Source organism: Burkholderia sp. MSMB1826 (assembly GCF_001526325.1).
Lineage (GTDB): Bacteria > Pseudomonadota > Gammaproteobacteria > Burkholderiales > Burkholderiaceae > Burkholderia.
The window spans coordinates 343329-400852 of record NZ_LOYN01000010.1; the positions used below are offsets into that span (position 1 = coordinate 343329).

General features: G+C 67.6%; 47 protein-coding genes, 2 pseudogenes and 1 riboswitch (2 of these 50 cut by a window edge). Of the genes and pseudogenes, 20 read left to right on the plus strand and 29 right to left on the minus strand.

Translation table 11 applies throughout. The annotated features are described in order from the left end of the window. The 3 genes from WS95_RS03555 to WS95_RS03565 all read left to right on the plus strand — a co-directional run. Positions 1-122: the 3' portion of an AraC family transcriptional regulator gene (locus WS95_RS03555; protein WP_059783413.1), read on the plus strand. It extends 778 nt beyond the left edge of the window; only the last 122 of its 900 coding nucleotides appear in the window; its start codon lies off the left edge, out of view; the stop codon is at positions 120-122. 167 nt (positions 123-289) lie between these two features. Further along, positions 290-1555, plus strand: coding sequence for an alkaline phosphatase family protein (locus tag WS95_RS03560; RefSeq protein WP_059783415.1), 1266 nt, complete (start codon positions 290-292; stop codon positions 1553-1555). After that, positions 1552-1800 (plus strand): hypothetical protein, encoded by a 249-nt coding sequence (locus tag WS95_RS03565; RefSeq protein WP_059783416.1) that lies wholly within the window; start codon positions 1552-1554, stop codon positions 1798-1800. The genes WS95_RS03560 and WS95_RS03565 overlap by 4 nt, the downstream gene beginning before the upstream one ends. Positions 1801-1827: 27 nt before the next feature. Here the strand turns inward: WS95_RS03565 and WS95_RS03570 are convergent, their stop codons facing one another. Both WS95_RS03570 and WS95_RS03575 read right to left on the minus strand, forming a co-directional pair. Then, complete coding sequence (locus WS95_RS03570) at positions 1828-3207, minus strand: MFS transporter (protein WP_059783418.1); 1380 nt, start codon at positions 3205-3207, stop codon at positions 1828-1830. A 376-nt stretch (positions 3208-3583) separates the two neighbouring features. After that, entirely contained in the window at positions 3584-3991 is a 408-nt protein-coding gene (locus WS95_RS03575; RefSeq protein WP_059822331.1) for a hypothetical protein, read from the minus strand. A 136-nt stretch (positions 3992-4127) separates the two neighbouring features. Between WS95_RS03575 and WS95_RS35545 the strand changes: the two genes are divergently transcribed. The 6 genes from WS95_RS35545 (at position 4128) to WS95_RS03610 (ending at position 8351) form a co-directional block, all read left to right on the plus strand. After that, positions 4128-4376, plus strand: a complete 249-nt coding sequence (locus tag WS95_RS35545) for a hypothetical protein (RefSeq protein WP_034204763.1) — start codon at positions 4128-4130, stop codon at positions 4374-4376. Positions 4377-4596: 220 nt separating this feature from the next. After that, positions 4597-4896, plus strand: coding sequence for a hypothetical protein (locus tag WS95_RS03585; RefSeq protein WP_034204764.1), 300 nt, complete (start codon positions 4597-4599; stop codon positions 4894-4896). Between the two features lie 166 nt (positions 4897-5062). Continuing rightward, a complete protein-coding gene (locus WS95_RS03590; protein WP_059822333.1) occupies positions 5063-5707 on the plus strand; it encodes a DUF1326 domain-containing protein in 645 nt (214 codons plus the stop codon). Then, positions 5704-6495, plus strand: a complete 792-nt coding sequence (locus tag WS95_RS03595; protein ID WP_059822335.1) for a DUF2182 domain-containing protein — start codon at positions 5704-5706, stop codon at positions 6493-6495. Before WS95_RS03590 ends, WS95_RS03595 begins: the two co-directional genes overlap by 4 nt. A gap of 53 nt (positions 6496-6548) precedes the next feature. Beyond that, the gene (locus WS95_RS03600) at positions 6549-6896 is read left to right on the plus strand and encodes a copper-binding protein (RefSeq protein ID WP_059822336.1); all 348 of its coding nucleotides are present in this window, start codon (positions 6549-6551) and stop codon (positions 6894-6896) included. Between the two features lie 261 nt (positions 6897-7157). Further along, positions 7158-8351, plus strand: coding sequence for a collagen-like triple helix repeat-containing protein (locus WS95_RS03610; protein ID WP_179950164.1), 1194 nt, complete (start codon positions 7158-7160; stop codon positions 8349-8351). A 111-nt stretch (positions 8352-8462) separates the two neighbouring features. Here the strand turns inward: WS95_RS03610 and WS95_RS03615 are convergent, their stop codons facing one another. Continuing rightward, positions 8463-8924, minus strand: coding sequence for an Lrp/AsnC family transcriptional regulator (locus WS95_RS03615; protein ID WP_059822340.1), 462 nt, complete (start codon positions 8922-8924; stop codon positions 8463-8465). 116 nt (positions 8925-9040) lie between these two features. On the opposite strand from WS95_RS03615, the gene WS95_RS03620 reads away from it, so the two are divergent. After that, positions 9041-9673 (plus strand): LysE family translocator, encoded by a 633-nt coding sequence (locus tag WS95_RS03620; protein WP_059822341.1) that lies wholly within the window; start codon positions 9041-9043, stop codon positions 9671-9673. Between the two features lie 176 nt (positions 9674-9849). On the opposite strand, the gene WS95_RS03625 is transcribed toward WS95_RS03620, so the two are convergent. The 5 genes from WS95_RS03625 to WS95_RS03645 form a co-directional block, all read right to left on the minus strand. After that, entirely contained in the window at positions 9850-11778 is a 1929-nt protein-coding gene (locus WS95_RS03625; protein ID WP_059822343.1) for a TonB-dependent receptor domain-containing protein, read from the minus strand. A gap of 215 nt (positions 11779-11993) precedes the next feature. Then, a riboswitch (cobalamin riboswitch) is annotated at positions 11994-12186 on the minus strand. 202 nt (positions 12187-12388) lie between these two features. Further along, positions 12389-12637, minus strand: coding sequence for a hypothetical protein (locus WS95_RS35550; protein ID WP_034204772.1), 249 nt, complete (start codon positions 12635-12637; stop codon positions 12389-12391). 117 nt (positions 12638-12754) lie between these two features. After that, on the minus strand, positions 12755-13729 hold the full coding sequence (locus WS95_RS03635; RefSeq protein WP_059822345.1) for a threo-3-hydroxy-L-aspartate ammonia-lyase: 975 nt from the start codon (positions 13727-13729) through the stop codon (positions 12755-12757). 66 nt (positions 13730-13795) lie between these two features. Continuing rightward, positions 13796-14434, minus strand: coding sequence for a helix-turn-helix transcriptional regulator (locus WS95_RS03640; protein WP_059822347.1), 639 nt, complete (start codon positions 14432-14434; stop codon positions 13796-13798). Then, positions 14431-14952, minus strand: a complete 522-nt coding sequence (locus WS95_RS03645) for a YbaK/prolyl-tRNA synthetase associated domain-containing protein (RefSeq protein ID WP_059822350.1) — start codon at positions 14950-14952, stop codon at positions 14431-14433. Before WS95_RS03645 ends, WS95_RS03640 begins: the two co-directional genes overlap by 4 nt. Before the next feature lie 403 nt (positions 14953-15355). Between WS95_RS03645 and WS95_RS03650 the strand changes: the two genes are divergently transcribed. Both WS95_RS03650 and WS95_RS03655 read left to right on the plus strand, forming a co-directional pair. Continuing rightward, positions 15356-16939 carry an isocitrate lyase gene (locus tag WS95_RS03650; RefSeq protein WP_034204776.1) on the plus strand — a complete coding sequence of 528 codons (1584 nt, stop codon included), beginning with the start codon at positions 15356-15358 and terminating at the stop codon, positions 16937-16939. 837 nt (positions 16940-17776) lie between these two features. Continuing rightward, a complete protein-coding gene (locus WS95_RS03655; protein WP_059822352.1) occupies positions 17777-19642 on the plus strand; it encodes a phosphoenolpyruvate carboxykinase (GTP) in 1866 nt (621 codons plus the stop codon). A 139-nt stretch (positions 19643-19781) separates the two neighbouring features. On the opposite strand, the gene WS95_RS03660 is transcribed toward WS95_RS03655, so the two are convergent. After that, complete coding sequence (locus tag WS95_RS03660; protein ID WP_059822354.1) at positions 19782-21446, minus strand: acid phosphatase; 1665 nt, start codon at positions 21444-21446, stop codon at positions 19782-19784. 464 nt (positions 21447-21910) lie between these two features. Here WS95_RS03660 and ftsH point away from each other — a divergent pair, with 464 nt between their 5' ends. Next, positions 21911-23887: an ATP-dependent zinc metalloprotease FtsH gene (gene ftsH / locus WS95_RS03665; RefSeq protein WP_059822356.1), complete on the plus strand. Its 1977-nt coding sequence runs from the start codon at positions 21911-21913 to the stop codon at positions 23885-23887. A 141-nt stretch (positions 23888-24028) separates the two neighbouring features. On the opposite strand, the gene otsA is transcribed toward ftsH, so the two are convergent. The 3 genes from otsA to WS95_RS03680 all read right to left on the minus strand — a co-directional run bounded on the left by otsA (position 24029) and on the right by WS95_RS03680 (position 29958). Continuing rightward, positions 24029-25435, minus strand: a complete 1407-nt coding sequence (gene otsA / locus WS95_RS03670; protein ID WP_034204779.1) for an alpha,alpha-trehalose-phosphate synthase (UDP-forming) — start codon at positions 25433-25435, stop codon at positions 24029-24031. Positions 25436-25790: 355 nt separating this feature from the next. Next, positions 25791-27410 carry a methyl-accepting chemotaxis protein gene (locus tag WS95_RS03675; protein WP_082746842.1) on the minus strand — a complete coding sequence of 540 codons (1620 nt, stop codon included), beginning with the start codon at positions 27408-27410 and terminating at the stop codon, positions 25791-25793. A gap of 463 nt (positions 27411-27873) precedes the next feature. After that, positions 27874-29958, minus strand: coding sequence for a TonB-dependent receptor (locus WS95_RS03680; protein WP_059822359.1), 2085 nt, complete (start codon positions 29956-29958; stop codon positions 27874-27876). Positions 29959-30287: 329 nt separating this feature from the next. On the opposite strand from WS95_RS03680, the pseudogene WS95_RS35555 reads away from it, so the two are divergent. After that, positions 30288-30547: pseudogene (locus WS95_RS35555) on the plus strand (hypothetical protein); the annotation flags it as partial. 60 nt (positions 30548-30607) lie between these two features. On the opposite strand, the pseudogene WS95_RS03690 reads toward WS95_RS35555, so the two are convergent. The 3 genes and pseudogenes from WS95_RS03690 to WS95_RS03700 all read right to left on the minus strand — a co-directional run bounded on the left by WS95_RS03690 (position 30608) and on the right by WS95_RS03700 (position 33852). After that, positions 30608-32053: pseudogene (locus tag WS95_RS03690) on the minus strand (sialidase family protein). A gap of 453 nt (positions 32054-32506) precedes the next feature. Continuing rightward, entirely contained in the window at positions 32507-32938 is a 432-nt protein-coding gene (locus WS95_RS03695) for a MarR family winged helix-turn-helix transcriptional regulator (protein WP_059783454.1), read from the minus strand. Next, entirely contained in the window at positions 32935-33852 is a 918-nt protein-coding gene (locus WS95_RS03700) for an alpha/beta hydrolase family protein (RefSeq protein ID WP_034204784.1), read from the minus strand. Before WS95_RS03700 ends, WS95_RS03695 begins: the two co-directional genes overlap by 4 nt. Before the next feature lie 294 nt (positions 33853-34146). Between WS95_RS03700 and WS95_RS03705 the strand changes: the two genes are divergently transcribed. Both WS95_RS03705 and WS95_RS03710 read left to right on the plus strand, forming a co-directional pair. Next, a complete protein-coding gene (locus WS95_RS03705; RefSeq protein ID WP_059783458.1) occupies positions 34147-35115 on the plus strand; it encodes an ABC transporter substrate-binding protein in 969 nt (322 codons plus the stop codon). Positions 35116-35167: 52 nt separating this feature from the next. After that, entirely contained in the window at positions 35168-36262 is a 1095-nt protein-coding gene (locus WS95_RS03710) for an LLM class flavin-dependent oxidoreductase (RefSeq protein WP_059783459.1), read from the plus strand. Positions 36263-36332: 70 nt separating this feature from the next. On the opposite strand, the gene WS95_RS03715 is transcribed toward WS95_RS03710, so the two are convergent. From WS95_RS03715 to WS95_RS03750, 7 genes are all read right to left on the minus strand, one after another. Continuing rightward, the gene (locus tag WS95_RS03715) at positions 36333-37265 is read right to left on the minus strand and encodes an ABC transporter substrate-binding protein (RefSeq protein ID WP_059822362.1); all 933 of its coding nucleotides are present in this window, start codon (positions 37263-37265) and stop codon (positions 36333-36335) included. Between the two features lie 34 nt (positions 37266-37299). Further along, on the minus strand, positions 37300-39099 hold the full coding sequence (locus tag WS95_RS35990) for an amino acid ABC transporter permease/ATP-binding protein (RefSeq protein ID WP_082746843.1): 1800 nt from the start codon (positions 39097-39099) through the stop codon (positions 37300-37302). 62 nt (positions 39100-39161) lie between these two features. Further along, positions 39162-40514 (minus strand): LLM class flavin-dependent oxidoreductase, encoded by a 1353-nt coding sequence (locus tag WS95_RS03730; protein WP_059822364.1) that lies wholly within the window; start codon positions 40512-40514, stop codon positions 39162-39164. A gap of 10 nt (positions 40515-40524) precedes the next feature. Continuing rightward, positions 40525-41574, minus strand: a complete 1050-nt coding sequence (locus tag WS95_RS03735; protein WP_059822366.1) for an LLM class flavin-dependent oxidoreductase — start codon at positions 41572-41574, stop codon at positions 40525-40527. Positions 41575-41627: 53 nt separating this feature from the next. Then, entirely contained in the window at positions 41628-42581 is a 954-nt protein-coding gene (locus WS95_RS03740; RefSeq protein ID WP_059822370.1) for an ABC transporter substrate-binding protein, read from the minus strand. A gap of 66 nt (positions 42582-42647) precedes the next feature. Next, a complete protein-coding gene (locus WS95_RS03745; RefSeq protein WP_059505503.1) occupies positions 42648-43208 on the minus strand; it encodes a GNAT family N-acetyltransferase in 561 nt (186 codons plus the stop codon). Positions 43209-43699: 491 nt separating this feature from the next. Continuing rightward, positions 43700-44620: a recombination-associated protein RdgC gene (locus tag WS95_RS03750; RefSeq protein ID WP_059822371.1), complete on the minus strand. Its 921-nt coding sequence runs from the start codon at positions 44618-44620 to the stop codon at positions 43700-43702. 574 nt (positions 44621-45194) lie between these two features. Between WS95_RS03750 and WS95_RS03755 the strand changes: the two genes are divergently transcribed. Further along, positions 45195-46265, plus strand: a complete 1071-nt coding sequence (locus tag WS95_RS03755; protein ID WP_034206186.1) for a double zinc ribbon family protein — start codon at positions 45195-45197, stop codon at positions 46263-46265. Positions 46266-46326: 61 nt separating this feature from the next. Here WS95_RS03755 and WS95_RS03760 read toward each other — a convergent pair whose 3' ends face one another. The 4 genes from WS95_RS03760 to WS95_RS03770 all read right to left on the minus strand — a co-directional run bounded on the left by WS95_RS03760 (position 46327) and on the right by WS95_RS03770 (position 49853). Beyond that, on the minus strand, positions 46327-47361 hold the full coding sequence (locus WS95_RS03760) for a succinylglutamate desuccinylase/aspartoacylase family protein (protein WP_034204793.1): 1035 nt from the start codon (positions 47359-47361) through the stop codon (positions 46327-46329). Beyond that, positions 47358-47609: a hypothetical protein gene (locus tag WS95_RS34620; RefSeq protein WP_156444428.1), complete on the minus strand. Its 252-nt coding sequence runs from the start codon at positions 47607-47609 to the stop codon at positions 47358-47360. The genes WS95_RS03760 and WS95_RS34620 overlap by 4 nt, the downstream gene beginning before the upstream one ends. Positions 47610-47770: 161 nt before the next feature. Further along, positions 47771-48046 carry a hypothetical protein gene (locus WS95_RS03765; protein ID WP_034204795.1) on the minus strand — a complete coding sequence of 92 codons (276 nt, stop codon included), beginning with the start codon at positions 48044-48046 and terminating at the stop codon, positions 47771-47773. Between the two features lie 256 nt (positions 48047-48302). Next, on the minus strand, positions 48303-49853 hold the full coding sequence (locus tag WS95_RS03770; RefSeq protein ID WP_059822373.1) for a sensor domain-containing diguanylate cyclase: 1551 nt from the start codon (positions 49851-49853) through the stop codon (positions 48303-48305). Positions 49854-50313: 460 nt separating this feature from the next. Between WS95_RS03770 and WS95_RS03775 the strand changes: the two genes are divergently transcribed. The 3 genes from WS95_RS03775 to WS95_RS03785 are packed head-to-tail and all read left to right on the plus strand — an operon-like array spanning position 50314 to position 55141. Next, on the plus strand, positions 50314-53193 hold the full coding sequence (locus tag WS95_RS03775; RefSeq protein WP_059822375.1) for a xanthine dehydrogenase family protein molybdopterin-binding subunit: 2880 nt from the start codon (positions 50314-50316) through the stop codon (positions 53191-53193). Continuing rightward, complete coding sequence (locus tag WS95_RS03780; RefSeq protein WP_059822377.1) at positions 53190-53885, plus strand: (2Fe-2S)-binding protein; 696 nt, start codon at positions 53190-53192, stop codon at positions 53883-53885. Before WS95_RS03775 ends, WS95_RS03780 begins: the two co-directional genes overlap by 4 nt. After that, positions 53882-55141: a cytochrome c gene (locus tag WS95_RS03785; RefSeq protein ID WP_059822379.1), complete on the plus strand. Its 1260-nt coding sequence runs from the start codon at positions 53882-53884 to the stop codon at positions 55139-55141. Before WS95_RS03780 ends, WS95_RS03785 begins: the two co-directional genes overlap by 4 nt. Positions 55142-55232: 91 nt before the next feature. Here WS95_RS03785 and WS95_RS35285 read toward each other — a convergent pair whose 3' ends face one another. The 3 genes from WS95_RS35285 to WS95_RS03795 form a co-directional block, all read right to left on the minus strand. Continuing rightward, on the minus strand, positions 55233-55394 hold the full coding sequence (locus WS95_RS35285; protein WP_179949986.1) for a hypothetical protein: 162 nt from the start codon (positions 55392-55394) through the stop codon (positions 55233-55235). 133 nt (positions 55395-55527) lie between these two features. Then, positions 55528-56019 carry a peptidoglycan-associated lipoprotein Pal gene (pal, locus tag WS95_RS03790; protein ID WP_059822381.1) on the minus strand — a complete coding sequence of 164 codons (492 nt, stop codon included), beginning with the start codon at positions 56017-56019 and terminating at the stop codon, positions 55528-55530. A 415-nt stretch (positions 56020-56434) separates the two neighbouring features. Then, positions 56435-57524 carry the 3' portion of a porin gene (locus tag WS95_RS03795; RefSeq protein WP_059783477.1) on the minus strand. Its footprint extends 122 nt past the window's final position, so the window shows 1090 of its 1212 coding nt (coding positions 123-1212); its start codon lies off the right edge, out of view — the gene reads right to left on this strand; it ends in the stop codon at positions 56435-56437.

Consider the following 57524-nt stretch of genomic DNA (forward strand, 5'->3'; position numbering starts at 1 on the left):
CGGCCGCGTATCGCGTCGGCTACGAAAGCGCGTCGCAATTCAGCCGCGAATATGCACGGATGTTCGGCGCGCCGCCGCGGCGCGACGTCGTGACGTTGAAAACCGCCCCGGCCGACGACTGAACGCACGCGCGGCGACGCCGTTCGCATGCGGCTTTACGCGCGGGCCGGCGCGGTCGTACACTCGTCGGCAATGCGCGGCCCGCGCGTGGCTTTCAATCCCTTCAGTGCTTTCGGCGGGCCAACGGCCGTGCCGGCCGGACCTTCGTCGCGCGACGCCAGGAGGCGCCATGAGTGCAGACGCAGCCCCCGAATCTTCCTCCGCTCCCGCCGTCCCGTCGGTTCAGGATCGCCTCCGGCACGTGTTCGTGTTGATGCTCGAGAACCGTTCCTTCGATCATCTGTTCGCGCTGTCGGGCATTGCCGACATCGTCGCCGCGTCGCCGGGCAACAGCAATGCGTACGGCGGCACCGTCTATCCGTTCGGCGGCGGCGCGCCCGACCGGATGCCGACCGATCCGTGCCACGAATTCACCGACGTGCTCGAACAGCTCTGCGGCGCGGGCGTGCCGTTCGTGAAAGGGCAGCCGTATCCGCCGGTCGGCAATTCGGGGTTCGTGTCGAACTATGCGACGTCGCATGCCGAGGGCGCGCCGCCGCAGCTGGCCGATGCGGGCAAGGTCATGCTGGGCGTCGATGCCGCGACGCAGGCGCCGTCGTTGTATGCACTCGCGAATGCGTTCGTATTGTGCGACGCGTGGCATGCATCGATGCCGGGGCCGACCTGGCCGAACCGCTTCTTCCTGCATGGCGCATCGTCGGCCGGGCTCGACCATTCGCCGACCAAGGAAGAAATGGCCGGATGGAATACGTTCGACGGCTTCCACTATCCGAACGGTTCGATCTTCAGCGCGCTCGGCGACGACAACTGGCGCATCTACCAGGACCAGACGGGCGATCCGCTCGGCCACGTGCCGCAGGTCGCGTCGCTGAAGGGCATCAGCTTCTTCGACGTCGACGATCTCGCGCATTTCGAAGCCGATCTCGCGGCCGGCTACACCGCGCGCTACACGTTCATCGAACCCGGCTACGGGGACATCGTGCACGGCACCTACCGGAACGGCAGCTCGCAGCACCCGATGGACGGGCTGGCCGGCGGCGACCAGCTCGCCGCGCGCGTGTACAACGCGATTCGCAACGCGCCAGTGTGGAACAGCAGCCTGTTCGTGATCGTCTACGACGAGCACGGCGGCTTCTACGATTCGGTCAGGCCAGGCGCTGCGCCGCCGCCGAACGATGGCGCGCCCGCGACGCTGAACGCGAGCGGCTTCGGCTTCGACGTGTACGGCGTGCGCGTGCCGGCGATCGTGATTTCGCCGTGGGTCGCGGCCGGGCACGTCGATCACACGCCGTACGACCACGCGTCGGTGGCCGCGACGCTCGAGCGGCTGTTCGGCCTCGCGCCGCTGACCGATCGCGATCGTCTCGCCAACGACCTGCTCGGGCTCGTGACGGCGACATGCCGGACGGATTGTCCGCAAAGGATCGGAACATGAGTCCCGCCCCGACGCCGGACGCGCGCGACGCGCTGCCCGTGCGCGACGGCACGAGCCTGATCGCCTATCTGCATATCCTGAGGAAAGCGCATGCGGCACTGGTCGGTGAAGACAAGGCTCACCGGCGTTTCAGCGAGATCGTCACGCGCGGGCAGGCGCGGCAATACATCGAGGAACTGATGCCGGCGCTGCTGCAGAAGCGCGCCGAGCATCGGGCGCGCAAGCGTGGCGGGAAGCATCGTTGAGCGACGGGCGAGCACGCCGGTGGCGCGTCATGCCGCCCGCTGCACGCTGACGGCCGATACCGCCGCGCCCGTCAGTTGAACCACCGCGCCGGCGAACATCGCCACGCGCAGGCCGGCCGCGCCGCCGTGCACGGCGGCGAACGCCGTGCCGAGCACCGCGATCCCGAGCGTCGCGCCGGTCATCCGTGCGACGTTGACGAGCGCGCTCGCGGTGCCCGAGCGCGCGGCGTCGACCGCGCCCACCGCAACGGTCATCAGCGGACCCGTCGCGACGCCCATCCCGAGTCCCGTCAATGCGAGCCCGATCTCGGCGCCGAGCAGGCTCGGCGAACCGGCCGACGCGCCGATCGCAGCGAGTCCGCTCGCGATCACCGCGACGCCGCCGGCTGTCGTCGCCCGCGTGCCGATGTGCTCCGACAATCTCCCCGAGCACGGCGATACGGCGACGAACACCAGTGCCATCGGCAGCAATGCGAGGCCCGCGCCGGTCGAATCGAGGCGGCCGGTGCTCTGCCACGTCAGCGGCAGCAGGAACAGCACGCCGTACATCCCGAACGTCATGCCGGTGGTGGCGGCGATCGCGCCGCGAAACGCAGGGATCCGGAAAATGTCGAGCGGCACCAGCGCGGATTCGCCGTGGCGGCGCTCGATCGCCACGAACGCGACGAACGACGCCACCGCGATGCAGCCGGCGATCGCGCATGCGACCGGCGCCTCGCGGAACACGATCGCCGCATACGCGAGCGCGCCGAGTGCGAGTGCGCCCATGACCTGCGCCGCGCCGTCGAAATGCCGGCCGTGCGGATCGGACGACTCGGGCACGGCCGGGATCGCGAGCAGCATCGCGGCGATGCTCAGCGGCACGACGACGAAAAAGATGCTGCGCCAGCCGAAGTGCCGGATCAGCACGCCGCCGAGCGTCGGCCCGATCGCCATCGCCACGCCGTTGCACGCGGCCCAGATACCGAGCGCGCGGCCGCGTTCGACCGGGTCGCGCCACACGACCCGCACGATCGCCAGCGACGCCGGCAGCAACAACGCCGCGCCGACGCCGGCCAGCGCGCGGGCGGCGATCAGCACCGACACCGACGGCGCAAGCGCGCACAGCAGCGACGCGATGGTGAAGACGGCCGTGCCGGCCATGAAGACGCGGCGGCGACCGTAGAGGTCGGCGAGCAGCCCGCCGGTCAGCAGCAGTACCGCGTACGCGAGGTTGTAGCTGTCGACGACCCATTGCAAGGCACCGACACCGGCATGGAAATAGGCGCCGATCGCGCGCGTGGCGAGGTTGACGACGGCCGTGTCGACCTGGGCGACGAGTACGGCGATGCACAGCGTGAGCAGGGTCACGCCGCGACGTTTGACGGTGCGTTCGGCCAGTGCGACCGGTCCTTCGGTATGGGCCACGGGCGGTGCTCCTCGGGTGTCGGTCGATCGAGCTTGGACGTTCCCCACTGACAGCGTGGTGTCAGCAGCCGAGAAACATTTGGCGCGCAAGCGGCATGCCCGCGTGTCGCATGACGAAGTGGTTTGCGCGCGGTTTCCGTCGGCATCGGCAGGGTGATGGACGGCGCGACGATCGGGCGCAACGACGATCGTCGCGCCCCGGGGGATTCGCGAAGGCCGGATACGACGTGCTGCTTGCGAGCATGTCGGCACGGTCGTGAGGCAACTGAGCGACGCGAAGGCGAACGGCACGCGGATTCATTGGCAACCGGCGGGTTACCTGAAGACCATCCGGTCGATCGCCGGTTGGGCGAGGGCGCTTTGAGCTGCCCGCGATTCATGCGGTGCCGCGCTTGATCGCTCGAAATCCTTCCGCCGTCGACACGAAGCCAGAAAATCCGAACGCGGACAACGCGTGTCGCAGGTGCGCGGAAAGCGGCGTGCCGTAAACGACCAGAATTGCATGGCCGTCGAGATGCATCGCGTCGCCGTGATGGTCGTCCACCGCATCCAGTATTCCGGCGCACCAGCTGTCGCGGTCGTCGCCATGACGCAGGAACAGGGTCACGCCGCCTTCGGCGGCCCGGTCCGACTCCGCCCGGCGCGTATTCCAGATCTGCCTGATCACGGGGTCGTTCGTGTCGCTCGTCACGACCCACGTATGCCGCGCGTGCGCGGCGATGTCGTGAATTCGCTCGCCGCTGTCGGGATCGACGATCAGTGCAATCGTGTTCTGTGTGGTCATGGTGGTTCGCATTGCTGGCGCGCGTTCGATGGGCATTTCTGCATGCCGGTCAATCGGGTCGATACCAGGGCGATTGCGTCGCGCATCGCCATTGACTTAAGATCGGTCGGGAGATCATCCCAAGCCTTCAGCGCCAATGAAAAAGAGCATACGCCTGCGGGTCGCCGTCATCGCGTCGGCCGTTGCCGTGTACAGCATCTACATGCATATCCAGCAGTTGATCAGCGGATGCATGTGGGTCAGGGGCCATCAGCGCTGCAGTTTCGAAAACAGCACGAATTTCCAGGGCCTGATGGATCTGGACCTGATGATCACCTGTTGCTGGGTCGCCGCGGCGGTGGTCGGGTGGATTTCCGTTGCGCAGGGCACGAAGAAACCGGGCTAGCAACGTCATGGTCGTGCTGCCCGATTGAACGGGCACGAAATACAACTCGCCCGGGTCGAACCCGTCAATTGGTGACAACGCGTATTCGCCGAAGGGTGGAGAGGGCGCGCTCGATGCATGCGAGTCCGAAACGAACGCCTGATTCCGCTGCCGGCGCACGAGATCATGCCGATCTCCGTAGACAGGCGTTGCATCGCGCGCCGCGCGAGAGGAGGTTCCCGTGCAATTTCCAACAGGATCGGTGGTCGCGCTCAGCTCGGCCGCGTCGACGATGTTCTCGATCGGCATGCTCTTTCTCGGCTACTGGGGATTGCACGAAGCATCGCCCTGGCGGTTCGGCGACTACGTCGTGATCGTGCTCGCGCTAGCCGGTTTCGCATGCCTCGCCAGCGTGCCGTTTCTCGCGACGTCGCCGATGAAAACGCCCGACGACGAGTCGCGAATGTTCGTCGCGCGCCGCGTGTTTCTGTGCGGTGCAGGCGCGGTGTGGTGTGCGATCGTCGTGTCGCTGTTCGTGTGAGAACGGATGACGAGACGGTTTCCGGAGCCGCGCGGCGAACGCATTCGGAAATGTCTTACGTGAGGCCGGAACCCACGTTTTTCACGCTGCCATTACCGCTTTGCTTTCCCCGATGGCGTGCACTAGATTCGAAGCGTTCGTCCGTTTCAGAGCGCGAGGTGGAGCCATGACGCCATGGGAGATTCAGGGTACCGAAATGATCAGTTGCAATTGCTCATACGGTTGCCCTTGCCAGTTCAATGCGCTGCCGACCAACGGCAACTGCGAAGCGATGGGGGCGATTTCGATCGACAGCGGCCACTACGGCGACGTGGTGCTCGACGGCGTCAGGATCGCGGTGGTATTCCAGTGGCCGGGCGCCGTTCACGAAGGCAAGGGCAAGTGCCAGCCGATCGTCGACGAACGTGCGAGTCCGGCGCAGCGCGACGCCGTGCTGAAGATCATGACCGGTCAGGATACCGATCCATTCGCGACGATGTTCTCGGTGTATGCGTCGACGCTCGAGCACGCGTTCGATCCGATCTTCACGAAGATCGATTTCGACGTCGATGTCGACGCGCGGCGCGGCCGGATTCACGTGGACGGTGTGTTCGACGTCTCCGGCGAACCCATCCGCAATCCGGTGACCGGTGCCGAGCATCGCGTGCGGATCGACCTGCCGCACGGTTTCGAATACGAGCTGGCCGAGGTCGGTTCGGGCATGGGGCGCTCGCAGGGCAACATCGCGCTGAATCTCGACGGAACGTATGCGCAATTCGCGCGACTGCATCTGAACAACCACGGGCTGATCCGGCATCGCGCCGCGGCATGACTCCGTTCGACGCCTGGCTCGCGCGCGAGCGCGCCGTCATGCTGCTCGGCATGGCTGCGCTCGTCGGCCTGTGCTGGTTCTACCTGTGGACGGGCGCGGGAACCGGCATGTCGGCGTGGGAGATGACGACCGTCGCGCTGTTTCCGCATCGGCTGGCGGACGGCATGGGCAGCATGGATCCGTCTCTGCCGATCGTGATCGCGATGTGGTGGGTGATGATGATCGCGATGATGACGCCCGGTGCCGCGCCGCTCGTGCTGCTGTACCGGCGCGTGCTGCTGCAGCACGGCAACGGGGCGGCGGGATCGGCGTTCACGTCGGTGGCGCTGCTGGCCGGCTATCTGACGACATGGCTCGCGTTCTCGATCGGTGCGGCGTTGCTTCAGGCGCTGCTGCAGCCGGCCGGGCTGATCTCCGCGATGATGCTGTGGTCGAAAAGCGCGCGCCTTTCCGCCATCGTGCTGGCGTTGGCCGGGCTTTATCAATTCTCGCCGCTGAAACGCACGTGTCTGCGGCAATGCCGTGCGCCGACGGCGTTCTTGATTGCGCACTGGCGTCCCGGCGTCGCCGGCAGCTTTCTGCTGGGCGCGCGGCACGGCATGGTTTGCGTGGGCTGCTGCTGGTTGTTGATGGCGCTGCTGTTCGTCGGCGGCGTGATGAACGTCGTGTGGATCGTCGCGTTGTCGCTGTTCGTGTTCGTGGAAAAGGTCCTGCCCGGCGGCGATCGTATCGGCCGGGTGCTGGGCGTCGTGCTGATCGTCTGGGCCGGTGTGACGTTGATCGTGTAAGGCGCGGCGCCGGCTGGCAGTAGAAACAGGCCGGGCGCGAAGGGAGACGCTCGATGAGGATCCGCTTTCACGCTGTCGCGATGTCGTGTGCGATGGCGGTCGTTGCAATGCCGGTGCTCGCAGGCGGCGACATGTCGGGCATGAATTCAGGCGACGCGAGCATGTCGACGCAGGATGCGAAGCTGACCGATGCCGAAGTCAAGGACATCGATGCCGGGCGCAGACTCGTGACGCTGAAGCACGGCGCTCTCGACAACATCGGAATGCCGCCGATGACGATGGCGTTCAAGGCCGGCGACGCGGCGATGATCCCGTCGCTGCATGTGGGCGACAAGGTCCGGGTTCGGGTGGAAAACGTCGACGGCACACTGACGATCGTGAAGCTGGTGAAGCGGCCGTGACGACGATGCGGCGCGTGTACCGGGCGCCGTCGGGTTTTCTCTTCTCGTGCTACGTAACGCAGGGGCGGTGTTACGTCGGCATTATCGGACCGACTGCACGGGCCGAGCCGGGCGGCACGATCCGCATCCGATGCGCGCTGCCTAGCAGCGCGGCCTGGACGGCCGGTGCAAGGCGATTGTGAAATTGTGAAGGAGGCCGATGGAAATGGCACGGTAGATGCTTGATGAAATGTTTGCGCTGAATAGTGGACGGGGGCTTCCATGCGAAATCATTTCATCACGGCGAACGTTGCGCTCGCCGCTATGGCTGCGGCGTGTACGCTCGCGGCCTGCGGCGGAAGTGACATTACGGCGCCGACGCTTGCCGGCAACAACATTGGGACGAGCACGAGCGGGACGAGCGGTAGTAGTGGCTCGAGCGGCAGCAGTGGCACGAGCAGCAGTGGCACGAGCAGCAGTGGCACAAGCAGCAGTGGCACGAGCAGCAGCGGTACAAGCAGCAGTGGCACGAGCAGCAGCGGTACAAGCAGCAGCGGCACGAGCAGCAGCGGCACAAGCAGCGGCAACACCAGCGGCTGGGGCACGAGCGGCGCGCCGGGTACGAACGGCATCGTCAGCTCCATCGGCGGGATCGTGATGGACGCGGGCGCCACGCTCGGTAGCGCGAGCGTGCCCGGCGTCAGCAAGGGCGTCACCGTCGGGCCGGCCGATACGGTAACCGGCGTCGGCACGATCATCCGCGATACGTCGAACGCCGTGAGCGGCGGTCTCGGCCAGATCGGCATCGTAACGAACCCCGTCGGCACGACGGTCGGCGGCCTCGGCACGGTCGTCGCCGCGACCGGCAACCCGGTCAGCGGCATCAGCGAAACCGTCAAGGCGCTCGGCTCCGGCCCGCTGTCGCCGCTGACGCCGATCACGACGCCGGTCAGCGGGCTGCTCGACACGGTGGCGAGCGGCCTGCGCACAGGCGGCGCGGCGCTCGGCGCGTCGCTGTCGTCGGCCCCGGTCCAGCAGGCGACGCAGGCGATCAGCACCGCGATCACGCCGCTCGTGACGACGGCGGGCCACCTCACGCAGCAGGTCGGCACCGCAACCGGCGTCGGGCAGCCGGTCGCGGGCCTGCTCGGCCAGGTCGGCGGGGCGATCACGTCGACCGGATGGAAGGTGACCGCCGCGTCGCCGCAGCCGATCGTCGGTGGCGTCGGCGATCTCGTCCGTGCGGTCGGCAACACGGTAACCAATGTGGGCGGCCTCGTGAACCCGGCTGGCGCGAACGGCGCGGTGCCGATCTCCGGGTTGGTGACGAGCGTGGTCGGCGGCATCCCGGCTACCGTGCACGACGGCGCCGCGACCGGTACGAGCGGCAGCTCTCCGCTGGGCGGCCTCGCCAATCCGCTCGCGCCGGTGACGTCGCTGGTGGGCGGCCTGCTCGGCGGCGCGGTCGGCAAATAACCGGCGCGTACCGATCGTCATGCGGCAACCGGCCGCGTGAGCGGGGACGGCCGCCATCGATCGTCGCCGGTCCCGGCCGGAACCGTCCGACGATCGCGAAACCGCGACTCGCTACCTGCGCTCGTCGCCGAGCTTCGCCGCCGGACGCGCCATCCCGCGCGCGGGCAGCGGCGTCGACATCACGATCGACGTGCGCGTTTCGCCGTACAGGTTGATGCGTTCGATCAGTCGTTCGAGATGGGCCATGCTGACGGCGACGAACCGCATCACGTACGAATCCGCGCCCGTCACGTGATGGCATTCGACGACTTCGGGAATCGTCTCCAGCAGCTTGAGAAACTTCGCTTTCGCCGGTTGCGGCACCGTGATGCCGATCAGCGCGCTCACCGGATAGCCGGCCGCGGACGGATTGATCCGCGCGGTGTAGCCCTCGACCACACCGGCCGCTTCAAGACGCTTCACACGCTCCGTCGCTGCCGGCACCGACAGGTGAACCTGACGCGCGAGCTCCGTATAGCTGATGCGTCCGTTGTCCTGCAACAGCGCAAGTATCTTCCAGTCCAGATCGTCCATCGCTGTGGGAATTTTTAAGGTAGAGCCGCCATTTTTCCTTAAAAACTGCATTCAGCGGGAAACGGACTTTCCCTACGATGCCTGTTCGATCCACGCGATGTCGCAAGGGGCAGGCGATGCTGTTCATCCAATCCGTCGTGATGGGGCTGTCGATCGCCGTGCCGGTCGGCCCGATCGGCATGCTGTGCATTCAGCGCAGTCTGAGCCGCGGCTTCCGGGCGGGCTTCGCGACGGGCATCGGCGCCGCGTGCGCCGACGCGATTTACGGCCTGCTCGGCGCGCTGGGCGTCGCGGGCGTCGTCACAGCGTTCCCGATGTTGACCGTCGGCCTGAAAATCGGCGGCGGCGCGTTTCTCGTGTGGCTCGCGTGGACCATCGCGCGCCAGGCGCCGGCCGCGCCGGCGGGGCAGCGCGCGTTGCCGCGTACGACCGTCCTGCGCGATTTCCTGACGACGTTCGGTCTCACGCTGTCGAACCCGATGACGATCGTGTCGTTCGTCGGGATCTTCGCGGCGCTCGGCCCGCTGCCGGGTGCGCGGGAAGGCGCGATGTGGGCGACCGTCGCGTGGATGGTCGCCGGCGTGTTCGTCGGCTCGGCCATGTGGTGGCTGTGCCTGAGCAGCGCGACCGCCGCGCTGCGCGCGAAGCTGTCGTTCGCATTCATGCACGGGCTGTCGTGCGTGTCGGCGGCCGTCGTCGCGGTATTCGGCGCGATCCAGCTGGTCGCCGGCGTGCGCGGGTTGATCTAGGCGTACGGGGCCGCGCGGGCCGACCGGATCTCCGGATCCGATCCCGCGATCCGGGCCGATGCCGATGTCGTCCTCATGCGCTTTTGCCGCGACGTCAATTTTCCGCGCGTGCCGGTGCGGCGCGTTGCGCCGATGCGCCGATGCGCCGATGCGCCGATGCGCCGATGCGCCGGGCGTCAGAACGTGTAGCTGACCTTGCCGAACGCGGTGCGCCCGAGCGTGTTGTAGCCGTACGCGGTCATGTATTGCCGGTCGAACAGGTTCGACAGCGACGCCGACACCGTCAGGTGCGAATCGATCCGGTACGACGCGCGCAGGCTCACCGTCAGGTACGACGCCAGATACTGCCGGTTGGCCGGATCGTCGAACGTCGAGCCGCCGTACAGCAGTGACGCACCGGTGCTCAACGTGTGCAGCTTCAGTTCGTCCCACGTGTGATCGACGTTCAGGCTGACCGTCTGGCGCGGCCGGCGGCTGAGCCAGGTCCCGTTGGTCTCGTCCTGCGGATTCAGGATGCCGACGGCCACGCTCACCGGCGTCGAGCGGCCGATCGTCCCCTTGTACGACAGGTCGATGCCGCGAATGTGCGAGCGGCCGATGTTCATCGGCGAGAACGTCGCCGGGTTGTACGCGATCAGGTTGTTGACGCGCGTGTCGTAGATCGCCGCGGTGAAGGTGCCGTACGCGGTATTCGCGTCGAGCGCGGCTTCGACCGACGTGCTGCGCTCCGGGCTGAGGGCCGGGTTGCCGTAGCCGGGGTAGTACAGGTCGTTGAACGTCGGCAGACGGAACGCATTGCCGTACGATACGCGCGCCGTATAGACCGGCGTGATCGCCCACGACAGCGCGGCGTTGCCGGTGTTCACGGCTTGCCCGGCGATGATCTCGTGACGGCCGGCGACGAACATCGTCACGCTGCCGAGCGTCGCCGACTGGTGCAGCGAAAACGCGGAGTCGTTGCGCGTCGGCACGCCGCCGGGAATGTCGACCGGCAGGAACGCCTGTTCGCGCGTGAAGTCGTAGGCGAGCTTCGATTCGCCCGACAGCGGCAGGCCGAACAGGCGAAACCCGTGCTCCTGATGGGTCAGCGACGTCGACGTGCTGATCCGCTGCGAGTTGATCTGGTCCGTCGCGAGAGCCGGGTTGTCTGCATGGATGAACTGGCGATCGTTCGCATAACCGAACGACTGGTCGAACTGCGTATCGGGCGTGATGTCGAGATGGAACGCAACGCCGGTCGTCAACTGATGGTCCAGCTCGCGATTCGCGTAGCCGCTGTTGTCGTAGGACAGATCGGAGCGGTGATATAGCGCGAACGTGGAGATCGACCAGTTGTCGCGCGCATAGCCGAGCCGCGCATCGAGATCCTGCGCGTGATACGGATTGCGGCCGTCTTCGTGGCCGTAGAAGAACGGCCGCGTCGCGTCGATGCCGGCCGTGTTGTAGTCGTGCAGCCCGAGCGAATAGGTGAGCCCGCCGAGCGCGGCGAGCGGCCCCGTCGACGGCACCGTGCCCGACGTGCGGAACTGCGTGTCGAACGTCTTGTTCGAGCCGCCGCCGAACGACACGGTGGTCTGGTTCGGCTGGTTGGCGGCGCGGCGCGTGAACAACTGCACGACGCCGCCCATCGCGTTGTTGCCGAACGATGCGGCGGCCGGGCCGGAGATCACTTCGACGCGCTCGAACGCTTCGGTCGGCAGGTCGGCCCACGGCGCGATGCCGGTGGTCGGCGAGCCGATCCGGATGCCGTCGATGAACACGGCGACCTGGCTCGCCGACGCGCCGCGAATGCTGACCGACGCGGACGAGCCGGGCCCGCCGTTCTGCGCGACGGTCACGCCCGGCAGCGTCGCGAGCGCCTGCGTGATGCTCGGGTCGGTCGGCGACAGCCGGTCGAGATCCTCGCGCGTGAGCACCTGCGTCGACGCATAGCGCCGGTCGAACGATTCGGGCAGGTGCCGCGTGTCGGTCACGCTGATCGTCGGCAGGTCCGTGCCGTCGGCGGGCGCGGCGGGCCGTGCAGGCACCGTGTCGCCGGCCGCGTGGGCGAGCGGGGACAACAGCGCGGTGGCGACGGACGTGGCGAGCAGGTGACGAATGTTCATGAGGCGGCGGGGCAAAGCGTGAAGCGGGTACGGCGATCGCGAGCAGAGCGCGGACAGGGGGCGCATGCCGACGGCGTGTCGGTGCGACGCTTCCGGCCGGGAAGCGGATTCGGGAACGATGGGCATCTGACGGATCCTGAGGTCGGGTCGTCCATGCAACGGGCGACCGCCAACGGCGGTGCTTGCGCATCGGGACACCCCGCCCGGTGCGGCTGCTGGACCTCGGGTCGATGGCAGGTCTCCTGGCTCGCGGGTCGCCATCCGTGCAGGCCTTCCCGGTTTCCCAGTGGCACGCGGTGGCACGGATTCGCCGCTCACAGTTGCGGGGGCAGCCGCAGATTCGAGGCGTTGCCTCGCCTGCGTTCCCTTTTGATCCCGTCTCCGGGAACCATCAGCGCGCAAGGGTAATGGCGTGCATGCAGGCACGTCAATCGTTCGTCTGCGCGCGGATGCGAAAAAACGTCATCGATCGGCGTCGGCTTTCCGGATCCTTTCGTTCGACGTGCCCGGAGCGCGTTTCAGGTCTGAAGAAACGGCCGGGTTCGACCGCATGCCGTCGCGCCGGAGCCGGCTGCCGTCGCGCCGAATGTCGACGGTCGGGCGCGTGTCGTTACATATGCGTGCCGGCGTGCGCGCGTCCACCCGGGTCGCCGCCGCGGTCGGGCGGCGTATTGTTCTGATCGATCTTCGCGAGGACGAAGCCGGCGGGCGGCAATGCGGCGGACGAACGGTGCATCGCGTGCCCGACCGCGGGGTGAGGCGACGCGGCGGAAAAAACGGATGTCGTCACGCCCGGTTGAGCGAACGCCGACAGGGAAACGGCCGCCAGGGCGGCGGCGACGAACGCGTGCGTATTCATGACCACTCCTGCATGACTGACTTCGGGACGACCTAATCAGTCTAGGAGGCGAAACTTAACGCGACGTGAAGGCCGCGCTGCGCGCGCATGACAAGATCTTCATGCGCGCGCAGACGGTCAGGCCGGTGCCGACACCAGCGCGCAGAAGTTCTCGAGATCGACGTTGCCGCCGCTGATCACCACGCCGACGCGCTTGCCCTGCAGCGCGTCCTTCATCCGCCGCACGGCGGCGAACGACAGGCAGCCGGTCGGCTCGACGACGATTTTCATACGGGTGGCGAAGAAGCGCATGCAGTCGACGAGTTCCGCGTCCGTCGCGGTCAGGATGTCGTCGACGTCGCGGCGCAGGATCGGAAACGTCAGGTTGCCGAGATGCTGCGTCTGCGCGCCGTCGGCGATCGTACGCGGCGTGTCGATGTGCACGATCGTGCCGGACCGGAACGATTGCTGGGCGTCGTTGCCGGCTTCGGGCTCGACGCCGTACAGCTTCGCATGCGGCGACAGCGCACGCGTGGCGAGCGCGGTGCCCGACAGCAGTCCGCCGCCGCCGAGCGGCGTGAACACCGCGTCGAGCGGGCCGACTTCGTCGAACAGTTCCTTGGCCGCGGTGCCCTGGCCGGCGATCACGTCCGGGTGATCGTAGGGCGGCACCAGCGTGAGCCCGTGCTTCTCCGCGAGCGCGCGCCCGATCTGCTCGCGATCCTCGGTGTAGCGATCGTAGGTCACGACGTTGCCGCCGTAGCCGCGCGTGGCGGCCATTTTCGCGGCCGGTGCGTCCTGCGGCATCACGATCGTCGCGGGAATGCCGAGGATGCGCGCGGACAGCGCGATCGCCTGCGCATGGTTGCCCGACGAGAACGCGACGACGCCGTGGCGCCGCTGCTCCGCGTTGAAGCGCGACAGCGCGTTGAACGCGCCGCGGAACTTGAACGCGCCCATGCGCTGCAGGTTCTCGCACTTGAAGAACACTTGCGCGCCGAGTGCGTCGTCGACCGTGCGCGACGTCATCACCGGCGTGCGGTGTGCGTGGCCTTCGAGCCGGGCCGCGGCGGCGGCGACGTCGTCGTACGTGGGAAGAATCGGAGAGTTCATGGTCGCTCGAGGGTCGAAAAGATCAGTCAACGGGAAACTCGAAATGGGAAAGCCGGACGCGGCGCGTCACTTCGCGTCGTTGTAGACGGTGGCGCGCGACACGCCGAGATGCTGCGACACGATCTCCATCGCGCGGCGCACCTCGAGGAAGCCGTCGGCCTTCAGCGTCTGCATCAGCGCGCGGCGCTGGTCGGTCTTCAGCTCGCGCGGCGTGGTCGCGAGGCGCGTCGCGAATGCGTCGATGCGCTGCCGGATCGCGTCGGCGCTGGCCGGGTCGAGCGTTTCGACGACGGCTTCGCCGTCCGTGCGGCAGAACTGGTTGAGCATGCCCTGGAAGCCGCGGAACAGCGTGACGTCGGCATTCAGGCACAGCGCGGCCACGTAGCGCCCGGTCGAATCCTTGATGCCGATCGACGTGCTTTTCGCGGTGCGGCCGTCGGCGAAGCGGTTCGGGTAATTCGCGAGCACCTGCGGGAAATCGTCGTCGGCGATGCGGGCGAGGCCGAGTTCGGTCGCGGGATCGCCGACCGCGCGTCCGGACAGGTTGTTGTGGATCGCGAGGATCGCATGCTCGGGTGTGCGCAGGTCGTGCACGACGACTTCGGTGAACGGCGCGAACATCTCGCCGAGCCCTTCGGCGATGCGCTGCACCTGCTCGATCAGCGATGCCTGCTCCGACTGCAGCGGTTTGCGGTTCGTGCTCATGCGTGGTCCTCGGAGGCGGGCGCGTCCGTCGTTTCCGGCCGCGTGATGTCGGCCAGCAGCGGGCGCGCGATCCGGACGTAGTCGGCCGCGTCGAGCACCACCGAGCGGTCGAGGCGGCCCGCGTTGAACGCGATCTCGGCGTTGCGCTCGACCAGCGCCGGATCGACGACGAGCGTCACGTTCGGATCGAACGCGAATGGCGGCACGGCGCCCATCACGCAGCGCGTGACCGCGGCCGCGACGTCGGGCGACGCGAGCGTCGCCTTGCGCCGGCCCAACGCATCGGCGACCTTGCGGAAGTCGATCTTCAGGTGGCCGGGAATCACCGCGAGCGCGGCGGTGTCGCCGCCATCCTTGAACGTGCAGAGCATCGCCTTCGCGCCTTGTTCGGGGCGTGTGCCGCGCAGCGCGGCGATCGCATCGGATTTGCCTTCCGCCGGATGCTCGAGCACGCGGAAACGCGCGCCGGACGTATTCAGCAGCTCGCAAAGGGTGTCGAAAACGGGAGAGTCGTTCATGTCGCTCCGGGACGCAGGCCGACGCGCTGACGCACGCGTATCAAATAATCGTCCAAGTATAGACGTTTTGTCATGGCTGTGACAAAGCCTGACGGTCGTTGCTGTTCCGGTTTGGTCGGAGCGTGCCGGTCCTTCAGCAACCGAAAGGGCATTTCATATCGCGGGAAGTGCGCCGGATTCCTGCCGCCGCGTTTTACCGCCGCTTGAAACCGTGTTTTGCATCGCAAAAACGCTTGGCTATCTCATTGAAAAACAAGGGGAATTTATATCTTATGTCTTATATAAGACTTGGTCGAAATCGCGCCAAGCAGGATTACTATTGAGTCCATGCAGTTCGCTTCGTCACACGCGGCGGGCACGCTGAATCCTTTACTCAAATGCGCTTCGTTCCCAGGAGATAGACATGTCCCAATATCAAGACGACATCAAGGCAGTGGCAGGTTTGAAGGAAAACCACGGCAGCGCGTGGAATGCCATCAACCCCGAATATGCCGCCCGCATGCGTGCCCAGAACAAGTTCAAGACCGGCCTGGACATCGCGAAGTACACCGCGAAGATCATGCGCGCCGACATGGCCGCGTACGATGCCGATCCGTCCAAGTACACGCAGTCGCTGGGCTGCTGGCACGGCTTCATCGGCCAGCAGAAGATGATCTCCATCAAGAAGCACTTCAACAGCACCGAGCGCCGCTACCTGTACCTGTCGGGCTGGATGGTCGCCGCGCTGCGCTCGGAGTTCGGCCCGCTGCCGGACCAGTCGATGCACGAAAAGACCTCGGTCAGCGCGCTGATCCGCGAGCTGTACACGTTCCTGCGCCAGGCCGACGCCCGTGAGCTGGGCGGCCTGTTCCGCGAGCTGGATGCGGCGAAGGACCCGGCCGCCAAGGCCGCGATCCAGCAAAAGATCGACAACCACGTCACGCACGTCGTGCCGATCATCGCCGACATCGACGCCGGCTTCGGCAATGCGGAAGCGACCTACCTGCTGGCCAAGCAGTTCATCGAAGCGGGCGCGTGCTGCATCCAGATCGAAAACCAGGTGTCGGACGAGAAGCAGTGCGGCCACCAGGACGGCAAGGTCACGGTGCCGCACGAGGACTTCCTCGCGAAGATCCGCGCGATCCGCTACGCGTTCCTGGAACTGGGCGTGGACGACGGCATCATCGTCGCGCGTACCGATTCGCTGGGCGCCGGCCTGACCAAGCAGATCGCCGTGACCAACGCGCCGGGCGACCTGGGCGACCAGTACAACTCGTTCCTCGATTGCGAAGAACTGTCGGCCGACCAACTGGGCAACGGCGACGTCGTCATCAAGCGCGACGGCAAGCTGCTGCGTCCGAAGCGCCTGCCGAGCAACCTGTTCCAGTTCCGCGCCGGCACGGGCGAAGCGCGTTGCGTGCTCGACTGCATCACGTCGCTGCAGAACGGCGCCGACCTGCTGTGGATCGAAACCGAAAAGCCGCACATCGCGCAGATCGGCGGCATGGTCAGCGAGATCCGCAAGGTGATCCCGAACGCGAAGCTGGTGTACAACAACAGCCCGTCGTTCAACTGGACGCTGAATTTCCGTCAGCAGGCCTACGACGCGATGAAGGCCGAAGGCAAGGACGTGTCGGCTTACGACCGTGCGCAACTGATGAGCGTCGAATACGACGACACCGAACTGGCCAAGCTGGCCGACGAGAAGATCCGGACGTTCCAGGCCGATGCATCGCGTGAAGCAGGCATCTTCCACCACCTGATCACGCTGCCGACGTACCACACGGCTGCGCTGTCGACCGACAACCTCGCGAAGGAATACTTCGGCGACCAGGGTATGCTCGGCTACGTGGCGGGCGTGCAGCGCAAGGAAATCCGTCAGGGCATCGCCTGCGTGAAGCACCAGAACATGTCCGGTTCGGACATCGGTGACGATCACAAGGAATACTTCAGCGGCGAAGCGGCGCTGAAGGCGGCGGGCAAGGACAACACGATGAACCAGTTCTGATCGTCGTCCGACCCGAAGCACGACGCCAGCCCTTGGGGCTGGCGTTTTTTTGTCTGCCCACGCCAGTGCGTGACCCGCGCACGTCTTCGCGACGTACCGGTTCGTCGGCACCCCGTCGATCGCATCGAGATCGACGACGCGACCTCAACTTGTCCATCGTTTCGGCAAACGTCGTGCTGGAATTTTTCATCGTCGCCAACCGCGGCGAAGAATTCACGCGGACCGTCATCGCGGCAACCGGAAATACTCCTCGACGATTCGCGTCGTAGCCGGGGCGCGTATTAACACGGATTGCCACGCGTACCGTTATGAGCAGTGGCTGCATCGGGGCATTCGATCGGGATGTTTGTGTGCGCAACCTAATTCAGGGTTTGCCTGAGTAGCGAAAACGCGAATCGGCGCGATGCGTGTTCGCATTGCCGGCATGGACGATCCGCAGGTTGAAATTACCGCTCGCGCGAAACCCTTGCGGGGCGGCTATCGCGGCCGTTTCGTCCCCCAGTCGCCTGCGACGACGCCGTAAAAAATCACCCGCCTGCAACGCGCGTGCCGGTGCGCCGTCACAGTTGTTTCTTGTTGCAACGCAACGCCCGCCCAATAACGGCGATGGTATGCTGGCCGGCATGGAGTTGTACGGCAGGTTGCTTGCATGGCGAAACTCGCGTTCGCACCCTCTAACGAGACTTCACCTTCTCTCGCACGCATCGCGGCTTCGACGCGCGCTCCGCTCGCGCGTCGCGTTCCACGTGCCGCATCTTGCTGCGCTCCGCACGCATTCCCCATCTCGCGGGCTCGCCCGCATCCCCCATCCCCGCCCAATAATCTGGAGACATCCCCATGTCGCAAAACACTTTGGCCGAAGCGACGCACGGCCCGTCGATCGCTCCGCCGGCTTTCGTCAAACATCGCAAGCTGATCGACTGGGTAGCGCGCATTGCGGCGCTCACGGAGCCCGAGCGCATCGTATGGTGTGACGGTTCGCAGGAAGAATACGACGCGCTGTGCCAGGCGATGGTCGACCAGGGCACGCTCAAGCGCCTGAACCCGGCGAAGCGTCCGAACTCGTATCTCGCGCAATCCGATCCGTCGGACGTCGCGCGCGTCGAGGATCGCACGTTCATCTGCGCGGCGTCGCGCGACGACGTCGGCCCGACCAACAACTGGATCGATCCGGCCGAAATGCGCGAGACGCTCAACGGGCTGTTCCGCGGTTCGATGCGCGGTCGCACGCTGTACGTCGTGCCGTTTTCGATGGGGCCGCTCGGCTCGCCGATCGCGCACGTCGGCGTCGAGCTGTCCGACAGCCCGTATGTCGCGGTGAACATGCGGATCATGACGCGCATGGGGCGCGACGTGTACGACGTCCTCGGCGAGGACGGCGAATTCGTGCCCTGCGTGCACAGCGTGGGCCATCCGCTCGAGGCTGGCCAGCAGGACGTGCCGTGGCCGTGCAATCCGGTCAAGTACATCGTGCACTTCCCGGAAACGCGCGAGATCTGGAGCTTCGGCTCGGGCTACGGCGGCAATGCGCTGCTCGGCAAGAAGTGCTTCGCACTGCGCATCGCGTCGACGATGGGTCGCGATCAGGGCTGGCTCGCCGAACACATGCTGATCCTCGGCGTGACGTCGCCGGCCGGCAAGAAGTATCACGTCGCGGCCGCGTTCCCGTCCGCGTGCGGCAAGACCAACTTCGCGATGCTGATCCCGCCGCAGGGCTTCGACGGCTGGAAGGTCACGACGATCGGCGACGACATCGCGTGGTTGAAGCCCGGCCGCGACGGCCGCCTGTACGCGATCAATCCGGAAGCCGGGTTCTTCGGCGTGGCGCCGGGCACGGGCGTGAAGACCAACCCGAACGCGATCGCCACGTTGAAGGAAAACGTGATCTTCACGAACGTCGCGCTGACGGAAGACGGCGACGTGTGGTGGGAGGGGCTGACCGACACGCCGCCCGCGAAGCTGACCGACTGGCAGGGCAATCCGTGGACGCCCGAAACGGCCAAGGAAACCGGACGCAAGGCCGCGCATCCGAACTCGCGCTTCACCGCGCCGGCCGCGCAGTGCCCGTCGATCGACGACGACTGGGAAAACCCGGCCGGCGTGCCGATCGACGCGTTCATCTTCGGTGGCCGCCGCTCGACGACGGTGCCGCTCGTGACCGAGGCGCGCGACTGGGTCGAAGGCGTGTACATGGCCGCGACGATGGGTTCCGAGACGACCGCGGCCGCCGTCGGCAAGCAGGGCATCGTGCGCCGCGATCCGTTCGCGATGCTGCCGTTCTGCGGCTACAACGTCAGCGATTATTTCGCGCACTGGCTCGAACTCGGCAAGCGGCTCGAAGCCACCGGCGCGAAGCCGCCGAAGATCTATTGCGTGAACTGGTTCCGCAAGGATGCGAACGGCAAGTTCGTGTGGCCCGGCTTCGGCGAGAACATGCGCGTGCTGAAGTGGATGCTCGATCGTCTGGAAGGCACCGGCGGTGGCGGCGAGCATGCGTTCGGCGTGTCGCCCGCGTATGAAGACCTGCACTGGGACGGCCTCGATTTCACGCGCGATCAGTTCGAGGCGGTGACGTCGATGAACGCGGACGAATGGCGTGAGGAACTGAAGCTGCACGCAGCGCTGTTCGATACGTTGAAGCTGCGCTTGCCGGCTGAAATGACCGACACGATGAAGAAGATCGAGCAGCGTCTCGGCGGCTGACGCGCGGGATCGGCGTCGCGCACGTTGCGCGCGACGCATTGCCCGGCGCCGCATGGCGTCGCCAGGCCGAAACGAACGACGCCCCGAGCCATTCATCGCGTGGCCCGGGGCGTCGGCGTTTCCGATGATCGACTGGCGATCAGCCGAGATCGAGCGCGTTCGTCAAATCGCCCGGCGGCGTCGCGCCGCGTGCGGCGAACGCGTTGTTGCGCCGGACCACGCCGTCGAGCGGCGCGAGGCCGTGCACGCGGCTGATGAAGCGCAGGATCGAGTTCGTGTCGTACAGCGTGTGATCGACGAAGCCCTTTTTCGCGAACGGCGAGATCACGAGCGCCGGGATCCGCGAGCCGGGACCCCAGCGATCGCCGACCGGCGGCGCGACGTGATCCCACCAGCCGCCGTTCTCGTCGTGCGTCATCACGATCACGGTGTTTTCCCATTGCGGCCCGCGCCGGATATGGTCGATCACGGTCGCGATGTGACGGTCGCCCGATTCGATGTCCGCATAGCCCGCATGCATGTTCAGGTTGCCCTGCGGCTTGTAGAACGCGACGGCCGGCAGGCGGCCCGCGTCGATGTCGGCGATGAAGTGGTTGGTCGACGGCGCGTCGCCGAGCCCCGCGTCGCGCAGGTGCTTGCGGCGGGCTTCGGTGCCCGGCGCGTAGTTCGCGAAGTAGTTGAACGGCTGGTGGTGGTACTGAAAGTCGGGCACGGTGCCGGTGTCGCGATGTTCGAGCGCGTACTGCCATGCGCCGCTGTACCACGCCCAGTCGATATTCTTTTCCGACAGGCGGTCGCCGATCGTCGCGTAGCCCTGCGGCGGCATCACGCGATGGTCGGACGGATCCGCATACGCGGCATTGCCCGGATCGGGCGGCGGCACGTAGCTCGGCTGGTACGGCGGCGCCATCGTGTTCACGCCGTAGCCGTCCGGCGTCAGCGGGCCGTCGGCCGCGAACTTCGGCGGGCCGTCGAGCGCGGACGCGGGCGAATCGTCGGCGAGCTTCAGGCGCGTGCCGGTCGGGTCGTCGCCTTCGACCTGCGACAGCAGTTTCGCCGCATGCGGATGCTTGTGCGCGTCCGGATACAGCGGCGGCTGCGCGGAGATCAGGAACATGTGGTTCATCCACGAACCGCCGAAGGCCGCCATGAAGAAGTTGTCGCACAGCGTGTATTGCCGGGCGAGATTCCACAGGCGCAGCGTGTCGGCCGAATTGCGGTAGTGGCCCATCACGAGGCCGCCCGAATCGGCCCATGCGGCGAACTGGTCGTTGCGGCCGCCCGCGATCTGCATCTGGTTCTGGTAGAAGCGATGCCACAGGTCGCGCGTGATCACGCCGTTCGGCAGCGGCTTGCCCTGCGCGTCGGTAATCCGGAACGGCGCGTTCGGCAGCTTGTCGATGTCGCGCTCGGCGATCGCGTAGCGCTTGCCGTCCACTTCCTGCGCCTGCGGCACGAGGCCGCCCCAGATCTTCGGCAGCACCGGCAGCGGCGTCTTGCCGTCGCGATCGAGCTGTCGTGCCTGTTCCGGCCGCACGTCGCCGAGCGGATAGCGCACGCCCGGGAAGTCGCCGTACAGGTTCGCGAAGCTGCGGTTTTCTGCATAGATCACGACGATGTGGCGCACGCGCTGGCGCAACGCTTCGTCGATGCGCAGGTCGGCGGCCGAACGCGGTGCGTTGTCCGCGGTGGTTTCGCAGCCGGCGACGGCGACACCGGCACCGAGCGCGGCGAGGCCGCCGAGCACACGGCGGCGGTCGGGATCGACGGGCAGGTCGTCGGGGCGATCGGGGGTGTCGTTCACGTCGTGGGCTCCTCGGATGGGCGGTGGGCAGGTGTCGTTCGATGCGCGCCTGCGTCGCGCGGGCTGCCGCGACGCAGGGCGGAATGCCATGGCCGGCATCGCACGCGGTGGCGCGATGCGACTGTCACATAAATGTCACGAACGCGACTATAACGCGCCAAGGGGGCAGATGAAAGCTGTTCGTCGGACGATTCGACGCGCGCGCGGCGAGCGGTGCGCGACGCCCGTGCGCGAACTAGACTGGAATCAGGGGCGGCGCGTCGCGGCGTGCCGCCCGGGCGAGGATCGCCCCGCGACGCCGGCTGACGGTGTTGCCGAGGCGGCATCGATGCAGCGAACGATGCGAGACAGCGAGGCGACGATGGCGCGGATGCTTGCCGTTTTCGCATGGCGGCCGCGTACCGGTTCCGCGCGCGTGCCGGCGTGAGCGCACGCCGCGCAGCCGATACGGCCGGCCCGATGCCATGGACAGGAAATTCGACTACCCGGGATTGCTGATCGCGGCGGGCTTCTTCGTGCTGTTCGCCGCGCAGTTGCTGATGCTGCACCCGACGTCGACGCCGATCGCGTACAGCGATTTCCACCGGCTCGTCGCCGCGCGACTCGTCGACGATCTCGAGGTCGGCCCTGCGTCGATCTCGGGCGCGCTGAAGATGCCGCAGGCCGGCACGATGCTGCCGGCGTCCGACGCGACGGTCGTGCAGCAGGCCGGCGCGCCGTGGCGCTTCACGACCAGCCGCGTGACCGACGAACACCTGATCGACACGCTGACCGCGGCCGGCATCCGCTATCACGGCACGCCCGACACCGGCTGGATCGCGTCGCTCGCGTCGTGGTTGCTGCCGCTCATGCTGCTCGTGTTCGTGTGGAACATGATGCTGCACAAGCGCGGCGGACTGCAGGACTTTACCGGAATGGGCAAGAGCCGCGCACGCGTGTACGTGCAGCAGGAAACCGGCATCACGTTCGACGACATCGCGGGCATCGACGAAGCGAAGGCCGAGCTGCAACAGCTCGTCGCGTTTCTGCGCAATCCCGATCGCTACCAGCGGCTCGGCGGCAAGATCCCGAAAGGCGTGCTCGTCGTCGGCGCGCCGGGCACGGGCAAGACGCTGCTCGCACGCGCGGTGGCCGGCGAGGCGGCCGTGCCGTTCTTCTCGATCAGCGGCTCGGCGTTCGTCGAGATGTTCGTCGGCGTGGGCGCCGCGCGCGTGCGCGACCTGTTCGAGCAGGCGCAGCAGAAGGCGCCGTGCATCGTGTTCGTCGACGAGCTCGATGCGCTCGGCAAGGTGCGCGGCGTGGGCCCGATGTCGGGCAACGACGAGCGCGAACAGACGCTCAACCAGTTGCTGGTCGAGATGGACGGCTTCCAGGCCGGCTCCGGCGTGATCATCATGGCCGCGACGAACCGGCCCGAGATTCTCGATCCCGCGCTGCTGCGGCCGGGCCGTTTCGACCGGCACATCGCGATCGACCGGCCCGACGTGAACGGCCGCCGCCAGATCCTCGGCGTGCACGTGAAGCGCGTGAAGCTCGCGGCCGACGTCGATCTCGGCGAGCTTGCGTCGCGCACGCCGGGCTTCGTCGGCGCCGATCTCGCGAACGTCGTCAACGAGGCCGCGCTGCATGCGGCCGAACTCGGCAAGCCGGCGATCGGCATGGCCGACTTCGACGAGGCGATCGACCGCGCGCTGACGGGCCTCGAGCGCAAGAGCCGCGTGATGAACGAGCAGGAGAAACTGACGATCGCGTATCACGAAGCCGGCCATGCGCTCGTCGCGGAAAGCCGCGCGCATTGCGACCCGGTGAAGAAGGTGTCGATCATTCCGCGCGGCGTCGCCGCCCTCGGCTACACGCAGCAGGTGCCGACCGAGGATCGCTACGTCCTGCGCCGCAGCGAGCTGCTCGACCGGATCGATGCGCTGCTCGGCGGGCGCGTGGCGGAGGAGCTCGTGTTCGGCGATGTCTCGACCGGTGCGCAGAACGACCTCGAACGCGCGACCGCGATGGCGCGCCACATGGTCATGCAGTACGGGATGAGCGAGAAGATCGGGCTCGCGACGTTCGACGACGGCGACGCGCGCTCGGGCATGCCCGGCATGTGGCATGCGGACGGCGGCCGCTGCAGCGAGCACACCGCGCGCATGATCGACGAAGAAGTGCGCACGCTGCTGACCGATGCGCATGCGCGCGTCGCGACGACGCTCGGCGAACGACGCGACGCGCTCGAACGCATCGCGCGACGGCTGCTGCAATGCGAGGTGCTCGAACGCGACGCGCTGCAGGCGCTGATCGACGGACGCATCGAACCGTCGTCGGCGACGGAGGGGTTACCCGGCGACGAAACGAATGCGCGCGGCGGCGCGATCGACACGGAGCACGCCTCCACCGTCGAGCGCGATTTCGTCGCGTACGGACGGCCGCACGAATCCGATCGCTGAAGCCGTTGCGCGGGCCGGCGCGCGTCGACATTCCTGTTTTTTCGCCACGGAATCGCCACGAGCGGCGCGCCCGTATCGATCGAACGGCGTCGTGCTCGCATGCACGACGAAGCGGGCAGCGCGTGAGCGCGCGTCGGCGCGTCAGGATTCGGTCGCGGCCGCGACTTCGGCCGCTTCGGCGAGCGCGTCGAGAAAGCGCGTGCGCCACCAGTGCACGTCGGTCTTGCGCACGATCGCCATCAGCGCCGCGTGACGCTGGCGGCGCTCTTCGAGCGGCATCGTGAGCGCGCGCTGGATCGCCTGCGCGGTGCCTTGCGTGTCGTACGGATTGACGAGCAGCGCAGATTTCAGTTGTTCGGCCGCGCCCGCGAAACGCGACAGCACGAGCACGCCCGGGTCGGCCGCGTCCTGCGCGGCGAGGAACTCTTTCGCGACGAGGTTCATCCCGTCGCGCAGCGGCGTGACGAGCGCGACCCGGCTCGCGCGATAGAGGCCCGGCAGGCGCTTGCGCGCGACGGTGCGGTGAATGTAGCGCATCGGCATCCATTCGAGCTCGCCGTAGTCGCCGTTGATCGCGCCGCACAGGCTGTCCATCTCGCGCCGCAGGTCGTCGTAGGCGCCGAGATCCTCGCGGCTCGGCGCGGCGATCTGGATCAGCGTCGCACGGTCGCGGTTCTCCGGATACTGTTCGAGCAACTCGCGGAACGCATGCACGCGCTGCGGCAGCCCTTTCGTGTAATCGAGCCGGTCGACCCCGACCAGCAACTGGCGGCGCGAATATTCGTCGCGCATTCGTTCGAACATGGCGAGGCCGTCACGATCGCGCGCGAGCGACTCGAATTCGTCGACGTTGATGCCGATCGGAAACGCGCCGGCCGACAGCGTGCGGCCGAACGCGCGCAGTCGGCCGTCCGGCAGCCGCGCCGCACCGGCTTCCGCTTCGACGTAGTGCTCGAAGTGGAGCAGATCCGATTCGGTCTGGAAGCCGACGAGGTCGTACGCGAACAGCGCGCGCATCAGCCATTCGTGTTCGGGAATCGCGGCCATGATCGGCGGCGGCGGCATCGGGATGTGCAGGAAGAAGCCGATCGGATTCGTGCAGCCCATCGCGCGCAGCTCGGCCGCGAGCGGAATCAGTTGATAGTCGTGGACCCAGATGGTGTCGTCGGGCCGCAGCAGCGTGCGCAGCTTGCGCGCGAACAGCTGGTTCACGCGTCGGTAGCCGTCGGCGAAGCGCCGGTCGAACTGCGCGAGATCGAGCCGGTAGTGAAACACCGGCCACAGCACGTTGTTCGAGTAACCGAGATAGTAAGCGTCGTAATCCTGCGGATCGAGATCGACCGTCGCGAGCTGGATGCCGCCGACGTTCTGGACCTGCACGTCGTCGCCATGCGCGCTCTGCTCGTCGCCGCCGCGTAGCCTGCCGCTCCAGCCGAACCAGACGCCGCCGGTTTCCTGCAGGCTGTCCTTCACGGCTACGGCGAGGCCGCCGGCCGCGGCTTTACGGGGATCTGCGATGCGATTGGATACGACGACGAGTCGGCTCACCAGCTCTCCTGACGATTGTTGGGGAAGGTTCGTGCGGCCAGGGCGCGAGAGACAGACGCCGCCGTCGGCGCGCGGTGCGCGATACGACGGGGCCGCATGGCGATCGGACGGGAGTCAGGGCACGCGATTCGCCGTCCGGTCGAAAAGTGCTTTTTTAGGATACTCGTCATTCGTGCGTTTTAAAAGTCCGTGTCGACGAACGGCTCGGGCGAACAGGTCGCGCGGTAGCGATGGCGCCTGTCCTGCAACCGGCGCTGCCCGAGCGGGACCGAAACTTGCGCCGGGCCGCGACGCAGTGGGTGCAAGGCCATGCGACGAGTGGGGCGTCATGGTGCCGATGACGACGCGCATGCCGTTACGCGGCAGCCGGTTGCCAGCGGCGCGTGTCGGTTTCCTGTGCATGCGTGCCGGGTGATACCGCATGCGCGCCGGCCGGCATCCGGAACGCGGCGACCGTTTCGGACAACTCGCGGCCCTGCGCCTCGAGCGACTTCGATGCGGCCGCCGCCTGCTCGACGAGCGCCGCGTTCTGTTGCGTCGTCTGGTCCATCTGCGTGATCGTCAGGTTCACCTGGTCGATGCCGCGGCTCTGCTCGGCCGACGCGGCCGCGATCTCGCCCATGATGTCCGTCACGCGCGCCACGGCCTGCGTGACGTCGGACATCGTCTTGCCGGCTTCGCCCGCGAGCGCGGAGCCGTCGCGGATCGTCTGCACCGACGCGGAGATCAGTTCCTTGATTTCCTTCGCCGCCGTCGACGAACGCTGCGCGAGACTGCGCACTTCGCTCGCGACAACCGCGAAGCCGCGACCCTGTTCGCCCGCGCGGGCCGCTTCGACCGCCGCGTTGAGCGCGAGGATGTTGGTCTGGAACGCGATGCCTTCGATGATGCCGGTGATGTCGGCGATCTTCGACGAGCTGTGGCCGATCTCCGTCATCGTGTCGACCACGCGGCCGACCACCGAGCTGCCGCGTTGCGCGACGTCCGATGCATTCGCGGCGAGCGTGCTCGCCTGCTGCGCGTTTTCCGCGTTCAGGCGCACCGTGGACGTGAATTCCTCCATCGTCGCCGCGGTTTCCTGCAGCGACGCGGCCTGTTCCTCGGTGCGCTGGCTCAGGTCGAGGTTGCCCGATGCGATCTCGCTCACCGCGTGCGCGATGCTGTTCGACGAGTCGCGCACGCGGCCGACGATGCCGATCAGCCGCTCGTTCATCGTCCGCAGCGCGTCGAGCAAGTCGCGCGTTTCGTCGTTGCCGCGCACCTCGATGCGGCTGCCGAGATCGCCGTTCGCCACCGTGCGCGCGACGTCCACGGCCGAGCCGATCGGCGCCGTGATCTTGCGCGTGAGCCACAGGCCGCCGCCGGCCGCGATCGCGATGGCGATCAGGCAGATGCCGGCCAGCAGGTTGCGCTCCACCGTGTAGCGATCCGCGAATGCCTGCGCGATCCCGATTTCGCGTTCATGCGTATAGGTCGCGTAGGCGTCAGTCGCACGCACCAGCTGCGCGAGCAGCGGGCGGCAATTGTCGTCGATGTCGGCGATCGCGTCGTCCTTCCTGCCGGCCTGCGCGAGTCCGACGATGCGCAGTGCAACGGGCCCGTAGCGGGTTTCGATGCGCACGATCTCGGCCACCAGTTCGCGTGCACGATCGGACGTGTCGGTCGCCTTCGCCATGAGGTCGTCGAGCTTCGCGAGATGGTCCTGCACGTCCTTGTGCGCGTGGTTCACCTCGGCGAGTTCGGCCTCGATGTCGGCCGGCCGGGTGGCGAGCACGAGATTGCGCGCGGCGATCGCGCGCCGGTCGACCGCGGTGCGGATGTGTGCGGCCAGGCTGGCCCGCGCGTTGATGCCGTTCATGTAGCGTGAAAACTCGGTGTTCGTATCGGACAGTGCCTTGAGCGCCATGCCCGATACGGTCACGACGACCGCGGCCAGCAGGCCGAAGCCGCCGAGGAGTTTCGTTTTGATGCTCATTCTGACGATTTTCACGTTTCGGCCCCTGTGCGTGTGGTGGTAAATGGAATTTATCGTTCGACCAGATACAGGTTGGTGCCGGCTTTAACGGGAATTTGGAATGATTCTTTACCCTTCGAAAACCCTTACATTCGTTTTTCAAACACCGTCGGCCTTGTCAAGCGGGCGTTCTTGGTCTTGATCAAATGGTTCGCGGGATTGCGACTTATTCGATTCGTTATGTACGGGATTTGAATGCGGTTTTACTGGCGAAACAAAAAACATCTTTTTTATAATATTTGTCTGATGATTTCTTTCTGATTTGCCGATGAATGAGGGAATTTCGTTGCGATGCGCGGGTTCGATGCGAGCGGCGTAATCGGCGCAAGGGAATGACGAATAAGCGGAGCGGCGCGGGCGGTTCGGGCTCGCGCCGGTAAAAGACCCGCGAGGCCCGCGGCGGGCGCCGCGAGCCGTACGAGGGTCAGAACGTGGTGCGCAATCCGGCCATCACGCTGCGGCCGCCTTCCGGTGCGAAGCCGCGTACGACCGACGTCGCGTAGCGGATCTCCTGGTTCGTCAGGTTGTCGCCGCGCAGGTACGCGAGCCAGTTCGTCGCGCCGACGCGGAACTTGTAGGTCAGCATCACGCCGAGCGACGTGTAGCCGTCCGTCGAGAAGTCGTTGTCGGGTACACGATGCTGGGACCACGCGTGCGTGACCTGCGCACGCGCCCCGAACGGGCCGTAACCGTAGTCGACCGCCAGCGTCGCACGCAGCGGCGCGATACGCGGCAGCGGCTGGCCCGTGTCGACGTTGCGCGCGTGCGTGTAGTCGGCCGTCAGTTCGAGATCGACCGTATGGCCGCGCCGCGCGAATGCACGCCACTTGCCGTCCAGCTCGATGCCGTAGAACTCGGCGCGCACGCCGCGATAGATCGCCTCGTTGAGCGCGCCGTCGGTGCCGGGCGCGACGGGCTGGTCGTCGCCGTCCACCACGCGGCCGGTGTTGTACTCGGTCAGGTAGTTCGAGAAGCGGTTGTAGAACACGCCGACGCTGCCGCGGTTCGGCCCGCTCGCATAGCGCAGCGACAGGTCGGTCGACACGGCTTTTTCCTTCGACGCGTTCGGGTTGCCGATCAGGAACTGGCCGGTCGCATCGTGCGGGCCGTTCGAATACAGCTCGTAGAAGGTCGGCGCGCGTTCGGTGTAGGCGACGTTCGCGGCGACCGACCATACCGGCGTCAGCGAGAACAGCGCGCCGGCCGACAGGCTGCCGGCATTGAAGTCGCGCGGCTGCGCGAGCGCGAATTTCTCGACGCCGGCCGGATCGGGATCGACCTTCACGTGCTCGATGCGGCCGCCGAGGCTCAGCTTCAACGCCGGGACGACCTGCCATTCCTCCAGACCGAACAGCGCGACGCTGTTGGTGCGCGTGGACGGCACGAGCAATTCGTCGCCGAGCGCGGAAAAAGTGTTCTGGCCGAACTGCACGCCGATCGCGCCTTCGAACGGGCCGATCTTGCGATGGCGCGCCTCGATGCGCGCCTCGTAGCCGCGGTTGCGGAAGGTGGTTGCCGTCTCGCCGTTGTTGACTTCCTTGTGGCGGTAGTCGGTGTACGCGAAGTCGAATTTCAGCGTCGTGAACGGCCCGCTCAGGTTGCGCACCTCGGACGCGAGCGCAAGGCGTTCCTGGCGCATCCGCAGCCGTACGTCGCTTTCCGCGACGGAGCCGTAGTTCGATTCGTAGCCGCTGTACGACAGGCCCGCGAAACCGTCCGCCCACGTGTACGACGCACCGACCGCACCGCCGTGCACACGGCCGTCGCTGTTCGGCACGTTGCCTTCCGGTTGCGGCGTGTCGGGGCCGTCGATCGCGCGTTGCTGGCTGCTGCGCGCGTAGCCGGGAATCCGCAGCTTGCTCGTTTCGCGATCGAATGCATCGACGTGGAACGCGAAGCGGCCGTTGCCGCCTTCGACCTGCGCGGCGCCCGCGCGCACGGAATTCGCGCCGCCGTAGCGCGCGTCGAGCGCGCCGGTCACGCCCTCGATCGCTTCGCGCGGAATCCGGTTGTCGATCGTGTTGACCACGCCGCCCACCGCGTTGCCGCCGTACAGCAGCGCGGCCGGCCCGCGCACGATTTCGACGCGCTCGATCGACAGCGGATCCTGCGGCACCGCATGGTCGTACGACAGCGACGACGCGTCATACGCCGCGACGCCGTTCTGCAGCAGCCGGATCCGGTCGCCGTCCATCCCGCGGATGATCGGACGGCCGACCATCGGCCCGTAGGTGGTGGTCGACACGCCGGGCAGCCCGTTGAGCGTTTCGCCGAGCGAATCGGCCTGGCGGCGGGTGAGCGCATCGCCGGAAAGCTGGACGGTCGGGGCGATCAGTTCGGTGTCGCCGAGCGGGTTCGCGGTCACGAAGATCGGCGCGAGCGGCGCGGGTTCGGCGGATGGCGTGCCGGACGCGGCGGGCGCGTCGGTCTGCGCATGGGCGACGACGGCAAACAGGATCAGCGACAAGGACGAGAGCGGGCGAAGCGGTAAGCGAGGGAGGTCGCGCATGGTCGGTGAATCGGTTGGGATCGGATAACGAGCAATGCAGGTCATCGCTGGATACGATATATTGTTGCGTCACCGACGCGCAATGACCCGTTGGAACATGGCTCGGCGAGGCACGGCCGCCTGGTCGGAACGGCGTCGGGCGGACGAGCACGCGAAATGATATGTTATATCATGTCAAAATCCAAGCCAAACGGCAGGATCCCGTCGGGTTTCTGTCGGATCGGCGAGGGGCGCGACAGCAGCAGGGCGGCGTGCGACGGCCGGCTCGAGCGTTCGCGTCGAACGCCGGCGAGCGCTGCGACGCCGCGAAGCCGCGTCGATCGATGCGCGGTGCGGTGGCGCTCGACGGCCTGCCGCCGTCGATGTCCCGTTGCCGATCTTCTCGCCCGAGCCGAACGGCAACGCCGTGCACGGGTCGACCGTCGGCACGCGACGCGATCTGCGGGCGTCGCCCGATTGCGCGGCGGACGGCTCGGTGCGCGCCCGTATCCGGCGCGATCGACTCGCCAACATCGACGACGTATTGGCGAAGCCGAGGGAAGGGCGGTCGACGAACGCATCGTGCCGACCGCCTGCATCGGCGTCCTGAACATGCGCACGGCGCCGCGCGACGTATGCGTCGTGCGGCGCCGTGACGGTCATCGTCGCGTCACGGCGCGAAGAACACGTCGGTGCGGTTCGTCAGGTTGCCCGCGTTGGTCTGGACGAAGAACGGATGGAACGACGACGACGGGAGGACGTCGAGCCCCTGGTAGTCGCCGATGAAGAACCCTTCGGCGTTGGGCGCGAGCTTCATGTCGAACGGGCCGCCGACGCGCCGCTCGTCGGCGAACGTGGCGCCGCCGTCGTGCGAGATCTTGCGCCAGAAGCCGGTCGGCAGCGTCGTCGTGTTGCCGGCCTGCAGGTCGCGGAAGTCGTAGTACGTGACCATCACCGCGCCCGTGTTGTCGACGCGCACCGACGGATTGAACGCGGGGCGCCCGGTCGGCGTGTTCACCTGTAGCGGCGCGCTCCATGTCGCGCCGCCATTCTTCGACGAAGATATCGCGATCTCGTCTTACGTGCCGCCGTTGAAGCGGCTGTCCTGCCACACGACGTAGAGTTGCCCCGAGGCCGGGTCGATCGCCGGCTCCGGAATGATGTCGCCGGTGCGCACGGGTTCGCCGGTGTTCGGATCCGTGACGCCGACCGTCTGCAGTCCCGCGATCACCTGCGGTTTGGTCCACGTCGCGCCGTCGTCGGTCGACTTGATGAACGCGACCTTGCCGGCCGCCTTGCTGAACGGCGGCTGGATCAGGTCGAAGAAATCGTAGAGCGTGCCGCTCTTCGGATCGACGACGATCTGGTTGCCGATCGTCTGCTGACGCGAAGGAACGTCGACGATGACCTTCGCGGCGCTCCACGTCTTGCCGCCGTCGGTCGTCTTCGAGAACAGCGTCGGCCCGCGGAACGCCTGCGTGTGCAGGTTCGCGTACGGGTTGCCGTTCGGCAGTTCGAGGCGGTCCCATACCGCGTACGCGGTGCCGGCCTTCACCGGGTTGGCGGTCACCGATTCCTTGTCGTTGAAGAATTGCGTCGTCGGTTCGTCGTTTGCGATCAGCACGGCCGGGCTGCTCCACGTCTGTCCGCCGTCGGTCGAGACCGACGCGGCGACCGCGTTGCCGTTGTTCGACTGATTGAACGAGATCGACACCGAATACGCGGTGCCGTCCGGCCCGAACGATACCCATGGATCGGATGCGCGCTCGTACTTGAGTCCGCCCGGCGCGCAGGCGCTGAACGGCTGCGGCGTGCGCGCCCAGGTTGCGCCGGCATCGAACGAGTAGCCGGCGACGAGCCCGTGGGCGCCGCCGTTCGACCAGCGGTCCTGCTGCCACACGCCGATCATGTTGTTCGGGTTCGCGGGGTTGACCGCGAGCCACGGTTCGACTTCTGCATTCACGTAATTGACGCCCGGGCCGCCGATGGTGCACGCGGCGAACGGGCTCGGGCCGGACACGACGGTCGGCTCGGCGTGTGCCGCGGCAGCGGCGGCCAGCGCCATCGCGGCGGACAGGCGGGTGACAAGCGGATGGGACACGATCATGCGTCGCATGGACGACTCCTCGGTGAGGTGCGGATGCGATGGCGGGGCACGACGAGACGACGCGAGCCGGGGCGCGGCCGATCATGCCGCGCACGTCGCTACGCGTCGTTCAGCATGCCGCTTCGGTCATCGCCATCCGCGTGCGCTGGATGCCGCCAGCGCTTCGGTTAAGACTCCTTTTCATTTTCATTGCTTGTCGGTGTGCCTGCGATGTCGACCCGACGGGAAAACCGGTCAGGGCATGCGACGAATGCGTCGAAGTGGATTGCAATGTAGGCGATTCGAATGACGCGCGACAGGCGGTTTTTTGTAACAGAGCGTAGCCGGAAAGCGTTGCCGGAAGCCGGCGCGGGCACGCAAGATTTGCCGCTGCGCCGGCATGAAAATCGAATCGAAAACGCGAATCGCAATCGCTTGCGATTGAGGCCTGTGAGAGCCGGTTGCGAGCGCGCGATGCGCTGCTCAGCGCTCGGCCGGAAACCGCTCCTGCAACGCGTGCAGCCAGCGCGCGACGACATCGAGTTCGTCGTCGGAAAACCCGTCGCACAGCTTGCCGTTGAGTTCGCGCAGCAGCACGCGCGCGCGCTTGAGCGCCGCGTGGCCTTCGTCGGTCAGGTACAGCCGCGTCGCGCGGCCGTCGTCCGAATCGGCATGACGCGTAACGAGGCCGGCTTTCGCCATCCGGTCGGCGAGCCCCGTCATCGCGGACGGCGCGAGCTGCAAGGCGGCGCCGACTTCGCCGATCAGCGCGCCGTCCTGCTTCGCGAGGCAGAACAGCACGCCGGCCTGCGCGGCGCTCGCGCGCGTCTCGGTTTCGGCCTTGCGATCGATCCAGCGCTGCACGCGCCGCTGGCCGATGTTCAACATGAAAAACAGTCGTCGGTCTTCGCTCAAGCTGGGTTCCCGGCTGCGATGGTAAGGGTGGGGCGGCCCGCGGCGCGACGCGTGTCGAGCGCCTGCGCGAGCCAATCGGCGACGTCGGGCCACAGCACGGCGCCGGGCCGGCTGCGAAAGAAGCCCATGTGCCCGACCGGGCCGATGCCTGCCGCGCGCGGATCGATCTGGCGGCGTTCGACCTTCGCGCGGGTCAGATAGCTTACCAGCAGGCCGATCGCGGCCGGGTTCGCCCACGGATCGTCGTCGAAGCCGAGCGCGAGGATCGGCAACTGCTGCTTCGAGAAGCGCTCGGCCGCGCCGAGCGTCGGGTCGTCGAAGAAGTAGTGCGGCAGCGTCGTCCAGCGGCTCCATTCGCGGAACACGCCGGCCGGCAAATCCTCGCCGAGCCCGAGCCGCTTGCCGGGCACGTAGCCGAGCAGCGCGGACATCAGCGGGCCGAGTACGCGCAGGATCAGCCGCACCTTCAGGCGTTCGGCCGCCTGCGCGATCAGCCGCGTGCTGCCCGCATGCGCGGCGACCAGCACGGCGGCGCGCAGATGCGTCGTCGCGCCGGACAGCCCGATCGCGTGGCCGCCGACGCTATGGCCGACCGCGAGCAGCGGCAGCCCTTCGTACGTGTGCCGGGCCCACGCGGTCGCGGCGCCCACGTCGAGCTCCATCCAGTCGCGCATGCGGGCCCGCAGCGTGCGCAGACGCGCGGGCCGCGAGGCGCCGATGCCGCGATAGTCGTAGGTCAGCGCCGCGAAACCGCGTTCGGTCAGAAAGCGCGCGAAGCCCGCATACAGCCGCTCGGGCACGGCCGTGGCGGGATGGATCAGGACCAGCGCGCGCGGCGTCGCGGCCGGCGACCACAGCGTGCCGTGCAGGACATAGCCGTCGGCGGCGGAAAATTCGATGGGTTGGGAGGTCATGGCCGTCCTCGCTCGGGCAGTTATTTCGTATGCGAAATATAGTCCGCAATTTATTTCGTGCACGAAATATTTATCGAGGAATCATTCGAACTCCGTGGTCCGGCGGTCGGCGGCGCGCGTCGGGCAAGCGCACGTTATTCATAAAATATTTGCATCTTTGCATAGAAGAATATTGCGTTTGTGTCATGAAGTGGATCGACGTATCTTCACCGGTTCCATCCGTTCCGCCGGCCGTCGCGCAGGCGGAAAGAGGGCGCGCCGTCGCGCGGCCGTCCGCCAACCTTCCGGGAGATCATGTTGCTGAGCCGAATCGTCACGGCGCTCATGCTGGCGCTTGCCGCGCAGCCGGGCATCGCCAAGGACACCGTCACGCTGCGCGTCGGTGAACAGAACTACTTCAACATCCAGGCATCGATGGAGGCGTCCGGCGTGCTGAAGGACCTGCCTTACGCGATCGAATGGAAGCACTTTCAGGCCGCCGCGCCGGTCGCCGAAAGCCTGAACGGCAACGCGATCGACATCGGCTTCCTCGGCGATTCCGCGCTGCTCACGCTGGCCGCGCGCGGCGCGCCGGTCAAGGTCGTCGCGGTGTCGCGGCAGAGTCTCGACGGCGTCGCGATCCTCGTGCCGAAGCATTCGCCGGTGCGCACCGTGGCCGACCTGCAGGGCAAGACCATCGCGGTATGGCGCGGCGCCTGGAGCCAGCAGCTCGTGCTGCGCGCGCTCGAACACGCGGGCCTGCGCGCCGATTCGGTGAAGTACGCATACCTGATGCCGATCGATGCGACCAATGCGCTCGCGAACGGTTCGGTCGATGCGGTGTCGCTGTGGGAGCCGTTCGTCAGCACGCTTGCGTTGCGGCAGGGCGCGCGGCCCGTGACGACCGCACAGGGGCTGATGCCGGCGCTGAGCTTCGTCGCCGCGAACGAGCAGGCCGCCTCGGGCAAGCGCGCCGAGATCACCGATTTCCTGCGGCGCGTGGTGGCCGCGCGCCAGTGGGTCGACAGCCATCCGCGCGAGTATGCGGACCTGTGGGCGAAGCGCGCGAAGCTCGAGCCCGACGTCGCGTATCGCTGGCTCAACAACGCGAAGCAGCGCGTCGGCCCCGTCGACGAGACGGCCGCCAAAGATGCGCAGAACACGGCCGACTTCCTGCACAAGGCCGGCGTGATTCCCGCCGCGTACGACACGTCGAAGCTGCTCGACCGCTCGTATGCGGGCGCGTTCGCCGTGCCCGCGCAGAAGACGGCCGCCGCGCAATGACCGTGCGGCGATCGTCACGATTTCCGATCGACATACCCGAGGACATTCCGACATGCCAGTCGACATCATCGGCATGATCACCGCGACACCCGGCGCGGAGGTCGACGTACCGGGCGGCGCCGCTGTGCAGCCCGACTACGTGCGCCGCTTCGCGCAGGCGCACGAGGCCGCCGGCTTCGACCAGATTCTGGTCGGCCATTTCAGCAACGCGGCGGACGGTTTCATCGTCGCGTCGTTCGCGGCCGCCGCGACCGAACGCATCCGCCTGCTGCTCGCGCACCGGCCGGGCGTGATCGTGCCGTCGGCCGCCGCGCGGCAGATATCGACGCTCGACGTGTTCAGCGGCGGAAGGCTGGCGCTGAACGTGGTGTCCGGCGGCGACGATGCGGACCTGCAGCGCGACGGCGATTTCGTGCCGCACGATGCGCGCTACCGCCGCACCGGCGAATATCTCGACGTGCTGAAACGGATCTGGCTGGCCGATGCGCCGGTAGACCACGACGGCGCGTTTTATCGGCTGCGCGGCGCGTCGCCGGTCGTGAAGGGCGCGCAGCGGCCGCATGTGCCGATCTATTTCGGCGGCTCGTCGCCGGCCGCGCTCGCGGTCGCGGGCGAACACGCGGATGTCTACATGACGTGGGGCGAACCGCTCGACGCGGTGCGCGAGCAGATCGCCCGCGTGCGGGCCGCGGCCGCGCCGTTCGGGCGGGCGCCGCGCATCAGCGTGTCGTTCCGGCCGATCGTCGCCGATACCGAGGCGGCCGCGTGGGAGAAGGCCGAGGCGATTCGCGCGCGCGTGCGCGCGGCGCGGCTCGCGAACGGCCAGCCGATCGCCGGCCATGCGCCGCAGAATGCCGGCTCGCAGCGGCTGATGGCGGCCGCCGCACAGGGCGACGTGCTCGACGAGCGACTGTGGATGGGCGTCGCGAACCTGACCGGCGCGCGCTGGAACTCGACCGCGCTGGTCGGCACGCCCGAGCAGGTCGCGCGGGCGCTGGGCGCGTATTACCGGCTCGGCGTATCGACGTTCCTGATTCGCGGTTTCGATCCGCTCGACGATGCGCTGGCCTACGGGCGCGACCTGATCCCGGCGATTCATGCGCATGTCGCGGAACTCGACCGATATCGGGCGGCGGTGCCGGCGTAGACGAGCCTGCGCGCCAGTCGCGTGCCCCGGCATCGCCGTCACGGCATGCCGGGGCGATTGCATGGCGCGTTCAGAACGACGGCAACCCCGGCGGATTGGTCTGCGCCCGCGCGATCGCCTCGCTCTGCAAACCCCAGCGCGCGAGCGCCTGCCCGTAGCGGCCGTTGCCGATCAGCGCATTGGTCGCGATGGTCAGCGCGGGCGCGAGCCCGCTGCCGCGACGCGTCGCGATCGCGACATCGGCATTCGCCGGCCAGCCGGCATTGACGACGCCGACGCGGCGGATCTTGCCGCTGCGCGCGGCCTCGTACGCGAGCGACGCGTTCGGGTTCAGCTCCGCGTCCGCGCGGCCCGACAGCAGCGCGACGCGCGCCGTCGCGTCGTCGTCGAAATAGAGCAGCTCGGCCGGCTTGAGCCCCTGCGCGACGTTGCGCTTGCTCCATTCGAGCAGAATGCGCTCCTGGCTCGTGCCGGCGCCGGTGATGATCCGCAAACCCGCGATGTCCTTCGGCTCCGCGATCTTCGCGATCGGGCTGCCGATGCGCACGTAGAAGCCGTGCAGCCCGAGCCTGTAGGTCGTGAAATCGTATTTCTCCTTGCGCTTCTCGGTCACGCCGACGTTCGAGATCACCGCGTCGTACTTGCCGGACGTCAGCCCGAGCGGCCAGTCGGCCCATGCGATCGGCACCAGCACGAGCGTACGGCCGAGCGCGTCGGCAACGAGCTGCGCATAGTCGGGATCGGCGCCGACCACGGTGCGCGCGTCGGTCGCATAGGTCGATACGGGCGGCGCGTGCGGCGAGATCGCGACCGTGAACGCGCCGTCGCGCACCCAGCGGTAGCCGCTTGCCGCGCGAATGGCCGCGTCGTCGGGGCCGGCGCGCACGCGGCCGGCCTGGCGCGGGTCGAGGTCGGCCGTCGCGGCGGCCGCGCGAGCCGCACGCCACGGCAGGCCCGATGCCGCGACCAGCGCGGCCGTGACGAACTGGCGTCGATCGGTCATCGTCCGGCACCTCGCGAGTCGTAAGCGGCGCGCATCACAGCACCCGCGACAGGAACGCGCGCGTGCGCGCATGGGCCGGTGCATCGAGCACGGCAGCAGGCGGGCCGGCCTCGACGATGCGCCCGCGTTCCATGAACAGCACGTTGTCCGCGACTTCGCGTGCGAAGCCGATCTCGTGCGTGACGATCACGAGCGTCGTGCCCGAGCGCGCGAGCTCCTTGATCACGTCGAGCACCTCGTTGACGAGTTCGGGATCGAGCGCCGACGTCGGCTCGTCGAACAGCAGCACCTTCGGCCGCAATGCGAGCGCTCGCGCGATCGCGACGCGTTGCTGCTGGCCGCCGGACAACTGGCGCGGATACGCATCGGCTTTATCGGCGAGGCCGACCCGCGCGAGCAGCGTGCGCGCGGCGTGCTCGGCTGCGTCGCGCGTCATGCCGGCGACGGCGACCGGCGCTTCGACCAGGTTCTCGAGCACCGTCAGGTGCGGGAACAGGTTGAAGTTCTGGAACACCATGCCGACGGCGGTGCGCCGCTTCAGCACGTCGCGTTCGTTCAGCTCGTGCAGCACGTCGCCTTCGCGGCGATAGCCGATCAATTCGCCGTCGATGTCGATGAAGCCGTCGTCGACGCGTTCGAGATGGTTGATCGTGCGCAGCAGCGTCGACTTGCCGGAGCCCGACGGCCCGACGATCACGGTCACGCTGCCGCGCGGCGCGACGAACGACACGTTGTCGAGCACGCGCTGCATGCCGAACTGCTTCGACACGCCGTGCACGGCCACTTCGCCGCCGGAGCGCGACACGGCGGCCGCGGTATCGGCAGGCGTGCCGCCATCGCTTCGTGCACGGACGCTCGATGCCGCGCGGCGCGACGCGACACGTCGCCACAGCCCGCCGATACGCGCAAGCGCGAACGTGACCACCGACGGCGGCGGATTGCGCAACGCGCCGCGCGCATAGTGCCGCTCGACCTGCACCTGGATCGCGGACAGCACGGTCAGGATGATCAGGTACCAGACGGTCGCGACCATCAGCAGCGGAATCACTTCGAGGTTGCGGCGATAGATCACCTGCACCGTATAGAACAACTCCGGCATCGCGAGCACGTACACCATCGACGTGCCTTTCGCGAGCGTGATCAGGTCGTTGAACGCGGTCGGCAGGATCGCGCGCATCGCCTGCGGCAGCACGATTCGCGAGGTCTGCCGGCCGCGCGGCAGCCCGAGCGCGGCGGCGGCTTCGAGCTGCCCCTGGTCGACCGCGAGAATGCCGCCGCGGATCACTTCCGCGGAAAACGCCGCATGGTTCAGCGTGAGGCCGAGCACGGCCGCGAGGAACGGGCTGATGAGGTCGGTCGTCGGCGTGTCGAACCATACGATGTCGGTGAACGGCACGCCGAGCCGCACGTGCTCGTACAGGTAGCCGAGGTTGTTCAGGATCAGCAGCAGCACGATCAGCGGAATCGAGCGGAACAGCCACACGAAGATCCACGCGCTGGCGGACAGCAGGCGCGAACGCGACAGCCGGGCCAGCGCGACGAACGCACCGAGCACGAAGCCGAACACCGCGCCGAGCAGCGTCAGCACCAGCGTGCGCGCGAGCCCCGACAGCACCGGCGGCGACAGGAACCATTCGGCGAACACCGGCCAGCCCCATTGCGGGTTGCCGAGGATCGAATGCAGCGTGAGCGCGATCAGCACGAGCGCGAGCACGGTGCCGGCCGTGCGCGACCGGTGGCGCGCGGGTACGATCCGCACGCGCGTGCCGGGCGCGCGTGCGCCGGGGGAAGAGAGCGGCGGCAGCGCGCCGCCGAGGTGGGTCGTGTCGCTCATGTCGTTGGAGTCCTCGAATGGATCGATCGGCGGGCGCGCCGCGCGCGGGCGGCGCGGCGGCGTCAGGCGTGCGCTTCGGCGGCCGTTTCCCGTGCGGCGCCGGGCGTCGCGTAGCGGCTCGCCTTGCGCGGCAGACCGAGGTGATCGCGCAGCGTGACGCCGGGCAGGTCGTGGCTGTAGCGGCCGCGCGCCTCGAGCACCGGAATCACGAGTTCGACGAAATCGTCGATGCCCTGCGCCTGTACCGGAAAACCGAGGATGAAGCCGTCGCCAGCGCCGGCGTCGTGCCAGCGGATCAACTCGTCGGCGACGTGCTCGGCCGTGCCGATGAAGTTCGGGCGCGGCGTCGCGACCGCAAGCGCGGTCTCGCGCAGCGTCAGGCCTTTCTGTTTCGCATCGGCCTTGATCCGGTCGGTGGTCGAGCGGAAGCTGTTGCGGCCGAGCTCGCCGAGTTCCGGGAACGGCGCGTCGAGCGCGTACTGCGTGAAATCGTGGTGATCGAAATAGCGGCCGAGGTACGCGAGCGCCTCGTCGATCGTCAGCAGGTCGCGGATCGCCTGGTATTTGTCCTCCGCTTCGGCGGCCGTGCGGCCGACGATCGGCCCGACGCCGGGGAAGATCTTCACGTCGCCGGCTTGCCGCCCGTGCTCGATCGCGCTCCGTTTCACGCGCTGCGTGAACGCGGCCGTTTCCTCGATCGACGGCGAATGCGTGAACACGGCATCCGCGTATTTGCCCGCGAGGCCGATCCCGGTGTCGGACGAGCCGGCCTGGAAGATCACGGGCTGCCCCTGCGGCGAGCGCTGGATGTTCAGCGGGCCCGCGACCTGGAAGAAGCGGCCGCGGTGTTCGAGCGTATGGAGCTTGTCGCGATCGAAGAAGCGGCCGGTCGCGCGGTCGCGCACGAAGGCATCGTCGTCCCAACTGTCCCACAGGCCCTGCACGACCTCGAGGTATTCGTCGGCGATTTCGTAGCGCAGCTCGTGATCCGGGTGCGCCTTGCCGAAATTCTTCGCGGTGCCTTCGAGCGGCGTCGTCACGACGTTCCAGCCCGCGCGCCCGCCGCTGATCGCGTCGAGCGACGCGAGTTGGCGCGCGACCGTGAACGGCTCGCTGTACGACGTCGAGATCGTGCCCGCGAGCCCGATCTTCTTCGTCGCGACCGCGAGCGCCGACAGCACGGTCAGCGGCTCGAAGCGGTTCAGGAAGTGCGGAATCGACTTCTCGTTGATGTAGAGGCCGTCCGCGACGAACGCGAACGCGATGCCGGCGGCTTCCGCCTTGCGCGCGACGCCGATCGCGAAGTCGAGGTTGATGCTCGCGTCGGGCGGGTTGCTCGGATGCCGCCACGCGTTCATGTGGCTGCCTGCGCCTTGCAGCATCAGGCCGAAGGGGATCGATCGTCGGGTCGTCATGATGGGAGCGTCACGCGTTCTGGTCGGGGGAAAGGGAACGGTCGGCCGCGAGGGCCGCCTGCAACGGCGTGGTCGACAGCGCGCCGCCGAGCCACTCGGCCGACGCGAGCCGTGCCGCGTAGTCGGACACCGGCGAATCGATCACGAACGCATCGACGTCGAGGCGCCGGCTCAGCGCGTCGAGCGCGCGGTGCACACGTTCGGGCGTATCGGCCAGCACCGTCGGGCGCAGCTCGTCGATCCGGTAGTCGGACGCGCCGCTTTGCCGTGCGAATTCGGCGGCCGCCTGCGCGCTGGCGAGGTTGAAGCTCTGGCCGCCCGCGAACTGCAGCTTGAAGATCTTCAGTGATCCGATCAGTCGCTCGGCCTCGTCGCGCGTCGGCGCGGCGACGGCGTACAGCGCCACGAGCGGCTTCTGGCCGCCCGCGCTGCGGTATGCGTCGAGCGAGCGTTCGAGATTCGCGTCGTCGCCGTTGAAATGGCCCGCGTAGCAGAAGCGCCAGCCGTGGCGCGCGGCGAGCGCGCCGCTGTCCGGCGAGCCGCCGAGCAGGATCCGTTCGGGCAACTGCGGCGGCACCGGCATCGCGACCGCGCCGGCGAGCGGATGATCTTCGGCCACGCCCCAGCCGAGAAACGCGTCGAGCTCCGCGAGCTGCCCCGCGAAGTCGGGCTTGCGCGCCTTGTCGTGGAACCACTGCAGCGCGCGCGTGGTCAGCGGCAGCCCCCCGGGCGCCTTGCCGATGCCGAGATCGACGCGGCCCGGCGCGAGCGCGGCCAGCAGCTTGAACGTCTCGGCCACCTTGAACGGGCTGTAGTGCTGCAGCATCACGCCGCCCGAGCCGATGCGGATGCGCGACGTGCGCGCGAGCAGATGCGCGACGACGATCTCCGGCGCCGAGCTCGCGAAGCCCGGCGTGCCGTGATGTTCGGCGACCCAGAAGCGCGCATAGCCGAGCTGTTCGGCGCGTTGCGCGAGCGTCGTGGTGAAGCGCAGCGCGTCGGCGGCGTTCGCGCCGTCGGCGATCGGACTCTTGTCCAGCAACGAAAGCGAATAAGACATGGTGAGCGGCGTTCCTGCGTGAGCGTGGGTGGACGGTTGCGGGCGCGCGGCGCTCAGCTCTTCGGCAGCCCGGGCGGATTCGTGCGCGACTGGTCGATCGCTTCGGACGCGAGGTTCCAGCGGTCGAGCACCTGCCGGTAGCGGCCGCTCTTGATCAACCCGTTCAGCGCGACGGTCAGCGGCTCGGCGAGACCGCTGCCGCGGCGCGTGGCGATCGCGATGTCGGCCGTGCGCGGCCAGCCGCCGCTGATCGTGCCGACGAGCCGCGTCTTGCCTTGCTGCGCGCTTTGATACGCGAGCACCGAGTTCACGCTGAACACCGCGTCCGCCCGGCCCGACTGCACGGCGACGATGCGCATCGCCTGATCGTCGTAGTACTGGATCTGCACAGGTTTGAGCCCGTGCGCGACGTTTTCGCGGTCCCACGCGAGCAGGATCTTTTCCTGGTTGGTGCCGGCGTCGGTCACGATGCGCAGCCCCGCGACGTCCTTCGGCTCGTGGATCGCCTGGATCTTGCTGTCGTTGCGCACGTAGAAGCCGACCTGATCCTTGCGATAGGTCGAGAAATCGAACTTCTGCTTGCGCTCCTCGGTGACGGTCACGTTCGAGATCACCGCGTCGACTTTCCCCGATTCGAGCGCCAGCGGCCAGTCGGCCCACGCGAGCGCGACGATCTTCAGCTTGCGGCCGAGACTGTCGGCGACGAGCTGGCCGACGTCGGCGTCGAAGCCGATCACCGTGCGTGCGTCGGTCGCATACGAGCTGATCGGCGGCAGGCTCGGCGCGATGCCGATCGTCAGCGTGCCGGGTTCGGCGAACCTGAACGACGCAGGCACCGCGCGCTCGACCGCCGCATCGGCTGCGCCGCGCGGGCGACCGCGCTGCTCGGGGCTCAGGTCGAACGTCGCGGCGGACGCGGCCGTGACGGCGGCGAAGGCGCTCAGGCCGATCAGCGCGGTGGCCAGCGTGCGCACGGCACGGAATGAAAGCGGTACGGCTCGATGCATGAAAACGTCCTGTCGTGGAGGCGTGGAAAGCGGAATGGGCAACGTGAAAGGCGGGGCGCCGTGCGCTCAGCGCGGCAGCACCGGTTCGGGCACGGGTGCCCACAGGTCGGCCAGCGTCGACGTGCGCGACGGATCGACGAGGTCCTTGCCGAAACGCAGGTGGAAATACGCTTCGGGATCGATCGACGAGTCGAACAGCCGCGTATAGCCGGTGCGGTCGTACAGCGCCCACGCTTCGGGCTGGCGAAAGCCGGTCGTCAGGTAGAGGCGGCGGTAGCCCTGCTGCACGGCGCGCAGTTCGAGCGCTTCGACGACGAGCCGCGCGAGGCCCTGGCGGCGCAGGTCGGTGCGCGTCCAGATGCGTTTCAGTTCGGCGGTCTGCGCGTCGTAACGCTTGAACGCGCCGCCGCCGATCGTTTCGCCGTCGCGCAGCAGCAGCACGAACGCGCCGTCGGGCGGCGCGAACAGTTCGGCCGGGTAGCGCGCGAGCTCGTCGCGGGCCGACGCGCGGCTGTCGGGGCGGTACGCGTCGTAACGGGTCGAATACTCGTCGATCAGCGCGTCGATCAGCGGTTGCGCGCGGACGTCGAGCGGCGTCGTGTCGATGATGCGGTCGTTCGTGGCCATGGGCATCGCGAATGGCGCGCGATGCGGACGTTCCTGGCGGGGTGCGGGCACACGGCCCGTCCGGTCTGTTCCGTTATCGCGACGCGGTTGTCGTGATGGCGGCCGCTGTCGTGCTTCGTGCGAGGCAACCCGGCGCGCCGCCATGTTTCGAACACGTTAGCGGCGCGGCCGGCAAAGGCGAACGAAGCAATTTCGATAAGGATTTCGCGGGACGCGGAAGAAGGCTTGCAGGCGGAGTGGGGTGGGGCGAACGCCCGTGGCAGGGCGCCGTGCCCGGTCGACGTGTGGGCAACGCAGACGAGCGCCGCGGATCGGCAGCGTGTCGTCGCTTCGATGGCCTGCCGGTCAGGCCGATGCGGGGCGGGCTGTTCAGGATCGCGAGCGCCCGACCGCGATTCGCCGCCGCGAGGGTGGCGGCGGTTCTCCTCCAATCGTCGCGTCGGCGCGAAGCCCCACCGTCGCGGGGCGACGATCCTCGACGACGACGGCGTTCAGGCTGCTTCCTGACGAGTCGCGTCCTGCCGCTCGCCGCCCAGGCTATCGACGAGACTCGCCAGCATCCGCGCCAGCTCACCCGTCATCAGCGCGACGTCCGAGTCGAAGCGTTCATCGTCGTTCTGCGCGGTCGGATCCGCCGCTTCCTTGATCACATCGAGCGGCGTGACACGCTTGATCGTCAGCGACGGGGTCAGCACGAACGAGATCCGGTCATCCCAGGTCATCGCGAGCCGCATGCATTGTTTGCCGGCTTCGATGTGCCGGCGCATGTCGTTCGCTTCCAGCGCGTGGCCGACGTATCGCACCGTGGCGCCGCCTTCGCCGCTCGAGCGCAACTCGGCGTCCTGGTCCACGGTGAATCCGCCCGGCGCGTCGCCGGACAACAGCCAGTCCGTCATCGCGGCGACCGGCGAACGCGCCACCTGCACGCCCGCGAGCGGCAGCCCGTCGATCGATTTGACGAGCAGGCTCCGAACGTCGTCGGCGAGCGCCTGGGCAGCCGCGTCGATGACGAGCCAGCCGTTCGCCGCGTCGATCCACACGCGGGTATCGCGGCGAATGCTGAACGCGCGCGGCAGCAGTTCGTCGGTAACCTGTTCCTTGAGCTCGCGCAGTTGTTTGCGGCCAACCTTGAAGCCCTGCTGCTCTTCGACTTCGAGCGCACGCGCCTTGGTGACCTGATTGACGACCGACGCCGGGAGCAGCTTCTTTTCGGAACGGAACAGCAGCAGCATCTGCCGGTTGATCGAATACACGAGCGCGCCGTCGTCACGCGGCGATGCCCAGCCGACGCGCTGCATTTCGACGCTGCTGCCCGGCTGGAACGCGTGAGGCGCCAGCCATTTTTCCATCTGGTCGGGGGTAACGGCCCAAGGTGCCGGAAGACGATGAAGCTGAAGGTTCTTGAACCACATAGGCGTACGGGCAAAGCCCATCATTCTATCTGACGGCGCGACTGCCGGTCGGTTGCGGACAGTCGATGCCTCGTCCAAGATGGCGGCATTCCAGTCCGCTCCAGTCATTTCCACGACCTTGTCGCTCATGCATTGCCCCTATTGCTCCGCTGAACTCGTCATCGTCGCGGGAGGAGAACTTCGATGTGCATCGACGGGCGCACTTTTTAGCCACTCCGTTCGAATGCAGTTCGAAGCATTGAGAACCGGCGAAACGTCCGTTCAACCCTCTCGCGCCTGCACGGGGCGATGGTTTTGTCCGTGTTGTGGCGAACGGACCGACAATAGCGTTTGTTCCGGCTGCGGCATTGCGATGCCTGTCAGGTTGGCCCGAGAACTCATCGAGCTGAACCCACACGTTCCTCCGCCAATCTCGAGGTGATGGTCCGCTGGCACGAATGGAGGCCGAACGCTCGGGATCGGCATTCGGCATCGCGGCGAAGTCGGACGGGTAGCCGGCGAGAAAGAGAGCATCGACGGTTGCTTCGAGATTAATAACAATGGAAACCATTCCAACAACAGGAAAAAAACGATGATGACTCCCGGTGACGGCCTGACCAGCCCTGCACGGCTCCTGCGAATCGCGTCATGGGCAATCGCGATCGTCTTCGCGGTCTTTCTGAACATGCTCGGCAGCCTCGTGATCCGGGACATGGCGTTCGCTCCGAGCGGGGGGCCGCCGGCCGTCGAGCAATTCGCCGATGCGCCGGCAAAGGCGCGGCTCGACGCGGCACGGCGCCATCTGCTGGCGCAGCGCGACGCGCTTGCCGAGAAGGTCGACACGCTGGAAGTGGCGCGCGGCCGAGCCGCGAAGGAATACGCGGCCGAGAAGGAAAGTTTCCGCAACTGGCTGGCAACCCGCGCGGTGACGGGAGACGGTGCGAGCGATCCGGACCTTCTGGCGAGAACGCGCAAGCTCGATACGCTGCAGGCCGTGGTGGTCGACTGGCAGCATCAGATCGATGCGATCGGCGACCAGCAACGGGCGCTGACGTCGCAGCAAAATCAGGTCGACACGCAAATCGCCGAAGCGGACGCAGCGGCCGAACGGCGCTTCGACGAAGCAACGCGACGCTACGAGATGCAGGTGTTCGGGCTGCGGCTAGCGCTGACGTTACCGATCCTGCTGGTTGCGATCTGGCTGTTCATCCGCTACCGCAAGGCGCGCTACTGGCCGTTCGTGTACGGTTTCGGCCTGTTTGCGCTGAGTGCGTTTTTCATTGAACTGGTGCCGTACTTGCCGAATTTCGGCGGCTATGTCCGGGTCCTCGTCGGCATCGTGCTCACGGTATTCGCCGGTCTTTACATGATGAAGGCGTTTCAGCGCTATGCCGAACGCAAACGGCTCGAATTGCAGCAGGATCGGGGCGAACGCGCACGCACGATCGGATATGAAAAAGCCGTCCGGTCACTCGAGAAAAAGCGCTGCCCGTCGTGCGACAAACAGTGGAATCTCGGCGGCGACGATTCCACGTTCTGCGTACATTGCGGCTTGAGACTTTTCAATGCATGCGGCGAATGCGGGGGCCGGAATTTCTTCTTCTTCCCGCATTGCCATCGATGCGGCGTTGCGCAGGGAACTGAGTCGCCGGTGTCGTCCGACTGACAACCGGCGCGTATGCACCGGCGTCGGCTTGCGACGGTCGCGAACGCGCCAGTCGCTTGCGTCACTCGATGACACGCGGCGGCGTGGACAACTCCGCCAACTGAAACAGGCAATCTCCTCGCCGCACCTGCGCGGGCACGCGCTTGCACACCACCTCGCCGTCGCCGTTGAACCGGTGCAGCACCGGTTCGCGCAACGGCGTATCGGGAAAATGCACCCACGCGGCCGGCTGCCCGGCCTTCACCTGGTCGCCGAGTTCGACGAGCGGCTCGTACAGCCCGCGCTCGTACGCATAGACGAAATGGCGATCGCCGTCGACGCGCATGAAGCGCGTGACGGTCGGCGGCGCGTCGGGCACGAGCGCGCCGTGCAGCAACCCGATATAGCCGAGGTAATGCAGCAACCCGTGCCGGCCGAGCCGGATCAGCGACGGATCGGCCATCCCGGCGCCGCCGAGCTCGGTGACGATCGAGATCGCGCCTTGCCGGCGCGCGGCCGACGCCGAATGCACGGGATTCGGCGCATGCAGCAGCGCATTGTGCAGCCCGAACGCGTTCAGCAGCCCGTTGAGCTTCGCGGCTTCGTCCGCGTCGAGCGGATCGATCGCGAGCATGTTGCCGCCCTGGTACAGCAGCGAACTGCCGCCCGAGTGCAGATCGACCAGGTACTGCGCGCGCGACAGCAGCGCGTGCTCGATGTAGTGGGCGATCATCTGCGTCGGCGTGCCGGTCGGGTCGCCGGGAAAGCTGCGGTTCAGGTTGCCTTCGTCGAGCGGCGACACGCGCAGGCCCGCATCCGCCGCCGGAAAATTCGCCATCGGCAGCAGGATCAACTGCCCGCTGACCATGTCGGGTTCGATCTCGCGCATCAGTTGCGAGACGATGATCTGGCCTTCGTACTCGTCGCCGTGGTTGCCGGCCATCACGAGCGCGACCGGGCCGTCGCCGTTGCGGATCGACGCGATCGGGATCGGCAGCCAGCCGTAGGCGGAGCGGTGCACGGAGTGCGGCAGCCGCAGGTACCCCGCGTGCTTGCCCGGCGCGTCGAGATCGATTTCGCAGTGAATGGGATTTCGGTGTGAGGAGGAAGCGGTCATGGCAGCGTCGTTCGATGCATGGAATCTGCCATCTTATAGAGGAAACGAGCGCTGCGCGCCGCACCGGGCGCGTTCGGTGCCGAACGCCTGCCGCGTCGATCGAAATACGGCTCCCATTCCCGTTTGATCCGATCGATGAATGCCCGGGCGTGCAGCCGCCCGATGCGGCTGCGGCGTCGGGCATCGCCATACCGTGCGCGCGTTGGCGAGCGCATCGCGATCCGCCGGCGATCGATCTCGTGCTCCATCCGGATCGGGACGGCCCGCGTTCGTCTTGATCGACGACGATGCCCGCCGGACCGACGCGGATGTTGCAGCGATGAACGCATGCCGGCGCGCCGGCCGGCCGCATGCATACGTCGGATCTCGCGCCGCCCTTGTCGCGACAGGGGCGGCGCGTGCAACCGGGTTACCGGCCGGATGTTTCAGCTTCGAGACGTCCTTCTTCCCACAGGGCCCAGAAACGGCTGCCGGCGCGATACGGATTCGCGCGCCCCGCAGCGTGATCGGCGACGCCCTGGCGAAACGCGCCGTACAGCGTGAGCGGAGGATTGTCGACGCATGCGGCTTCGTATGCGGCCGGCATCCGGCGGTCGGATACGAGCCGGCGAATCAGCGACGCGCCGTCGATCACGGCCTGTTCGTCGATGATTTCGGTGCGTGCGAGGACGTCGACGGTATTCATATAGGCTCCCTGAAACGTGCTTTTCCCATCAAGGAGCAATAAGGGTGCCAGCCGCGAAATGCCGCGCTCGGCCTCGATCGTGCAGGCTTCTGCAGTCTTCTTCGGCGTGCCGGACGGCGATGTTACGGAACACGTCACGTGACACGCGCACACGCGGCGCCGCGTGCGAACCGGCAAAGCGTTTCGGCATCGAATCGTCGGGAGGCCGCGGCGGGTGCGCAAAAGGGATGCGCGCTGCGGCGCGCGCGTCGCCGGCTCAGCTTGCGGTGGCCGGCGCCATGCGGCGGCTGCCGCTCGAATAGAAGCAGTAGATGCCCTTGCCGGCCGACTTCGCGTCGTACAGCGCGCTGTCGGCCTGCCGGATCAACTCGTCGGGCGAGCCGTGCCCGTCGTCGAGCGCGATGCCGATGCTGATGCCGATGCAGACGGTCTCGCCGATCGACAGCGCATACGGCGCCGAAATCTGCCGGATGATCCGCGCGGCGAGGATCGAGCAGGCGTGCATCGTCGTGTCGTCGATCGCGACGACGAATTCGTCGCCGCCGATGCGTGCCGCAAGCTCGCCCGGCGGCAGCGTCTTGCCCAGCCGCTCGGCGACCTGCGTGAGCACTTCGTCGCCGGCCTGGTGGCCGAAGCGGTCGTTGATCGATTTGAAACCGTCGAGGTCGAGATACATGACCGCGAACGCCGGGCTCGGCAGCCGCGGCCGGCGCGCGAGCATCCGCTCGAGCTCCGCATGCAGTTCGTGGCGATTCGGCAAACCCGTCAGCGCGTCGTGTCGCGCGAGGTGCCGGATATGCTGTTCGGTCTGTCGGCGCGCGGTGACGTCCTCGACGATGATCACCGCGTTGCCGTCCGGCACGCGGTGGCGCGTCAGTTCGAGCTGGCGGCCGTCGGCAAGCGCGATGTCGAGCGGCCCGGGCGCGTGGCGGCTCAGCCAGTCGTCGCACTGCGCGGCGAGGCCGGCACCGCCGGGATCGATCGCAGCATGGGCGCCGAGCGCGGCGACGACGGCCGGAAGCGGCGTATCGAGCATGATCTCGCGCGGCGAGCCGAACAGTTGCGCGGTGCGCCGGTTCGCGACGATCACGCGGCTGTCGCCGTCGATCATGCACAGTCCGTGCGGCATGTAGGTGAGCGCGGCGTCGAAGCGGGCGACGAGTTCGGCGTTGCGCTGGCGCGCGGCGATCAGCGCGACGAGCACGCGATAGTGGCGTTGCACGACCGTGCGCATCGCCGCGAGATAGATCGCGAGCGGCGGCACGAGCAGCCACGCGCCCGGCCGGGGGGCCAGCAGCGCACCGACGCCGATCGGCAGCACGCCGAGCGCGACCTGCGTCATCGCGAGCCGCGGCAGCGCCGAATTACGCGACGCGATCCCGCCGAACACGCCGCCCGCGACCATCACGGACAGCGTGCCGAGCTCGACGTCGGCGGCCTGCACGCAGCCCATCGCGCCGAGGCCGAGCACGAAGCACGCGACCAGCGACACCGGCGCATAACGCATCGCCCAGTATTCGGCGCGATCGTCGCCGGCGTTGCGCCGCACCGCGTACGCCCGTGCGATCGACAGGCGCGCCACGAGCAGGCCGACGTCGGCGACGAGCCACGCGACGCACCACAGCTGCTGCAGCCGGAGCAGCGCGACGGCCGCGACGAAACCGCTCGCGAGCCCGGACAGCGCCATCGGACGCACGTCCTCGAACAGCGTCACGAGCATCGACGGACGCAGCGCGGCAGTCACGCGGTGGTTGCCGGAGGGGGGAGTGGCGAGAACGGAGTTCAGGAGAGATGCCCTGACTGCCATGGTTGTCGACCTCGACACGATGTCGCGATGGCTGGCGGCGCCCGCACGGCACGTGGCGGAAGCCCGGCCGAGCCGGATGCGCACGACATTACCATGAAAAACCGGCGGCGCGGGCCGGTCGGCGACGCCACGCGCTGCCTCGCGCGACGGTCGTCGACCATGGTTGGGGGCGGCTTGCGGATGCGTCGGCGCGAAGGCAGCATCGTTGCGAACGGAACGATGTGCGGATGGTCAGCGGCCGACCGGCGACCGCGAAGCCGGCGCGACGACATCCAGCCGCACGCAAGCGGCCAACGGGACCGCCCGCGCAGCCCGGCCGAGCTTCGTTATAAGAAATTCAATAAGTATTTCATGCGGGAAATACTATAGGCGATATATCAAAAACAATGCCAGAATGCGCGCCGCTCCGAACGCCGCGACACCCGATCGCCGTCCGAGCCGCCTCAGGAGGTTCCCCCCAATGAAAAACCACGGCCTGTCACGGCGGGGTTTTCTGAAAGCCAGCGTGCTGGCGGGCGTCGCGGTGTATGTCGCGCCCATCGGCAGCCGCGCGTTCGCGGCGCTCTTCGAAGAAAAACTCCTCACGCCCGTCAAATGGGATAGCGTCACCAGCATCCCCCAATTCCGCATCGACGGCATCGCGAAGGTCACGGGCTCGAAAGTGTTCGCCCGCGACGTGCGCGCCGCGGACATGCCGCACTGGCCGCAGCAGCAGTCGCACGCGCTGATCCTGCGCGTCACGCAGGCCGACCGCACGTACGAAGGCTTCGACCTGTCGCTGCTCGGCGACGAGCTGAAGCCGGACCGCGTCGTCACGGCCGACGATCTCGCGCGCGACGGCGTCGCATTCCCGGCGTTCTACGGCGACGACATGCTGTTGCCGGCCGGCAAGACGCCCGCGTATCTCGGCCATGCGGTCGCGATCCTGATCTATCACGACTTCGCGCGCTTTCGCTTCGCGAAGAACGCGCTGAAGTTCCGCGACGACGTGATTCGCTACGGCGCGGTCACGGGCCCGCTGGAGCGCGATCCGTGGGGCACCTTCCGTTACGTGCGCGTGGGCGGCAAGACCGCCTATGACGACGACGTCTATTCGAGCCTGAAGGACGCACCGATCTTCCCGAGCATGATGCGCAAGCACCTGCCGGTCTGGCCGGACGGCAAGGAACACGGCAAGCTCGACGAGCAGGGTATGTTCCTCGCCGGGCAGATCGCCGGCGAGCTCGACCGTCCGCCGGCCGACTGGCTCGTGTTCGACCGCGAATACAACACGCAGTCGGTCGATACGGCCGCGCTCGAACCCGACAACGCGAACTGCTGGTACGACGCCGCGACGCAGTCGCTGCATCTCGTCGTGCCAACCCAGTCGCCACTGGAAGTATCGGAGAACGCGGCCGCGATGGTCGCGAAATGCCGCTTCCCGGTGAAGAAGCTGTTCGTGCATCCGTGCTACACGGTCGGCTACGGCTCGAAGGATCACTTCAACGTGCCGTTCTACGGCCTCGTCTGCGCGCTGTACGCGGACGGCCGCCCGGTGCGTTTCGCGAACGACCGCTACGAGCAGTTCCAGACCTCGCTCAAGCGTCACGCGTTCAAGATGCGTTACCGGATCGCGGTCGATCGCAACACGGGCCTGCTGCAGTCGTTCAAGGGCGACTTCGAGGCGAACGGCGGCGGCCGCTCGAACTTCTCGCCGTCGGTCGCGATGGTCGGCGCCACCGCCGCGCAATCGATCTACTACTTCCCGAAGAGCGACCTCGCGGCGGTCGCGATCGCGTCGCGCGCGATCGACGCCGGCTCCGCACGCGGCTACGGCACGCTGCAGAGCATGGCCGCGACCGAGATGGCGGTCGACGAGATCGCCGCGCAACTGAACATCGACCCGATCGACTTCCGTCTGCGCAACGCGCTGCGTTCGGGGATGAAGAACACGCAGGGCGCGATTCCCGCCGGCGCGCTGCGCGTCGACGAAGTGCTGGAGCGTGCGAAGCAGCATCCGCTCTGGACGCGCCGCGCCGCGCGCAAGGCCGAATTCGAGGCCGCGCATCCGGGCAAGCGCTACGGCGTCGGTTTCGCGTGCGTGCAGAAGGATTTCGGCACGGGCGCGGAAGCATCGTTCGCGAAGGTCGAATTCGACGCGCACGGCAAGGTGTCGCTGCAACACACGGCCGCGGAGATCGGTACCGGGATGTCGACGTCGCAGGCCGTCGCGGTCGCGAAATGGCTCGGCCGCCCGGCGACCGACGTCCGCGTGGCCGTGACCGAATGGCCGGACCTGCCGATCGAGACGAGCGGCGATCCGTATCTGATGTCGCAGGCCGAACAGGACCGCCTGAGCACGAACCCGCGCTGGTCGCCCGGCTATGCGTCGCCGTCGAGCGCGACGAATTCGGCTTACTACTTCACGCACAGCACGCGCGAGGCCGCGCGCGCCGTATTCCGCTACGGGCTGTGGCCGGCCGCGATGTCGATCTGGACGCGCGGCCTGGGCGGCGGTCAGGCCGCGCCGTACACGATTCGTATCGAAGATGCGCGCTGGGTCGACGGCAAGCTGACCGCCGACGGCCTCGAGCCGTTGACGTTCGAGCAGCTCGCGAAGCAGGCGCATGCGCTCGGCCTGCCGACCGGCGCCGTCGTGCACGTGTTCAACCGCTGGCAGTGGACCGATGCCGAATTCGAGATCGGCGGCGCGCTCGAGCGTCTGCCGATCGACGGGCTGTCGCTGCGTATCGGCGCGCCGAAGACAGGCGCCGACGACGGCCCGTTGCCCGGCACCGCCGCACCGGCCGGCGCGACCGCGCTGCGCGGCACGCTGCCGCCGACCGCGAACGGCTATCGCGTGCTCGATCGCAAGCGCGTGTTCATCCCGCCGACGAGCCGCAACAACGCGGCCGTCACGTACTACACGGCGGTCGGCACGCTCGTCGAGCTGGCCGTGCACGAAGCGACCGGCAAGGTCGAACTGCTCACGCACCACTCGATCATGGAATGCGGCAACCAGATTTCGCCGCAGCTCGTGTCGGGGCAGTTGCAGGGCGGTCTCGCGATGGGCATCGGCCATGCGCTGCACGAGTACCTGCCGCTCTACGAGGACGGCCCCGGCAACGGCACGTGGAACTTCAACCGTTATCGGTTGCCGCGCGCGTCCGACGTCGCCGTCTGGACGCAGACGGGCGACGTGCTGCCGCCGCTGTCCGAAACCGATCCGCCCAAGGGTGTCGCCGAAGTGGTGATGATCCCCGTCGTCGGCGCGATCGTGAACGGCATCGCGCACGCGATCGGCCATCGTTTCACCGACCTGCCGGTGACCCCGCAAAAGATTCAGGAGGTGCTCGCATGACGACCGCCCAAACCGCGGCTTCGGCCGCGAGCGCCGGCGCGGCTGCGACCGGCGCTGCCGCACCGACCGCGGCTTCCGTCGCGTCGGCATCCGCGCCTGCCGCGCCGGCATCGGCACCGGCCGCCGTCGAGCGTCCGCTCGTCCGGTTTCAGCAGAAACCGCTGTCGGTGAACATCAACGGCAAGTCCGTCGGCCCGATGCAGGTGCCGGAAGGGCTGATGATGATCGAGTTCCTGCACGAGTACGTGGGTCTCACCGGTTCGCGGCTCGGCTGCGGGCAGGGGATCTGCCACGCGTGCGTCGTCATCGTCGACAAGCCGGACGGCACGAGCGAGGAGATGCGTACCTGCATTACCGGCGCGCACTTCTTCCACGGCCGTTCGATCCGCACGATCGAAGGCCACGCGAAGCGCAACGAAGCCGGCGAAGTGGTCGAGCTGTCGCCGATCCAGCAGAAGTTCCTCGAGCACTTCAGCTTCCAGTGCGGCTACTGCACGCCGGGCTTCGTCAACGCGGCAACCGTGCTGATCGAGCGCCTGAAGCGCGAGCCGATCGCGAAGGCCGACGTGGAGCGCACGATCACCGACGCGCTCGACGCACATCTTTGCCGCTGCACGGGCTATGTCCGCTACTACGAAGCCGTCAAGGACGTGATTTTGACGACGCCGGGACTCGTGAAGGACAGCGCATGAAACGCACATTCGCTCATCGTGTCGTGCGGGCCGCGGGCCTGCCCGCGCTTGCCGCGGCCTGCGCGCTGCTGCTCGCCGCCTGCGGCGGCCACGACGCACCGGCGTCGAGCGCGGCGTCCGGCGCCCCCGGCGCCGACCAGATCGCGCGCGGCCGCTATCTCGTCAAGGCCGCCGACTGTGCGGCGTGCCATACCGCGAAGGACGGCGCGCCGTTCGCCGGCGGCGCGGCGCTCGAATCGCCGTTCGGCACGTTCTACGGCTCGAACATCACGCCCGACAAGGATCACGGGATCGGCAACTGGAGCGCGGACGACTTCTACGCCGCGCTGCACGACGGCAAGGCGCCGGGCAAGCGCTTGTATCCGTCGATGCCGTACACGTCCTACCGGCAGCTCACGCGCGCCGACGCCGACGCGATGTACGCGTACCTGAAGACGGTCAAGCCGGTCGCGCAGGAAAACCGCGCGCATGCACTCAAGTTCCCGTACAACCTGCGCTTCGGCATGGTGTTCTGGGACATGGCGTTCCTGAAGGACAGCCTGCCGGATGCGTCGGCCGGGCAATCCGCCGACTGGCAGCGCGGCCGCTATCTCGCGGGCGCGCTCGGCCACTGCGCGGAATGTCACACGCCGCGCGCGTTCACGGGGCAGCTCGACGGCGCGAAGCCGTTCGCGGGGGCCGCGCTCGGCCGCGTGGCCGCACCCGACATCACGCCGGCCGGCCTCGCCGCGCGCGGCTGGACGGGTACCGACCTGCAGGCGTTCTTCGGCGTGGGCATCGCGCCGCAAGGCTCGGCGTTCGGCGAGATGTATCCGGTCGTGCACCTGAGCACGCAGTACCTGACGAAGGACGACCTGCGCGCGCTGTCGACGTACCTGCTCGGCGATACGCCGCCCGCACCGCAACCGGTGAAGCCGGTATCGGCCGATGCCGCGCAACTGGCCGCCGGGCGCTCGGTGTATCTCGCGGTCTGTGCCGGCTGTCACGGCTTCAACGGCGAAGGCAAACCGCACGTGGCGGTGCCGATGAACGGCAACTCGACGGTGCGGCAGGGCGATCCGCGCAACCTGCTGGTCGCGATGCTCGACGGCATCGACGAGCAGAAGTTTGCCGGCTTCGAAAACCTGCAGCCGATGCCGGGCTTCGCGCACACGCTGAGCGACGACGAGCTCGCACAGCTCGCGAACTACCTGCGCGCGACGTGGGGCGGCCAGCCCGCGAGCGTTACGCCGGCCGACGTGAAGGCGATGCGTTGAGTCGTGCCCGAGGGCGGGGCGTCGCGCACGAGGCAGCCGGTTTCCGGCGCGCGTGCGCGATGCGCCGCCCCGTTTTCCTGACGGTGGCGCGTCAGTAGCCGCCGCTACCGCCACCGCCTCCGCTGCCGCCCGAGCCGCCATACCGGCTCATGCCCGGTCCTTGCGACACGCCGCTGCCCGACGACGTACAGCCCGCCGACAGCACGAGCACCAGCGCCGCGATCAGTGCCGCAGCCAACGTTGCCGATTTCATTGCAATCTCCTTGCAGCGCGCAGGCCACAGGAAAGGCGGTTCGCGTGAACCGCGCGTCTGCGCGATGAGAAGACGTTTCGGCGGCGCCGTTATTCCATGCTTTTTGCGTATCGCCGCGGCGGCGACGCGTGGATCAACGATAGACGAGATCCGCGCGGCGGTTCTGCGCCCACGCTTCCTCGTCGTGGCCGAGCGCGACCGGCTTTTCCTTGCCGAGGCTGACGGCCTCGAGTTGCGTGGCCGGCACGCCGAGCGTTTCGAGCGCGCTCATCACGGCTTGCGAGCGGCGCTGGCCGAGCGCGAGGTTGTATTCGGACGTGCCGCGCTCGTCGGTGTTGCCCTGGATCAGCACACGCCGCGCCGGGTGGCTGCGCAGGTAGTCGGCGTGCGCCTGCAGCAGCGACTGGAATTCGGGCTTCACCGAGTACTGATCGAAATCGAAGTAGATGCTGCGCTTGGCGAGCGGGCTGTTCGGATTGTTCAGATCGTCGGCCGTCACCGTCGCGACGGTTTCGCTCGAGGGCGTCGGCGCCGCGCCGGCGTTCTCGGGCGTTTTCGCCGCGTTGTGACAACCGGCCAACAGTACGAAAGTTGCCAGGACCGCAATTCGGTTCATTTTGCTCATCGTTCGTCTCCAGCGGTTGACTGCATTGAAGCGTGGCGCGTGCCGTTCGCACGCAGCTGTCCGGCCGCCATGGCGCGAAAGGTCCGGCCCCGTTGCCGTGATGCAGGCTCGTAAGCCGATGGTGCGCCAGATGAAAGAATGTTGCGACCGGAACGCCGAATCGCGGCGTCGCTGCAAACAGATTAGGAAAAATGTCACAACGTGACCAGTTTCTTCGCATTTTTTGCGCAAACGCGACAGTCGGGAGGCATTCTTGCTTCCGCGAACGGTGTGCGGCATGCGTCGCATGCCACAGCGAAAAAGGCCGCGCACGAGGCGCGGCCTTGTCGGTACGGCGACGGGGAGCGGGTGATGCGGGAAGCACTCGCCGGACGCCGTCGGTCGTCCGCGTGACGCCGCAGCGCACGCGGCCTCGTCAGAACTTGTGCCGCAGCCCCAGCGCGACGACGGCCTGGTTGCCGTTCGCGGAAGGCGTCAAGGTCCAGACGGTCGCGTTGAACGCCGGATGGCCGTTGCCGCCGCTCACGCTCTGGTATGTGCCTTCGAGATACGCATCCGTGCGCTTGGACAGCGCATAGTCGGCCTGCGCGACGACCTGGTTCCATTTCGGGCGCGTCTGGCCCGTGCGGGTGTCGAAGCGGCCCATCGTGTACGTGTACGCGGCGGCGACGCTCAGCGCACGCGTGACGAAGTAGCGTCCGTCGATCGTGACGTTGTCGAACACCAGCGATTCGCCCTTCAGCGGCACGATGTTGCCGCCCTGGAGCACGCCCGTCACGCCGTCGGTGGTCGAATGCGACCACGCGGCGCCGACCGAGTGCGGCCCGAACGCATAACGCCCGGCCATCGCCCAGATCTGCTGGTTGCCGCCCGTGATCGTCGCCGAGCCGTCGACCGTGCTGAGCGCGCCGTCCGGGTTCGGCGCATTGCGGTCCCGGCTGATCTTCAGGTAGCCGGCGCCGAGCTTCAGCGGCCCGTTCTCATACGACACCCCCGTGCTCCACACCGCGTTGTTGGAGAACTGGCCGGCCGTGTTCGAGAACCCGACCATCGCGCCGAACCTCAGCCCGCGAACCGTCGGGCTCGTGTACTTCACCGCGTGGTTGATGCGCAGGTTGCGGTTCGAATCGTCGTTGTCGTACGGGTGGACCGCGAGGTTGCCGCCCCAGCCGGGGCCGGACGCACCGAGCGGCGTCACGAAATCGAGGATCAGGTCGTACTGGCGGCCGAACGACAGCGTGCCGGCCGTCTGCGAACTCAGCCCGATCCACGCCTGGCGGCCGAACAGGGCGACGCCTTTCTGCGACAGCTTGCCGGTGGTGCCCGAGAAGCCGTTTTCGAGCGCGAAGACCGCGGCCATTCCGCCGCCGAGATCCTCGCGGCCGCGCAGCCCCCAGCGCGACGCGTTCAGTGCGCCGCTCGTCATCGCGACGCTGTCGCTGCCGGGCGAGCCGGCACCGCGCGTGCGCTGGTTGGTCGAGAACGTGATCGAGGTGTCGATCAGG

Coding starts and splice junctions, on each gene's coding strand:
- WS95_RS03715 (WP_059822362.1), bottom strand. CDS start 37,265: ATGACCGATCGACGCCAGTTCGTCACGGCCGCGCTGGTCGCGGCATCG.
- WS95_RS03600 (WP_059822336.1), top strand. CDS start 6,549: ATGAGGATCCGCTTTCACGCTGTCGCGATGTCGTGTGCGATGGCGGTC.
- WS95_RS03770 (WP_059822373.1), bottom strand. CDS start 49,853: ATGGCAGTCAGGGCATCTCTCCTGAACTCCGTTCTCGCCACTCCCCCC.
- WS95_RS34620 (WP_156444428.1), bottom strand. CDS start 47,609: ATGGAGCACGAGATCGATCGCCGGCGGATCGCGATGCGCTCGCCAACG.
- WS95_RS03700 (WP_034204784.1), bottom strand. CDS start 33,852: ATGACCTCCCAACCCATCGAATTTTCCGCCGCCGACGGCTATGTCCTG.
- WS95_RS03615 (WP_059822340.1), bottom strand. CDS start 8,924: ATGGACGATCTGGACTGGAAGATACTTGCGCTGTTGCAGGACAACGGA.
- WS95_RS03575 (WP_059822331.1), bottom strand. CDS start 3,991: ATGACCACACAGAACACGATTGCACTGATCGTCGATCCCGACAGCGGC.
- WS95_RS03635 (WP_059822345.1), bottom strand. CDS start 13,729: ATGAACTCTCCGATTCTTCCCACGTACGACGACGTCGCCGCCGCCGCG.
- WS95_RS03675 (WP_082746842.1), bottom strand. CDS start 27,410: ATGAGCATCAAAACGAAACTCCTCGGCGGCTTCGGCCTGCTGGCCGCG.
- pal (WP_059822381.1), bottom strand. CDS start 56,019: ATGAGCAAAATGAACCGAATTGCGGTCCTGGCAACTTTCGTACTGTTG.
- WS95_RS03765 (WP_034204795.1), bottom strand. CDS start 48,046: ATGAATACCGTCGACGTCCTCGCACGCACCGAAATCATCGACGAACAG.
- WS95_RS03640 (WP_059822347.1), bottom strand. CDS start 14,434: ATGAGCACGAACCGCAAACCGCTGCAGTCGGAGCAGGCATCGCTGATC.
- WS95_RS03610 (WP_179950164.1), top strand. CDS start 7,158: ATGCGAAATCATTTCATCACGGCGAACGTTGCGCTCGCCGCTATGGCT.
- WS95_RS03775 (WP_059822375.1), top strand. CDS start 50,314: ATGAAAAACCACGGCCTGTCACGGCGGGGTTTTCTGAAAGCCAGCGTG.
- WS95_RS03620 (WP_059822341.1), top strand. CDS start 9,041: ATGCTGTTCATCCAATCCGTCGTGATGGGGCTGTCGATCGCCGTGCCG.
- WS95_RS03740 (WP_059822370.1), bottom strand. CDS start 42,581: ATGCATCGAGCCGTACCGCTTTCATTCCGTGCCGTGCGCACGCTGGCC.
- WS95_RS03705 (WP_059783458.1), top strand. CDS start 34,147: ATGTTGCTGAGCCGAATCGTCACGGCGCTCATGCTGGCGCTTGCCGCG.
- WS95_RS03735 (WP_059822366.1), bottom strand. CDS start 41,574: ATGTCTTATTCGCTTTCGTTGCTGGACAAGAGTCCGATCGCCGACGGC.
- WS95_RS03590 (WP_059822333.1), top strand. CDS start 5,063: ATGACGCCATGGGAGATTCAGGGTACCGAAATGATCAGTTGCAATTGC.
- WS95_RS03625 (WP_059822343.1), bottom strand. CDS start 11,778: ATGAACATTCGTCACCTGCTCGCCACGTCCGTCGCCACCGCGCTGTTG.
- WS95_RS03730 (WP_059822364.1), bottom strand. CDS start 40,514: ATGACGACCCGACGATCGATCCCCTTCGGCCTGATGCTGCAAGGCGCA.
- WS95_RS03745 (WP_059505503.1), bottom strand. CDS start 43,208: ATGGCCACGAACGACCGCATCATCGACACGACGCCGCTCGACGTCCGC.
- WS95_RS35545 (WP_034204763.1), top strand. CDS start 4,128: ATGAAAAAGAGCATACGCCTGCGGGTCGCCGTCATCGCGTCGGCCGTT.
- WS95_RS03750 (WP_059822371.1), bottom strand. CDS start 44,620: ATGTGGTTCAAGAACCTTCAGCTTCATCGTCTTCCGGCACCTTGGGCC.
- WS95_RS03710 (WP_059783459.1), top strand. CDS start 35,168: ATGCCAGTCGACATCATCGGCATGATCACCGCGACACCCGGCGCGGAG.
- WS95_RS03560 (WP_059783415.1), top strand. CDS start 290: ATGAGTGCAGACGCAGCCCCCGAATCTTCCTCCGCTCCCGCCGTCCCG.
- WS95_RS35550 (WP_034204772.1), bottom strand. CDS start 12,637: ATGAATACGCACGCGTTCGTCGCCGCCGCCCTGGCGGCCGTTTCCCTG.
- WS95_RS03780 (WP_059822377.1), top strand. CDS start 53,190: ATGACGACCGCCCAAACCGCGGCTTCGGCCGCGAGCGCCGGCGCGGCT.
- WS95_RS03645 (WP_059822350.1), bottom strand. CDS start 14,952: ATGAACGACTCTCCCGTTTTCGACACCCTTTGCGAGCTGCTGAATACG.
- WS95_RS35285 (WP_179949986.1), bottom strand. CDS start 55,394: ATGAAATCGGCAACGTTGGCTGCGGCACTGATCGCGGCGCTGGTGCTC.
- WS95_RS03595 (WP_059822335.1), top strand. CDS start 5,704: ATGACTCCGTTCGACGCCTGGCTCGCGCGCGAGCGCGCCGTCATGCTG.
- WS95_RS03680 (WP_059822359.1), bottom strand. CDS start 29,958: ATGCGCGACCTCCCTCGCTTACCGCTTCGCCCGCTCTCGTCCTTGTCG.
- WS95_RS03760 (WP_034204793.1), bottom strand. CDS start 47,361: ATGACCGCTTCCTCCTCACACCGAAATCCCATTCACTGCGAAATCGAT.
- WS95_RS03655 (WP_059822352.1), top strand. CDS start 17,777: ATGTCGCAAAACACTTTGGCCGAAGCGACGCACGGCCCGTCGATCGCT.
- WS95_RS03785 (WP_059822379.1), top strand. CDS start 53,882: ATGAAACGCACATTCGCTCATCGTGTCGTGCGGGCCGCGGGCCTGCCC.
- WS95_RS03755 (WP_034206186.1), top strand. CDS start 45,195: ATGACTCCCGGTGACGGCCTGACCAGCCCTGCACGGCTCCTGCGAATC.
- WS95_RS35990 (WP_082746843.1), bottom strand. CDS start 39,099: ATGAGCGACACGACCCACCTCGGCGGCGCGCTGCCGCCGCTCTCTTCC.
- WS95_RS03650 (WP_034204776.1), top strand. CDS start 15,356: ATGTCCCAATATCAAGACGACATCAAGGCAGTGGCAGGTTTGAAGGAA.
- ftsH (WP_059822356.1), top strand. CDS start 21,911: ATGGACAGGAAATTCGACTACCCGGGATTGCTGATCGCGGCGGGCTTC.
- WS95_RS03565 (WP_059783416.1), top strand. CDS start 1,552: ATGAGTCCCGCCCCGACGCCGGACGCGCGCGACGCGCTGCCCGTGCGC.